This window comes from Neobacillus sp. NRS-1170, from assembly GCF_050468025.1.
The window spans coordinates 1-57671 of the sequence record NZ_JBITPF010000078.1 but is presented as its reverse complement, the minus strand read 5'-3'; the positions used below and the strand labels follow the sequence as shown (position 1 = coordinate 57671).

At 37.4% G+C, this 57671-nt stretch carries 50 protein-coding genes (1 of these 50 running past the window's edge); 37 read left to right on the top strand and 13 right to left on the bottom strand.

Features of this window, described 5'->3' with window-relative positions; translation table 11 throughout:
- The 6 genes from ACIFOT_RS27985 to ACIFOT_RS27960 form a co-directional block, all read left to right on the top strand.
- On the top strand, positions 1–453 hold the 3' portion of the coding sequence (locus ACIFOT_RS27985) for a carbohydrate ABC transporter permease (protein WP_430070915.1). 435 nt of this gene lie to the left of the window's left edge; the window shows 453 of its 888 coding nt (coding positions 436–888); the start codon falls outside the window, past its left edge; the stop codon is at positions 451–453.
- Positions 454–494: 41 nt separating this feature from the next.
- A complete protein-coding gene (locus tag ACIFOT_RS27980; protein ID WP_430070913.1) occupies positions 495–1478 on the top strand; it encodes a carbohydrate kinase family protein in 984 nt (327 codons plus the stop codon).
- A complete protein-coding gene (locus ACIFOT_RS27975; protein ID WP_430070910.1) occupies positions 1465–2916 on the top strand; it encodes a glycoside hydrolase family 32 protein in 1452 nt (483 codons plus the stop codon). Before ACIFOT_RS27980 ends, ACIFOT_RS27975 begins: the two co-directional genes overlap by 14 nt.
- A 48-nt stretch (positions 2917–2964) precedes the next feature.
- Positions 2965–4308 (top strand): NosD domain-containing protein, encoded by a 1344-nt coding sequence (locus tag ACIFOT_RS27970; protein WP_430070907.1) that lies wholly within the window; start codon positions 2965–2967, stop codon positions 4306–4308.
- Between the two features lie 153 nt (positions 4309–4461).
- Complete coding sequence (locus tag ACIFOT_RS27965) at positions 4462–6210, top strand: sensor histidine kinase (protein WP_430070904.1); 1749 nt, start codon at positions 4462–4464, stop codon at positions 6208–6210.
- 13 nt (positions 6211–6223) lie between these two features.
- Positions 6224–7768: a response regulator gene (locus ACIFOT_RS27960; RefSeq protein WP_430070901.1), complete on the top strand. Its 1545-nt coding sequence runs from the start codon at positions 6224–6226 to the stop codon at positions 7766–7768.
- Positions 7769–8597: 829 nt separating this feature from the next.
- On the opposite strand, the gene ACIFOT_RS27955 is transcribed toward ACIFOT_RS27960, so the two are convergent.
- Positions 8598–8825: a hypothetical protein gene (locus ACIFOT_RS27955; protein WP_430070898.1), complete on the bottom strand. Its 228-nt coding sequence runs from the start codon at positions 8823–8825 to the stop codon at positions 8598–8600.
- A 358-nt stretch (positions 8826–9183) separates the two neighbouring features.
- On the opposite strand from ACIFOT_RS27955, the gene ACIFOT_RS27950 reads away from it, so the two are divergent.
- The 9 genes from ACIFOT_RS27950 (at position 9184) to ACIFOT_RS27910 (ending at position 22137) form a co-directional block, all read left to right on the top strand.
- The gene (locus tag ACIFOT_RS27950) at positions 9184–11292 is read left to right on the top strand and encodes an AAA family ATPase (RefSeq protein WP_430070895.1); all 2109 of its coding nucleotides are present in this window, start codon (positions 9184–9186) and stop codon (positions 11290–11292) included.
- Between the two features lie 141 nt (positions 11293–11433).
- Positions 11434–12846, top strand: coding sequence for a restriction endonuclease (locus ACIFOT_RS27945; protein ID WP_430070893.1), 1413 nt, complete (start codon positions 11434–11436; stop codon positions 12844–12846).
- Positions 12847–13346: 500 nt separating this feature from the next.
- Positions 13347–13607 carry a hypothetical protein gene (locus tag ACIFOT_RS27940; RefSeq protein ID WP_430070891.1) on the top strand — a complete coding sequence of 87 codons (261 nt, stop codon included), beginning with the start codon at positions 13347–13349 and terminating at the stop codon, positions 13605–13607.
- 234 nt (positions 13608–13841) lie between these two features.
- Positions 13842–14177, top strand: coding sequence for a hypothetical protein (locus tag ACIFOT_RS27935; RefSeq protein ID WP_430070889.1), 336 nt, complete (start codon positions 13842–13844; stop codon positions 14175–14177).
- A 96-nt stretch (positions 14178–14273) separates the two neighbouring features.
- Positions 14274–16034, top strand: a complete 1761-nt coding sequence (locus tag ACIFOT_RS27930; protein WP_430070886.1) for an SIR2 family protein — start codon at positions 14274–14276, stop codon at positions 16032–16034.
- A gap of 222 nt (positions 16035–16256) precedes the next feature.
- Positions 16257–16517 carry a hypothetical protein gene (locus tag ACIFOT_RS27925; RefSeq protein WP_430070883.1) on the top strand — a complete coding sequence of 87 codons (261 nt, stop codon included), beginning with the start codon at positions 16257–16259 and terminating at the stop codon, positions 16515–16517.
- Positions 16518–16556: 39 nt separating this feature from the next.
- Complete coding sequence (locus ACIFOT_RS27920; protein ID WP_430070880.1) at positions 16557–17588, top strand: restriction endonuclease PLD domain-containing protein; 1032 nt, start codon at positions 16557–16559, stop codon at positions 17586–17588.
- A 124-nt stretch (positions 17589–17712) separates the two neighbouring features.
- Entirely contained in the window at positions 17713–18759 is a 1047-nt protein-coding gene (locus ACIFOT_RS27915; RefSeq protein ID WP_430070877.1) for a hypothetical protein, read from the top strand.
- A 564-nt stretch (positions 18760–19323) separates the two neighbouring features.
- Positions 19324–22137 carry a DUF3427 domain-containing protein gene (locus ACIFOT_RS27910; RefSeq protein ID WP_430070874.1) on the top strand — a complete coding sequence of 938 codons (2814 nt, stop codon included), beginning with the start codon at positions 19324–19326 and terminating at the stop codon, positions 22135–22137.
- A gap of 19 nt (positions 22138–22156) precedes the next feature.
- Here the strand turns inward: ACIFOT_RS27910 and ACIFOT_RS27905 are convergent, their stop codons facing one another.
- On the bottom strand, positions 22157–22555 hold the full coding sequence (locus ACIFOT_RS27905) for a (deoxy)nucleoside triphosphate pyrophosphohydrolase (protein WP_430070871.1): 399 nt from the start codon (positions 22553–22555) through the stop codon (positions 22157–22159).
- Between the two features lie 224 nt (positions 22556–22779).
- Here ACIFOT_RS27905 and ACIFOT_RS27900 point away from each other — a divergent pair, with 224 nt between their 5' ends.
- Positions 22780–23334, top strand: coding sequence for a hypothetical protein (locus ACIFOT_RS27900; RefSeq protein WP_430070868.1), 555 nt, complete (start codon positions 22780–22782; stop codon positions 23332–23334).
- A gap of 106 nt (positions 23335–23440) precedes the next feature.
- On the opposite strand, the gene lspA is transcribed toward ACIFOT_RS27900, so the two are convergent.
- The 3 genes from lspA to ACIFOT_RS27885 form a co-directional block, all read right to left on the bottom strand.
- Positions 23441–23878, bottom strand: a complete 438-nt coding sequence (gene lspA, locus ACIFOT_RS27895) for a signal peptidase II (RefSeq protein WP_430070865.1) — start codon at positions 23876–23878, stop codon at positions 23441–23443.
- Between the two features lie 180 nt (positions 23879–24058).
- Entirely contained in the window at positions 24059–25519 is a 1461-nt protein-coding gene (locus ACIFOT_RS27890) for a S8 family serine peptidase (protein WP_430070863.1), read from the bottom strand.
- A 389-nt stretch (positions 25520–25908) separates the two neighbouring features.
- A complete protein-coding gene (locus ACIFOT_RS27885; protein ID WP_430070860.1) occupies positions 25909–26517 on the bottom strand; it encodes a TetR/AcrR family transcriptional regulator in 609 nt (202 codons plus the stop codon).
- Positions 26518–26712: 195 nt separating this feature from the next.
- Here ACIFOT_RS27885 and ACIFOT_RS27880 point away from each other — a divergent pair, with 195 nt between their 5' ends.
- Together ACIFOT_RS27880 and ACIFOT_RS27875 are read left to right on the top strand one after the other, a co-directional pair.
- Positions 26713–27450 carry an SDR family NAD(P)-dependent oxidoreductase gene (locus tag ACIFOT_RS27880; RefSeq protein WP_430070857.1) on the top strand — a complete coding sequence of 246 codons (738 nt, stop codon included), beginning with the start codon at positions 26713–26715 and terminating at the stop codon, positions 27448–27450.
- A gap of 133 nt (positions 27451–27583) precedes the next feature.
- A complete protein-coding gene (locus tag ACIFOT_RS27875; RefSeq protein ID WP_430070854.1) occupies positions 27584–28369 on the top strand; it encodes an SDR family oxidoreductase in 786 nt (261 codons plus the stop codon).
- Between the two features lie 153 nt (positions 28370–28522).
- On the opposite strand, the gene ACIFOT_RS27870 is transcribed toward ACIFOT_RS27875, so the two are convergent.
- Positions 28523–28921, bottom strand: a complete 399-nt coding sequence (locus tag ACIFOT_RS27870) for a (deoxy)nucleoside triphosphate pyrophosphohydrolase (protein ID WP_430070851.1) — start codon at positions 28919–28921, stop codon at positions 28523–28525.
- A gap of 368 nt (positions 28922–29289) precedes the next feature.
- On the opposite strand from ACIFOT_RS27870, the gene ACIFOT_RS27865 reads away from it, so the two are divergent.
- Complete coding sequence (locus tag ACIFOT_RS27865; protein WP_430070848.1) at positions 29290–30522, top strand: aminopeptidase; 1233 nt, start codon at positions 29290–29292, stop codon at positions 30520–30522.
- A gap of 74 nt (positions 30523–30596) precedes the next feature.
- On the opposite strand, the gene ACIFOT_RS27860 is transcribed toward ACIFOT_RS27865, so the two are convergent.
- A complete protein-coding gene (locus ACIFOT_RS27860; protein ID WP_430070845.1) occupies positions 30597–31412 on the bottom strand; it encodes a murein transglycosylase in 816 nt (271 codons plus the stop codon).
- Positions 31413–31839: 427 nt separating this feature from the next.
- Between ACIFOT_RS27860 and ACIFOT_RS27855 the strand changes: the two genes are divergently transcribed.
- On the top strand, positions 31840–32628 hold the full coding sequence (locus ACIFOT_RS27855) for an enoyl-CoA hydratase/isomerase family protein (RefSeq protein ID WP_430070842.1): 789 nt from the start codon (positions 31840–31842) through the stop codon (positions 32626–32628).
- A 381-nt stretch (positions 32629–33009) separates the two neighbouring features.
- On the opposite strand, the gene ACIFOT_RS27850 is transcribed toward ACIFOT_RS27855, so the two are convergent.
- The gene (locus tag ACIFOT_RS27850; protein WP_430071150.1) at positions 33010–33159 is read right to left on the bottom strand and encodes an ATP-binding cassette domain-containing protein; all 150 of its coding nucleotides are present in this window, start codon (positions 33157–33159) and stop codon (positions 33010–33012) included.
- Between the two features lie 298 nt (positions 33160–33457).
- Between ACIFOT_RS27850 and ACIFOT_RS27845 the strand changes: the two genes are divergently transcribed.
- The 9 genes from ACIFOT_RS27845 (at position 33458) to ACIFOT_RS27805 (ending at position 41919) form a co-directional block, all read left to right on the top strand.
- Positions 33458–34897 carry an FAD-binding protein gene (locus tag ACIFOT_RS27845; protein WP_430070840.1) on the top strand — a complete coding sequence of 480 codons (1440 nt, stop codon included), beginning with the start codon at positions 33458–33460 and terminating at the stop codon, positions 34895–34897.
- Positions 34887–35441, top strand: a complete 555-nt coding sequence (locus tag ACIFOT_RS27840) for a hypothetical protein (RefSeq protein WP_430070837.1) — start codon at positions 34887–34889, stop codon at positions 35439–35441. Before ACIFOT_RS27845 ends, ACIFOT_RS27840 begins: the two co-directional genes overlap by 11 nt.
- Positions 35438–35677 (top strand): GntR family transcriptional regulator, encoded by a 240-nt coding sequence (locus ACIFOT_RS27835; protein WP_430070835.1) that lies wholly within the window; start codon positions 35438–35440, stop codon positions 35675–35677. Before ACIFOT_RS27840 ends, ACIFOT_RS27835 begins: the two co-directional genes overlap by 4 nt.
- 413 nt (positions 35678–36090) lie before the next feature.
- Complete coding sequence (locus ACIFOT_RS27830) at positions 36091–36414, top strand: hypothetical protein (protein ID WP_430070832.1); 324 nt, start codon at positions 36091–36093, stop codon at positions 36412–36414.
- A 38-nt stretch (positions 36415–36452) separates the two neighbouring features.
- The gene (locus tag ACIFOT_RS27825) at positions 36453–38414 is read left to right on the top strand and encodes a putative thiazole-containing bacteriocin maturation protein (RefSeq protein WP_430070830.1); all 1962 of its coding nucleotides are present in this window, start codon (positions 36453–36455) and stop codon (positions 38412–38414) included.
- Positions 38411–40363: a TOMM precursor leader peptide-binding protein gene (locus ACIFOT_RS27820; protein ID WP_430070827.1), complete on the top strand. Its 1953-nt coding sequence runs from the start codon at positions 38411–38413 to the stop codon at positions 40361–40363. The genes ACIFOT_RS27825 and ACIFOT_RS27820 overlap by 4 nt, the downstream gene beginning before the upstream one ends.
- Before the next feature lie 195 nt (positions 40364–40558).
- The gene (locus ACIFOT_RS27815; RefSeq protein WP_430070824.1) at positions 40559–40981 is read left to right on the top strand and encodes a DUF1801 domain-containing protein; all 423 of its coding nucleotides are present in this window, start codon (positions 40559–40561) and stop codon (positions 40979–40981) included.
- A 50-nt stretch (positions 40982–41031) separates the two neighbouring features.
- Positions 41032–41226, top strand: coding sequence for a YwbE family protein (locus ACIFOT_RS27810; protein ID WP_223589028.1), 195 nt, complete (start codon positions 41032–41034; stop codon positions 41224–41226).
- A gap of 33 nt (positions 41227–41259) precedes the next feature.
- Positions 41260–41919, top strand: a complete 660-nt coding sequence (locus tag ACIFOT_RS27805) for a DUF429 domain-containing protein (protein WP_430070821.1) — start codon at positions 41260–41262, stop codon at positions 41917–41919.
- Between the two features lie 119 nt (positions 41920–42038).
- Here the strand turns inward: ACIFOT_RS27805 and ACIFOT_RS27800 are convergent, their stop codons facing one another.
- The 3 genes from ACIFOT_RS27800 to ACIFOT_RS27790 all read right to left on the bottom strand — a co-directional run bounded on the left by ACIFOT_RS27800 (position 42039) and on the right by ACIFOT_RS27790 (position 44731).
- Positions 42039–42551, bottom strand: coding sequence for a DoxX family protein (locus ACIFOT_RS27800; protein ID WP_430070818.1), 513 nt, complete (start codon positions 42549–42551; stop codon positions 42039–42041).
- Between the two features lie 199 nt (positions 42552–42750).
- Positions 42751–42927, bottom strand: coding sequence for a hypothetical protein (locus tag ACIFOT_RS27795; RefSeq protein WP_335444933.1), 177 nt, complete (start codon positions 42925–42927; stop codon positions 42751–42753).
- Between the two features lie 193 nt (positions 42928–43120).
- Positions 43121–44731, bottom strand: coding sequence for a bifunctional metallophosphatase/5'-nucleotidase (locus ACIFOT_RS27790; RefSeq protein ID WP_430071147.1), 1611 nt, complete (start codon positions 44729–44731; stop codon positions 43121–43123).
- 217 nt (positions 44732–44948) lie between these two features.
- On the opposite strand from ACIFOT_RS27790, the gene ACIFOT_RS27785 reads away from it, so the two are divergent.
- From ACIFOT_RS27785 to ACIFOT_RS27775, 3 genes are all read left to right on the top strand, one after another.
- On the top strand, positions 44949–45725 hold the full coding sequence (locus ACIFOT_RS27785; RefSeq protein WP_430070815.1) for a class I SAM-dependent methyltransferase: 777 nt from the start codon (positions 44949–44951) through the stop codon (positions 45723–45725).
- A gap of 79 nt (positions 45726–45804) precedes the next feature.
- A complete protein-coding gene (locus ACIFOT_RS27780) occupies positions 45805–45930 on the top strand; it encodes a hypothetical protein (protein WP_430070813.1) in 126 nt (41 codons plus the stop codon).
- Between the two features lie 108 nt (positions 45931–46038).
- The gene (locus ACIFOT_RS27775; protein ID WP_430070810.1) at positions 46039–47214 is read left to right on the top strand and encodes a GNAT family N-acetyltransferase; all 1176 of its coding nucleotides are present in this window, start codon (positions 46039–46041) and stop codon (positions 47212–47214) included.
- Between the two features lie 74 nt (positions 47215–47288).
- On the opposite strand, the gene ACIFOT_RS27770 is transcribed toward ACIFOT_RS27775, so the two are convergent.
- On the bottom strand, positions 47289–48278 hold the full coding sequence (locus ACIFOT_RS27770; RefSeq protein WP_430070807.1) for a glycoside hydrolase family 43 protein: 990 nt from the start codon (positions 48276–48278) through the stop codon (positions 47289–47291).
- A gap of 260 nt (positions 48279–48538) precedes the next feature.
- A complete protein-coding gene (locus ACIFOT_RS27765; RefSeq protein ID WP_430071144.1) occupies positions 48539–49690 on the bottom strand; it encodes an ROK family protein in 1152 nt (383 codons plus the stop codon).
- Positions 49691–49830: 140 nt separating this feature from the next.
- Between ACIFOT_RS27765 and ACIFOT_RS27760 the strand changes: the two genes are divergently transcribed.
- The 5 genes from ACIFOT_RS27760 to ACIFOT_RS27740 all read left to right on the top strand — a co-directional run bounded on the left by ACIFOT_RS27760 (position 49831) and on the right by ACIFOT_RS27740 (position 57508).
- Positions 49831–50823, top strand: a complete 993-nt coding sequence (locus ACIFOT_RS27760) for a Gfo/Idh/MocA family protein (RefSeq protein ID WP_430070804.1) — start codon at positions 49831–49833, stop codon at positions 50821–50823.
- A gap of 58 nt (positions 50824–50881) precedes the next feature.
- The gene (locus tag ACIFOT_RS27755; protein WP_430071141.1) at positions 50882–53032 is read left to right on the top strand and encodes a glycoside hydrolase family 52 protein; all 2151 of its coding nucleotides are present in this window, start codon (positions 50882–50884) and stop codon (positions 53030–53032) included.
- Positions 53033–53230: 198 nt separating this feature from the next.
- Entirely contained in the window at positions 53231–54562 is a 1332-nt protein-coding gene (gene xylA, locus ACIFOT_RS27750; protein WP_430070801.1) for a xylose isomerase, read from the top strand.
- 68 nt (positions 54563–54630) lie between these two features.
- Complete coding sequence (gene xylB, locus ACIFOT_RS27745; RefSeq protein WP_430070798.1) at positions 54631–56130, top strand: xylulokinase; 1500 nt, start codon at positions 54631–54633, stop codon at positions 56128–56130.
- Between the two features lie 85 nt (positions 56131–56215).
- On the top strand, positions 56216–57508 hold the full coding sequence (locus ACIFOT_RS27740; protein ID WP_430070795.1) for an MATE family efflux transporter: 1293 nt from the start codon (positions 56216–56218) through the stop codon (positions 57506–57508).
- Positions 57509–57671: the final 163 nt, after the last annotated feature.

Genomic DNA, 57671 nt, shown 5'->3' with positions numbered 1-57671 from the left:
TATATGATTGTAAAAAGTATGGGCTTGATTGATACCCATTTTGCCTTAATCTTGGTGTATACCAGCTTAAATGTCCCATTTGCCATTTGGTTAATGATAGGTTTTTTTGACTCGGTTCCAAAGGAGTTTGATGAAGCGGCAAGGGTGGATGGATGCAGCTGGATCGGGGCCTTTATCAGAATTATTCTGCCGGTGTCACTTCCTGGACTGGCAACTACGGCTATCTTTACTTTTATGTTAGCTTGGAATGATTTTTTGTTCTCGTTACTCATGACCAGTACGAAGGCCAAAACGGCGACAGTAGGAATTTCAGAATTTTTAACTGCTTATAATCTTGATTTAGGGCCAATGACAGCTGCGGCCATCTCATTTAGTCTGCCTGTTATGATATTTTCCTTTTTCGTACAGCGTTATATTGTAAGTGGCATGACTTTAGGAGCAGTGAAAGAATAACAATTTGATAATAAAAGCAAATAGCGGAGTGAGGTAAACGTATGTTCGATGTAACAGCTATTGGAGAGTTATTAATTGATTTTACTCAAACTAGAAATCCTGAGGATGAGACGGTTTCTTTTGTTCAGAATCCTGGTGGAGCCCCAGTGAATGTACTGGCGGCATTGGCAAAATTTAATCGAAAGCCTGCGTTTATCGGAAAGGTAGGAAACGATTCCTTTGGACATTTCCTGGAGCAGGTGTTAATTGATTGTGGAATTCATACTAGTGGCTTAACATTTTCGAATGAAATTCGCACCACCCTTGCTTTTGTCCATTTGAACGAAGAGGGGGATCGATCCTTCAGTTTCTATCGTAACCCCGGTGCAGATATGATGTTACAAACGGAGGAAGTGGACCACGAAATCCTAGGTCAGTCAAAAATCGTTCACTTCGGCTCACTCTCATTAACAGATGAGCCAGCACGAACCGCAACCTTTGCAGCGATAGAACAGGCAAAAGTGATGGGAAAGATTATTTCCTTTGATCCTAATTATCGAAGGCAATTATGGAAGTGTGAGGATCATGCCAAGGAAATGATGAAAAAAGGACTATTGAATTCGGATATAGTGAAATTTTCGGAAGAAGAATTTCACTTGCTAGCAGGTGAAATGGAATTTTGTGAGGGAACAGATTATTTGATGAAGGAAAATCAACTATCCTTGCTATTCGTTACACTTGGGAACGAGGGCTGCCTTTTTCGCCAAGGGAAAGATTTTGGAAAAATTAGCGGTTTTAACGTCAAAGCAGTTGATACGACTGGAGCAGGTGATGCCTTCTTAGGAGGGATTCTTTATAAATTACTAGAGTACAACGTTCATCCTTCCCAGTTGAAGTTAAGCGAAGTGGTTGAAATGGCTAGGTTTGCGAATACCGTTGCTGCCCTATCTTGCACGAAAAAGGGGGGTATTCCCAGCATGCCTGCACTGGAAGAAGTGGAGGAACTATTGAACCGGGAAGGGAGTAATGAAAATGTTGATGTATAAGCCCGAAACCTGCAAAGAAGAATACCGTCCAGCGTATCATTTTACTCCAAAAAATAACTGGATGAATGATCCGAACGGATTGGTTTTTTATCAAGATGAATATCATTTGTTCTATCAATACCATCCTTTTGGTACCAAATGGGGCCCGATGCATTGGGGGCACGCCGTTAGTAAGGACTTGGTTCATTGGGAGCGTTTGGGGATTGCTTTAGATCCTGATGAAAATGGTATGATTTTTTCCGGAAGTGCTGTTGTAGATTTGAAGGATACTTCGGGTTTCTTTAATGGAAAATCCGGATTAGTAGCTATTTTTACCCATCACGATACGGATCAAGACTCAGAGAAACCCAGGCAGCGGCAAAGCCTCGCCTACAGTCTTGACAATGGCAGGACCTGGATAAAATATCGTCATAATCCAGTTTTAGTGAATGAGGAAAAATTTGATTTCCGTGACCCAAAGGTTTTCTGGCATGAACAAACAAATAAATGGATTATGGTTTTGGCAGCTGGGGATTGCATAGAAATTTACAGTTCTCCTAATTTAAAGGAGTGGCACTTTGAAAGTTCGTTTGAAGGACACTCAGGAGAAAAGTTTGGGGTTTGGGAATGTCCTGACTTATTTAAACTCCCGGTTGAAGGTCATCCAGAACAAACGAAATGGGTCCTTCTCGTAAGTCACGGCGATAGCCTTTATGGTTCCAGGACACAATATTTTGTTGGAGATTTTGATGGCCATAGCTTTACAAATTATGAATCGGATCACAAAGTAAAATGGCTTGACAACGGTAAGGATAATTACGCTGGAGTTACCTGGTCAAACATGGCAGATGGCAGAAGGATTTATATAGGCTGGATGAGCAATTGGAAATATGCAAACGAAACCCCGACTCAAGGGTGGAGAGGTGCTATGACGCTCCCACGTGAACTATTTCTGACATCTAAGGACCTATTGATCCAAAAGCCAATAAAAGAGTTGGAAAATCTCCGTGATGAACATATCCACATTAAGAATCAATTGCTGGCACCAGATAAAGATCTCCTAGCGAACCTTCAAGGAACCACTTGCGAAATTATTGCTGAGTTTGAGTTTGAGGGTGAAAAGGATTTTGGTATCAAAGTGTTTAAGTCAGATAAAAAAGAAACAGAGATAGGATATAATGTTGAAAAAGAGGAAATGTACATTGATCGAAGAAACTCGGGTGAAACCTCTTTTAATGGATTCTTTTCATCTATCGATCGTGCAGCGGTAAAAGCTCTAAACCATCGGATAAAATTCCATGTCTTTGTGGATCGTTCTTCTATTGAGGTTTTTGCAAATAATGGAGAAATTACCATAACCAGTCTGATATTTCCAGACTCATCTAGTAAGGGTATTGAGTTGTTTTCTAAAGGCGGAAATGTAAAACTACTCTCTCTGGATATCTATCGGTTAAAGTAATGTGTCCAATTAGGAACAAACACACTAAATTGATAGGAGAATTTATTCATGGCTAGTAAAAATTATTACGACGTAACAGAGTGGCCTGTCGGTAATCCGTATGAGGATATTGGTGAGGTAATCAATAGCATTATAGCAGATATTAAAAGCAGGCAAACGGACACTGATGTGAATAAAGGCGGAAAGCCGGGTGCGGTTATCTATATTCCACCGGGAGATTATCATCTTGGCAGTCAAGTAGTTATAGACATCAGTTATCTTAAAATTATGGGTTCTGGACACGGGTTTACATCTTCGAGTATTCGTTTTAATACTTCTGAGAATGAATGGGCGGATTTGCATGAATTGTGGCCGGGAGGGAGTCGCATACTCGTAGATATTCCCCTAGAAGTAAATGACGAGGAATATAAAGGAGCTGCATTTTATGTTGAACGAAGTGGAAGTCCCCGAATAAGTTCGGTAGAGTTTTCTGACTTTTGTATTGATGGTTTGCATTTTATTGAAGATGGTGCAGGAGAAACAAATCCGGAAAACACATACACTAACGGGAAAACGGGTATTTATGTGGCAAATGCTTGTGACTCATTTCGGATCACAGGCATGGGGTTTGTGTATTTAGAGCATGGAATTACTATTTATCATGCAGATGCACTGACTATACATGATAATTTCATAGCTGAATGTGGTAACTGTATAGAACTGCGAGGTTGGGGACAGGCTTCAAAAATAACCGATAACCTGATAGGAGCCGGTTTTAAAGGATATTCTATTTACGCTCAAAATTTTGGTGGACTTTTGATTACAGCAAATAATGTTTTTCCACGAGGTGCGAGCAGTATCTATTTTGATGGTGTGACACGTTCTAGTATCACAAATAATAGACTTCATTCATTCTATCCAGGAATGGTGGTATTCAGGGAAAATTGTTCGGAAAACTTGGTTTCTTCCAATCACTTTTTACGTGACCATGAACCTTGGACTCCTTTTCTGGGAATAGACAATGGGTTAGATGACTTGTATGGTCTCCTCTATATCAGTGGCAATAATAATTCTGTCATTGCTAATCACTTTTCTGAAGTGATTAATACTCAGAACATTAAGCCGGTAGGTGCAACACCTGTAATCATCCGTATTGTTTCAGGTAATGGAAATTATATTTCTAATAATCATGTTGTTGCCACGGAGGTTCATGCTAAGACAAGTGATTCTTGTTTCTCAGCGCAAGTAGAAGCTTTGTTGACTACCGAAGCATCAGAGCCGCTTTCCGTAACAACCGTATTGGTAGAAAAAGAATCGCTTCAAAATACGATTCTTGATTCGGGAAGTGATGCACAGGTTGTTATGGACAAAACTGTAAATGCATTCAGAGCCACTCCAATGCCAGGAGCATAAATAATATATTCAACGTTTGAAGGAGCAAAGGAATTTGGGATAAAAGTGTTGAAATCAGCCAAAAAAGAAACAGTGATAGCGTATAATGTTGAAAAAGAGGAATTTACATTGATAGAAGAAATATGGACAAAAATTATAAACTGGAGAAACATAATGGCTAAACTAATGAGACTCATCGAATCTCCCATTAAGCGGAAGATTATCTTATTAGCACTGTTTTCAGCCCTAATCCCTTTACTTGTTATTGGTCCTTTAACGTTCATTTATTTTAGTAAAGTAATAGAAAATAAAGTGTCTACCACGATTGATAACTTTTTAACGATTGTCGATTGGAATATTAATGCTTTTGCAAGCAATGTAGAGAATTTATCGAATGACATCTTTCTTTCAAATGAAATACAATCTTATTTAACCTATAAAAAAACAGATGCAAAGTTATACAGATTAGAAACGTCATCTCTAGAAAACTTGAATAATATTACAGTGGTAAATAACCCCTATATCAATGCGATTTACGTTGGGAATGAAAACCACGGCTTTTTGAAAGTAAACCGCGGGGAACGGAATTTGAAAAATGACATCTATCAAGCGATAAAAAAGTCCAATATCTATCCGCGGTTACTCCATAGTCAGTGGCAGGGTGAATGGCTAAATGGCAGTAATTTAGAACTGGTGAAAGATAGTAATCAATCTTTACTTTATGGAAGAAATATTCGAGATCTTGGAACGAAGAAACAAAATGGCATTGTCCTGATCGAACTGGAGCGTTCTTATTTTGAAAATATGTTTAAGAATAGTAATCCACCAGGCGATATTTTAATATTGGATGATGATAAAATTCTGTTTTCAAGCAGCAATCGTTTCTCTTCCTCTCAGATAGCAGAAATCATTCAAAGTCGTAAGAAAAGCGGAACAAGTAAAAAAGTGATCAATGGAACACGATATTTCCTTAATGTTCATACCAACAAGAAAACAAATTGGGATATCGTCAGTATGATCCCCTATGAAAATATTGTTCGCGAGGTTAACCAGCTTCGATTGGTAACAATTTCACTATTAGTCACTGCGTTAATCATCTCCTTAATTTTTGCTTTATTTATAACGAGGAGAATAACAAACCAGTTAAGTTTGCTGCGCATGGTTACAGAAAAAATGGAAAAACGTGAGAAAATAGTGGATATTGATTTTAATAATGAGGATGAACTTGGAGAGATTGGAAAACAGATTGTTCACCTTTATAATTGGAATAATGATTTAACAAAAAGGTTATATAAATCACAGATCAAGGAAAAGGAAGCAGAACTATTAGCCTTGCAAAGCCACATTAATCCGCATTTTTTATATAATACGTTGAACACCGTTTATTGGATGGCAGAGAAGGCAAAAGCGAAACAAATAGCAAAAATTGCGATTAACTTGTCAAAAATTTTTAAACTTACCTTAAATGATGGAAATCATATTACCTCTGTAAAGAATGAAATTGAACAAGTTAAAAGTTATCTGGATATCCAAAATATTCGTTTTGACCATAAAATCCACTACTCATTTACGATTGAACCTGAAATCATGGAAGAAAGTATCATTAAATTGCTGTTACAGCCAATTGTAGAAAACGCTGTTTACCATGGGTTGGAACAGCAGGAAAGCGGTACTATTATGATTGAAGGCACAAAGGTCGAGAAAGGTTTACTTTTCATTATTCGTGATACAGGAAAGGGATTTGACATGAATGCAGTAGATATGAACAAAAATGGTTATGCTTTAAAAAATATTAATGAACGATTGAAGATTTATTATGGAAAAGAGTATGGATTAAAGATTGAAAGTGAAATAGGAAAGGGAACTACTGTTTATCTTAAGGTTGGCCTAAAGAATGACGAAATCATCCATGACAATTTTTAAGGAGTTTTCTATTATGTATAAACTTTTAATTGTTGATGATGAAAAAATTGTAATTGAAGGCTTAAAATCAGCAGTTAACTGGCAGGAGCATCAGATTGAACTAGTAGGATCTGCTTCAGATGGAGAAGAAGCACTTAAAGAAATCATGAATAAAAAGCCTGACATTGTATTAGTAGATATAAGAATGCCTAAATTAAATGGATTGGATTTAATTCAAGAAACAAAGGCTCTTAATCTTGATACTGTTTTTATCGTTATAAGCGGTTATTCAAAGTTTGATTACGCCAAAAGGGCTATTAAACTCGAGGCAATCGACTATCTAGTTAAACCTATTGAAGTAGAAGAAATTGTTCATTCTATTAAAAATGCCATTTTAAAACTAGAAAAAATAAAAAATGAAAAACAAGCAACTGAGCGGATTCATGAATATCAAATGGCTTTAGAAGAAAAGCGTGTCCTTGATTACATTTTAGGACAAAGATTTGTTGTGCCGGAAAAGGACCAAAAGCTACAAAGTTTTTCTTTTTTAAACATCGGATTGAAGGGGTTTGACTGGGATGATTCAAATGCCACTGAAAAAATTCAAGCTTCCTTAGAGTGTTTAAAAAGCCTATTGGAAAACAGGAAGATACAGAACTTTGTCTTTACGATTGATAGTGAAATCGTCATCATGATTTCAAACGCTGGTTCAGCGCTCGGGAATGACTTGGTTCAGGATCTTGTGTCATTGCTCTTACATGATATGAACATAAGACCGATGGTTGGAGTAAGTAATATCTATGTAACTATTTCGGACATAAAGAAAGCCTATAGTGAAGCAAAAGAAGCGTTGAAAAATGGTGTTTTTTCAAACCAGTTAATAACCTATTATAAAGAATTAGAAACGTTCAATCATTCCTTTGGTAATCGTATTATTGAAAAAATTGATACATTTTTTAATGGAAAAGGCCCAGACCTTCTTAGCAACATGAATCTTTTCATGGACAAAGTTTTTCTCGATTGCCAAAAGAGCAGCCTCCCCCCAGAAAAAACAAAATACGTCTCTTTTAAAATCGTTAATCATTTCTTGGAATATATCGAAAGTGAATATGAAATAAATAAAAGCGGCGGCGAACGATATTTAGTTTACCAAGAATTAAATCAACTGCAGTCTTTTGAAGAAATCAGAGTTTGGCTAGAACAATTTATTGGGCAATCCACTGCTAATTTAAATGAAAATCACGTGTCATATAATGAAAAATTAATCATCGATTTAAAAAGTTTCATTAATGCTAATTATAAAGAACCAATTGTTTTAGATGATTTAGGCAAGCTATTCCATAAGAACCCTGCCTACCTTTGTAACTTGTTTTCTAAGGCAGTTGGCAGCACCCTCTTTGAATATATTACAAAGGTCAGATTAAATAATGCCAAAAAACTGTTAAGAACCACCAATTTAAAAGTATCCGAGATTTGTAAACAGGTAGGCTACGAAAATCAAAAATACTTTAATCAAGTATTCAAGAAAAATACCGGAACAACCCCAGGTATCTATCGTTCACAGCACATACTAAAGTAAATGTTGGATGAGAGCAATTTGTTGGGGGAGGACACATGAATTTATGTGCTCGGACGAGTGTTATTTAGAGTACCCGCTTGAATCAATGTGCGAAAGGGAGAATAATTTAATTAAGCCCCTGAAGGTGATTGGTAAATGAATCATATCTTCACAAAAATAGTAGCGAGTCTTATTTTCTGAGTTCTCTATATATGCAATGTTTTTATATCCTTCTCTTTCCTTCCAAAGTGGTCTGCTTCCTAGAGTGCCAGACCACTTCGTAGCTTAGTTCATACGGAACTAGGCTATTTTATTAAACAAAAAGCACCACAAATACGGTGCAAATTTATATACATTTTATTGTACATTTTTAGCTGTAAATTCACGTTTTGTTATTGGAAACGGAACCCGTTAGGCATACTGGGTAAAAGACTTAAAAGCAAACCAGAATAGTGCTTACAAGTTAAAAGCCAATATACGATTGATAAAGTTTCTGAGTTTTTCGGTCTTGAAATTGATATTTAATATATATAAAAAGAGACAATTCTAGATATGAAGGATTGTCTCTTTGGCCAGTTCAAATTATAGAGTAATTTATAAAATTAACCTTTCCCATATAGTTATTAGCTTTTCTGGGCCTTCAACTTTTATCTCATTGAGATCGCTCACCCATAATCTTAAAATTTCAAGTTTATCAAGACCTTTTGAAATTATAGAAACTCTTTCTTTTATTCTTGTGATGTCAGGAAAAGCCACAATATAGATAGGGGTATGTCTAGGTGATAAGGATTGTTGAAATCTTATCACTTGGGTTAGTTGTTCTGACAATTGAATGTCGAGCTGTGAACCGTCAAAAACCTATATCCGTACCAGAATTCTTATAGGCCTGATTTCCTCTAGATTCAATTATAAGTTCCACATTATTCTTTACTGCTCTAATATCAACCTCAGAATGTGATGCTCCTGTAGTTATTAAAAAACCTTTTTGTTCTAAAAAATCTATGATGGATTTGTTAACCTCGTTAGGATTCATGATTAATACATCAGGACTAACAAAGGAGGAGTTTGTCGTAGGCATATAAAGTCTCCCTTCAAGTAAAATTATTCCATTTTAATTATACTGTTTAGTCGCTTAAATAGTTATGAATGTTGTACAAACAAAAACCAACCCTAACATAAATTGTAGAAAATAATTCGTCTTGGGCTTTTTATTTGGAGGATTTTAATACATTAAAAAGTTATAGAATTGTTCTGAACATAAGTGAACTAAATAAAGCTTCTGATAAGGGTTGTTAATTTTATTTAAAACCATAGTCTCCTAAATAATAAATTAAATTGTGTAATATATTAGCAAAATTTGTAGAAGTATACGTGGGAAAAATATACAATTAAAAATAAAGGAACTTCAAAATTGGCATAATTTTGGGAGGAATAACATGGATATTAAATTAAGCAATTGTAATAGTATTGAGACTGGGACTATTACAATTATAGAAAATAGTCTCAACATTAAATATGCAATTAATGGAACAGGTAAATCTACAATTTCTAAAGCAATGGAGTCAAACATTATCGATAGATTAAACTCAACAAATCATCTTCTAAATCTTAAACCATTTAAGTATAGAGGAGATAAGGAAACAAATAACCCAATAATTGAAGGACTAGATTCTATAAGTAGTATTTCAATTTTTAACGAGAGCTATATAGACCAATATGTCTTTCTACAGGATGAACTCTTGAAAGATAGTTTCGAAGTTTTTATTCATGATGAAAAATACGACGAGGGCATGCAAAAAATTAATGAATACATAAAAGTGATTGGGGATATTTTTGTAGGCAACGATGAAATTGATAATCTAATGAGTGACTTACTAGAACTAAGTAATTGTTTTGGAAACTCAAAGGGACTAGCTAAATCAAGTAGTATTTTTAAAGGTATTGGAGCAGGTAATAAAATTCAAAATATACCAGAAGGATTAACTGTTTACAAAGATTTCTTACAAAATAAGCAAAATGTAAAATGGTTAAAGTGGCAGATGAGCGGTAATGAATATTTAGAGATATCGAGTATTTGTCCTTTTTGTACCAATACTGGTATAGAAGAAAAAAAGGAAACTATATTAGCTGTTAAGAAAGAATATGATTCTAAGCTAATTGAACATCTAAATAAGGTGATAGATATTATACACCGATTAAGTTCATATTTTACGGAAGATACCTACAATAAAATACTTGCTATTTCACAAAGCGTTGACGGGCTAAAAGAAGAACATGAGAGATATCTATTAGAAGTTAGAGATCACATTAATATACTTTATAACAAGTTAGCAAAGATAAGAACATTAGGTTTTCACACTTTAAAAGATTTTAGCAGAGTTAAAGAGGTTGTAGAGGGTTATAAGATTGATATTGAGTATATTGCTCATCTTAATTCAACTGCAACTTCTGAGAAAGTAAATAATATAAATGAATTGTTAGATAGTATTCTAGAACAAGCAGGTCACTTACAAGGTGAAATCAATAAGCAGAAAAGACACATTGAGAAAACAATAAAAGATTACAATGATGAGATAAATAGTTTTTTACAATATGCAGGTTATAACTATCAGGTAAACTTAGAGGAAGATAACGAAGGAAACTATAAGCTAAAATTAAAACATAATGACTTTGTAGAAGACCATATTTCAAATGTAAAACTTCATCTAAGTTATGGGGAAAGAAACGCTTTTGCACTTGTGTTATTTATGTTTGAAGTGATTAAGAATAATCCTGATTTAATTATATTGGATGATCCTATATCTTCTTTTGATAAGAACAAAAAATACGCAATAATTGATATGTTGTTTAGAGGGGAAAAAAGTCTTAGGGGAAAAACAGTATTAATGTTAACACATGATTTTGATCCAATTGTCGATATGATCTACCATCTACCGCATAAATTTCAACCCGTACCCAAAGCGGCTTTTTTAGAAAACGTAAACGGAATCTTAACAGAAAAGTTTATTGAGAAAAAAGATGTTAAAACATTTTTGGAAATAGTTAAAGAAAATATATTTTCACTTGATGAAGATATAAATAAATTAATTTATTTAAGAAGGTTATTTGAAGTGAACGAAGATAAAGCTGAGCCATATCACTTACTATCCAATTTATTCAAGAAAAGGGAAATACCTGAATTTATTGCCAATGGTATATCTAGACCTATGACTCAAGAGGAAATAGATATTGCTACATCTATAATATCCGAATATATTCCTAATTTTAATTATGAAATTTATTATAATACGGTAGCAGATGTTCATAACTTAATTAGACTTTATGAAAAGTCTTCGAACAACTATGAGAAATTGCAGATATATAGAATCATAAATATAGGAAATAGTAAGAATGATATTATAAGAAAATTTGTAAATGAGACATATCACTTAGAGAATGATTATATGTATCAGCTGAATCCTTGTATATATCAGATTGTTCCTCATTTTATTATTGACGAGTGCGATAAAGATGTTATTGATTTAAAACAATCAATTACGGTTTAACTATAATCATAACTAAATTTAAATATATGTTATATAGGAAGTTTTTGTTTTAGTGTTGATTGGTATTATGTTCATGTAATTAATAAAAAAGTATGAAGAATATAACATACAAGGTTGTGTAGTATGAGTAGGACTTTAACAATGTCTAGAGTTAAAAATTATAATATTTTGGTGAAAGTTGATACTAACTTGATTAATCCTACTAGAGTTAGGTATCCTGTGGATTTGCTAACTAATAGTGAATTCACGATACAAATAAATCAATTTAAATTAATATATGCCATCGGTTCAATTCAATCTAGAAGGTTTAATCCTTCTAACAGACAAAAATTTACTGATAAAGAAGATTTGATTGAAAAAATTAAGGACGATAATGATTTTAAAGTAGAAATTGATAGAATTCGAAATTTATTAGGGTCAGAAACATTAGGGAAAATATCTGAAGATTTTGGTGTTGGGATAGCGGTTCTAGTGGCAGATTATCTTTATAATATTGATTTAACAACATTACATAGGATTACAGAACATGGGAAAAGACCTGATATAAAATGCATGACTAGTTATGGAGAAGAGTTAGTGGTTGAATCTAAGGGCTATACAAATTATAACAACTTAAGAGGCCAATTAAGTAATGCACAAATCCAAAAGAGATCTATTTCATCAGACATACATACCGTTTCATTAACTCTATTAAATCAAGACTCGATTTCCACAAATGAGTTTATCGATCCTCCTAGTCAGCCTAATGAAAAGAATAAAGAATTGATAATAAAAATTCAGAAGGCAAAGCATTATTCTGCAGTCTTTAGTTTTATTGGTCAAAGTGAATTAAGTAAATATTTTTCATTTATGAAAAATAGACTTGAAGAAACCGAGGATGTTAATATCTTAAATAAAAAAGAAAGTCTATACAGAAAAATTAAGAAAGATTATAGAGAGTATAGTATAGATGGTAGGATATATAAGGGAACCTTAGAAAGAATAAATGATGAGAAACTTATTTTCTTAGGGATTGATCAAAATTTATTATCATATGAGGGGTTTTATAACTTTCAGGAGTATCATTCTGACTTTGAACACTACCCAAATGAACAGGATTTCTTTTATGTTTATAGAGATGGTATTTGTGTAGGGGAAATATCCAGTGACAATTTTAGTGAAGATATTGAAATACACCATTTTCAAAAGAAGACTAGAATATCTGATATTGATGATATGAATATTATTTCTTTTGAAAAATATATTGAATTTCTATTTGTTGAGAATGGTTACTCCGTAAACAACTTAAAAAATAATTATGACAAAGGATATGATTTTGAGATTTCAAAAAATAATAAATCATATAAGGTTCAAATAAAAAAAGTTTCTTCAGTTAATAAAACAAACAAATTTTATAGTTACGATATGTCAATAGCAGATATCCTTATTACAAATGGGATAATAGAACAACCAATTAAATCCAGAAGAGACAATACTATTATTATTGACAGGGAACATTTAATGGAAATCTGTAAAAAGAACAGTTTATTAGAGAGCATTATTGCAAGTAAGTAACACTTCAAAAGAACTTAGATTTCAAATTAATATTCTGGTGAAAAGTGAATTACAGTTAAAAAAAATAAGAATTAAATTAAATAAGATAAACACCACTACACCATTATATATCTGCCATCACTACTCAAGCCATTGTGAAGCTGTTGCTAAAATCGAATTGAGAAATGAGCAAAAATAGTTAATCTTTTCAGTAGACCATTTCATTAGGTGGTCTTTTTTTTATATTGTATTGTTCTGTATATGAATCCAATTGAGAAAATAATTGTTTAACTTTAAGCGCGGTGAACCTTACCATAAGTAAATGAGGTTTTTTATATAAAAAGAATCATTTTTATACATCTGATTTTTTGAAAAAGGTATACTAATTTTGTGGGTAAGGAAAATTTTTACTATGTTAATAATCGTTAAAACTACTATTTAGTTGAAAGTAAAAGTACTGGCTGCCCTGTTTACAATTTTCTCTTAACGAGTAATACATCATATAAAAAAGGGTGACATGAATGTTTCCAGAACATATGAATAAAGTGCATATAGAGTTTTTAGAAAAGATTGACCCAAGAGAATTGTTACAGAAGATAAGAAGATTTAGAAATCTAAATTTGTCTGTAATGACTAAAGAAGCCATTTATAATGAAATATTTCATGTATTAACTTTTGAAGGAAAGTTTTATTACTTCACTAGTTTAAAAAATTACCCTAAAGGAACAAAATTTTTTCGGACAAGGATTTTAGATGGAGCAATAATCCCTAATAATAATTAAAAGTAGAATCAGATTTTTGGAATTGTCCTAGTAAATATATTAAAAAGTATGGAAGATTAAATAAACCTTATGAATCATTGCTTTATACTACACCAGAGAACCCTGCGGTAACGTTAAAGGAAATTAAGATTCCTGATGATTCATATTATGCCCTTATTACTTATGTATCAAAAGATATAGTAAAAGTAAATTCTATTGGACAAGAATATGATTACGAAATCATGGGAATCAATAGTGAATTTCCTAAAGGACGAGTTTAGTAGAGATGTAGGAATTGGCAATGAATATTTATATATCGTCTCTGAGTTTATAGCAAAATCATTTTTTGACTTGCCTCCTAGAGACATACAAGATGCCTGGGTTTTTCCATCAATTAAAGATAAGAATAGTTATAATGTTTGTTTTAGACCAGAAGTAGCTAGAGAGGGGGCATTAATATGTCAAAAGCAATCTGGTAGTGAAGATATCATTGTTAAATGTGTATCACATGGCTTCGATGAAAATGGTGTAGCGCAATTTTATCCGCTTGGAAGTGATATACAAAAAGCATTTTTTCCAGAAATAGTATAAACCTTGCATAGTTACATCCCGGAGATAGTAAGTGAGATTTGATAGTTTTTTTTAAAAGACCAAACAAACAAACTTTAAAAACATTAGGGGGAAGTTATGATAGATGAAAAATTGATGTCATTATCTTTTTCAGTTGAGGCAAATAAAGGTGTATATGCTTTATTGCTTGGTTCAGGTATCTCTTATTCTGCAGGTATTCCTACAGGGTGGGGTGTGTTAAAAGAATTATGCAGGAGAATTATGCTATTAAATGGAGCAGATGATCAAGATGAAATTAAATGGTATGAAGAGAAATTTGGAAAAGCACCGCTTTATGATGAGGTAATAGGTATGTTGGCAAGAACTTCTTCAGAACGTAACGGTTTATTAAAGGAATTTTTTGAACCAACTGAAGAAGACTTAGTGCATAATAGAAAGCTCCCAACTGTAGCACATCGTGCAATAGCAGAATTAGTAAAGCAGGGCTACATAAAGGTAGTTGTAACAACAAACTTTGACCGTTTACTTGAACAGGCTTTAGATGGATTGAACGTACAATATCAAACGCTTTATCATGACTCAGATATTGAAGGAATGAAACCTTTAGCTCATGCTGATTGTACAGTTTTAAAAATACATGGTGACTATAGAGATACAAGGTTTAAAAATATAACAGATGAATTAGAGAGTTATTCAGAGCCTTTAACAGATATTTTAGAAAAAATATTTGATGAGTATGGATTAATAATTTCAGGATGGTCAGCGGAGTGGGATACTGCTTTAAGAGATACAATTAAGAGTGTAAAGGGTCGTAGATATTCATGGTATTGGCACGCTTTTTCAACTGAAATTAATGAGAAAGCGAGAGAGTTAGTAAACTTTAGAGATGCTAGTATTATTATAGATAGTGAAGGTGCTGACCATTTCTTTAACTCGCTTTTGGAAAATGTGGAAAGTATTAATAAAGTAAAAAGAGTAAATCCCGAATCACTTCAAGTTAAAATTAAAAGTTTACAAAAGTACTTATTAAACCAACAAGATATGGAAATATCACAGTTAATAGGCCATGAAACCAAGAATATATTGGATTATTTTAACAATATCAATTACCATCAACATGTATCTAAGGAGATTGTTCGTCAGTATGTGGAAGAACTTAATGAGAAAGTCAAACCATTATCTGTATTGTTATTTCTCTTGTCTTATGATGTTAAAACAAATAAACAAGAACAGCTTATAATTGAAACAATTGAGAGATTAACATCTTTTAAGCATGATGGGCAGATTAGGCTATTGAATTTGCAACAATTACCCTTACAAATAATCTTGTATAGTATTGGCATAGCTTTAGTTAAAAGTCAGAATTATGAGCTATTGAACAAGGTTTTTGTTAAGCCAAAGGCAAGAGATAGAATTCACAATCGGTTAGATTTTATGACCTTTTCTTCTCCCTATAGAGGACTTGGAGAGTTATTTAACTTTTTGTACTCCCCAACAAATTTTCATTTACCTATGGAAGAATTCATGAATCAATATCTTGAAAATGTTCTAGTAGCAACTCAATTAATATTCGATAAAATCGAATTTGAGATTTATTATGATTTCTTTGAATTTATACGATGTATAAAGTATCGCTACCACGGGAAGGGTGGTTATTATCCTAGTGGTAGATTTGGTTTTAAACCATATGAAAGACGGCATCTTGAACAGCTAATACAGGAAGGTAAGGGTAATGAAAACTGGAATCTGTTTATACTAACTGGTCAAAAAGAATCTGATTTCGGTAACGCCTTAAACAGTTTAGTAAAGGATTTAAATGAAAATTATCGTTTTGATGGTCAAGGTTTGTTGGAAGCATATTTTGGTAAGGAAAATTAATCGGGAAACCTCATTTAGATACACTACGGTGAACCCTATCATAACCTAAAATTAGGAGCAAATTTGAGTAATAGAACTATAAGAAAGGAGTACTAAAAACAAATTCTTTCAGAGAGGAATTTTCAGTAGCTCCTGGAAAATACAAAAATAGTTTTGGAAATAATTCAAAGACACCGTTGAATAAATTAATTTATCTTTACTCAAGATAAGGAGATAAAATATATGATAGAAGAGATATGGGAGCGAATTAGATCTTGTGAAGGAGAGACTTTCAAACAGATAAAGGGTGGGGAGTTCTATTATACAATTAAAAGTAATCAATTACATTTAAGTAGAACAAATCGAATTATCTCAAAAGGTATAATTGAGCAAGCATTAGTACATGTACCTTTTGAGAACACTGTACCTTTACAAAATCTGCAAGCGCCTTCATATATATTCGCCATTCTTATGGACAAGAGAATTAGAAAGAATGACTGGTGAATTAGGGTAAAATAATCAAAATCAAAGGGAAGAGTTCTAATGGAAATTATAAACAATTTATATTCGAACCATTTTAATTACATCAAGTACTTATTAGTGGATGCTGATGAACTGCATATTATTAGCCCATTTTTAATGGAATCATTTGATATCTTTTTTGATGAAATAAAAGATATGGGTATAAAAAAGATTTCATTAGTAACTACATTAAAAGACGATAATCTTGACTTAATAAAAAAATCAAATTCATTGCATTCATTTTGTTTTAATTGTTTAACTCATTCTATTGATTATAAGATATTCATTGATAATAAATTACATGGGAAAATATATATATCTTCCAAAGATAATGTACCCTATAAGGCAATAATCACATCTGCTAATTTTACTGAAGCGGGTTTAGGCTTTAATCATGAATGGGGTATTCAAATAGATGACTCCAACCAAATTAGAAAAATTATTGATGATTTGTCTAACGTTAGTAGTCATGCGCTTACTAATGATGAAATTACAAATATTATTTCGAGAATAGATAGTTATACTGATAGTTCAGGAGAAACAAAGAAACCCAAAATTGATTTAAAAGTTAGTGATTTAATCAAGAAAAGAGCTAAAATACATAAATCAGACATAAGGTATTTTATTAAACCAGTGGGTTGGTCAGATAGACCTTTCTCCACGAATAGAAGTTTAAGTAATAATATTGAAAAGCTCCATTTTTCTAAAAGAAAACCTTCTGCGGTAAGAGTTGGTGACATATTGATCTGTTATGCTGTTGGTACAACCAAATTGTTGGGTTATTATGAGGTAATTGATGAACCCGTCTTCTTGGAAGATGCTGAACGATGGCCATGGGAAGTTAAAGCTAAGAATCTTTCTATTGATTACAGTCAAAGATGGAATTTCTTCAATAATACAATCTCAAGCATCCAAGCTACATATGATTCTCCTGAACCAATTACATTTGTTGGGGGAAAATCTCTAGGAGCATTAAACTTTGGAGCAGACAAAATTAGATTAACTGAAGAATTCGCTAATCATCTAATAAATATCATCAAAAACTCTAGATAAATAAGAAGTGCTACTTTAGGAGTAATTTAGAAATTTAGTAAACTGTCACCCAACATCCAGTCTTAGGTGTTGGGTTATAAATTAATGTTTTTAATAATTTCAATTGATTATAAGGAGAACTTGGGTGAAAAATGAGGCTTTATTAAAAAATGTACAAGATGTTTTTAGCTTTGAACCAGAAGGAGAAACCTATCAACTAGATAGTATTAATTTTTGCAAATCAAAGCATTTGATTAACTTAATAAAAAGATTAAATACATTAGAAACTCAATGTAAAATTAAAGTTATAACTCGTGGTTTTTCAATTAGAGATAATAATAACAACTTTAATCGTGAGGAACATGATTATTTTTTAAATTATGAATTAAATAAGTTTTTTATAGTAGGGCAAAAAGGTGCACATTATTTAGAGGAACAATTAAGGGATAGACGGAATTTATATAATTACGATATGTACGACAGAAGGATATTAATTCAAGAAATAATAGATCTTTTTGAAGAAGCTAATAAAATATTGAAAGAAATTGGGGCAAGGGGAACAATAAGTTCTAGGTTTATAGATTTTTCTGAAGATATCCCATTGGCTCAATTACAATATAATAAGATTTTTTTAACTGCTTTCCTACATAATATAGGTCGGAAATGGTCAGGGAAGATTTCTAGTCCATTACTTTCATTTTCACATGGTTTTCGAAAAAAAGAAACAGCAAAGAATTTTGCAACCAATGCATTAAGAGATGGCATCCCAAGAAACGATGGATTTATTATTTTAGGTTATGTTCCACTTGAAAGTATGAGTTTTGGAAAATTAACTGATGAATTAAATATGGAATTAGAAGAGTTAGGGGTGACCTGGCATGAGAATGTTCACAATGAAATTATGTTATTAGATGGAATAATGCCTCATCATATAATCGGTTTGTTTGAAATTAAAGAAAATGGAGAAGAAAACTTTATATTAAATCCTTGGTTAGGAAAGATGTTTTCTGAAAGTATGCGCTTCCATTATTTGAGGGGAATTGAAATCAATCAAGATAGGTTCGAAGAGTTTGCAACTGATTTAAAGTATGGAGCATTTATTTTAGAAACAGATGAAGGGCGTTATAACAAAACTTTTCAAGACTTAGATTTTCATTCAGTACCTGTAATAAATAACATTGGTGAAAATTGAAGATATTAAAATTATTCTATTATGCCTAAAGGCTAGTCTGGAAAAATATAGTTGATACTGTAATGGTTTTATTTTCAAAAGAGTTATGGTTACTATAAAGTAACAACTTATAAAAAAAACCAAACCCAATTCATGAAAAGTTTTATAGTCAGTGTGGAGAATAGATAGTGCAGATTTACCCTTATTGCGAAGATGAAAATACGGCAGATGCTCTATACTGTAAACATTGTGGTAAATCGATAGGATAAATTTTACATAATACATGTAATAGGATTTTTATCGATCTTCAATAATCGGGCGCAATTATTGTAGAATTTTTATGGGAATTTAAAAAGGTAAACACCACTACATCATTATGTCTCCGACCAACACTCAAGCCATGTGGAGTGCGTAAACAAATGTAAGTAAATATCGTGGTTACTGAAACAACCAATATTATAAAAACACATTATAAAGATCCTCTATTCCAAGAAAAATAGAGGATCTTTTTATTTCCCCAATTATATTGTACAATTTTGCTATATCCATTAAATAACAGTATCAGAAAAAACAGGGGAAATTGAAATGGAAGCGACTGAAAAGAAACTTATCGTTAATTCAGATAAAGGCAATTTATTAAGAGAATTAGTGAAGTCGATGAACGAGTGTGAGGGGTTCTACTTTAGTGTCGCGTTCATTAATTTTAGTGGGCTGCAGCTGCTGCTGGATCCGTTAAAGGAAGCAGAGAAAAAGGGAATCAAGGGTAAGATTATCACTTCTACCTATCTAAACTTCACAGAAGCTAAGGCTTTAGAGAAAATCAAAGAGTTTAATAACGTTGAGTTAAAGGTGTTTGTTACCGATAAGGAAATTGGTTTCCATACCAAGGCATACATATTTGAATACCGTGATAGCTATAAGGTCATTATCGGTTCATCTAATATTACACAAAGTGCTTTAAAAAGTAATATTGAATGGAATGTCCAGATCATTACGAAAGAAAATGGTCGGTTTATTCAAGATGTCTTGAAGGAATACGATTATCTCTGGAATATGAGTGAGGATGCTGATCAGGACTTTATTAATAGATATGAAGAATTTTTGGCGAGCTTTAAGCAAACGCAAAAAACTCATCAAATAATTTATGAAAACAAACAATATATTGTTCCAAATAGGATGCAAAAGCGCGCGACAGAGAATTTGGAGAGACTTAGAAACTTTGGCGAGAAAAAGGCCCTGGTCATAGCAGCAACAGGAACCGGTAAAACCTATATGTCGGCATTTGACGTAAAGAGTTTTAAACCTAGAAAACTCCTGTTCATCGTTCATAGAGAAGAGATCCTGAAAAAAGCAAAAGATACCTTTGAAATCCTTCTTCCTAATGATGGCATTACCTTTGGATTACTTACAGGTAATCATAAACAGAAACATGTAGATTATGTATTTGCAACCATTCAAACAATCTCAAAATGCTATGAGGAATTTGAAAAAGAAGAGTTTGATTATTTAATCATTGATGAGGCCCATCATGCCACTAGTCCGACTTATCAAACTGTCTTAAACTATTTTGAGCCAAAGTTTACTTTGGGAATGACAGCAACTCCTGAACGTAGTGATGGTTACAATGTTTTTGATTTGTTTGATAATAATGTGGCTTTAGAGGTACGGCTGCACGAAGCATTAGAGGATGAGTTGGTGATACCTTTTCACTATTTTGGCATCACCGATATCGAAGGCACCGATTTAAGTGATGTGGATATTGATGATATCACCGAAATTACCAAGAGGCTGAAGGTCAATGAACGGGTTGATTTTATCATCGAAAAGATGGACTTCTATGGTCATGATGGTGACAAAAGAAAAGGCCTAGGCTTCTGTGTCAGCATTGAACATGCACAGTATATGGCTAGTGAATTTAATAAACGGGGCTATAAAAGTGTGTGTCTGTATGGTGCGGATTCACCTGAAACCCGTGAACGCTATATTAACCGATTAGAGAATGACAATCATGAGTTAGAATTTATTTTTACCGTAGATATCTTTAATGAGGGTGTCGATATTCCTTCAGTTAATACAGTCCTAATGTTAAGACCAACAAACTCTCCCATTGTTTTTATTCAACAGCTTGGTAGGGGATTACGAAAGCATGGTAATAAGGAGTTCCTGACAGTTCTTGATTTTATCGGAAACCATAATAAAACATTTCTGATTGCGTTGGCGTTAAATGGGAGTCGCTACTATGATAAAGAAAGTTTAAAAGTGGCAGTTGCGACTGGATTTGCCAATATTCCTGGGTGTACTCATATTCAAATGGACAAGATCTCTGAGGAAAGGATTTTGGCTCAGATTGATAAAGAAAACTTTAATTCAATGAAGTATTTGAAGGAAGAGTATTTCGAATTTAAGAAGCTTAATCAGGGGCGAATTCCTAATTTACTGCTGGATTATCTGAAATACGATGGAGCACCCGATCCAGTGAAATTTATTGATCGTGAGAAAACATATCTATCATTTGTGGCCAAAGTAGAGAAGGACGAGCACTTAAAAAATCTGTTACTGAACGAGTCCTTTGAAGGGATTCTAAAGGAATTATCAAGTAAGCTTCCGCTGAAGAGGATATATGAGTTTGTCATTATTCGGTATTTGTTAGGGAACGAGGAAATTGACCTGGAAACAGCAAGGTACCAAATTCTAAAGATGATCACTGATGTGGATAATGATAGTGTTTTGCATGCTTTTGAGAGCTTAAATCAAAATTACTATGATAGTGTTCAGCTTAAGAATAAGCCTAAGTTAGTGCACTATAGCAATGGTAAACTAGTTAAATCTCCTCTTTTTAAAGAGGTTTTAGAAAATGAAGAGTTCCGGAAGTATATTGAAGATATTATCACCTACGGAATTTTCCGCTATGAGAAGGAATTTAAAGGGGAGTATTACGGAGTTCCTCACTTTAAACTATATGAACAATATCAAATGGTAGACGCTGCTTTACTATCGAATTATCGGAAAATCCATAGTTCTTTCAGGGGCTCCGGGTTACTAGCAAATGGGAACGAATATTTCCTTTTTATCGACTTGCATAAAGAAGAGGATGTAAAGGAAAGTATTAACTACAAGGACAAATTTATTAGCCCCTATGAGTTCCAATGGCAGTCGGTGAATAGTACGACTCAGCAGTCTGAAAGAGGTAAGAATATTATCTTTAATAAGCAGCGCCGAGTAAATCTCCACTTATTTATTCGTAAATATAGAGAGATCGATGGAAAAACTGAACCGTATATTTATATTGGGAAAGGGAATTCTATTTCCTTCGAAGGAGATAAGCCAATTACTGTCATCATGGAATTAGAGAATGAAGTTCCTGCACCTTTATATACTGAATTTACAAAAAAAGTGTAGTCTTCTCATATCGAGAAGACTATTTTTCTTGGATCAATTGCTCAACTGCTGGAACATCCGCTGGTGCCCATTTGAGGGAATCTAAGTTTTCTCGTTTTAACCAGATTAACTTTGAATGCTCACTTGGCGTCGGTGTTCCTTTAACTACTCTACATTTGATTGAGATCAAATTAATAATAAATGTTTCATACTCGTGGGTATTGTCATTAAAAACTTCTTTGAATGTTTCGACCTTACAATCCAGTTCTTCATCAATTTCTCTTTCAAGTGCAGAGAAAATATCTTCATTTGCCTCAACTTTACCTCCAGGAAACTCCCACATATTCGGAATCGACATTTCTGGAGATCTAAGAGCACATAGAATTTCTTGCTGTTCATTTTCAATAATGGCTGCAACGACTTTTATAAGCTTTTTCAAGATAATCCTCTCCTATACATTTCACTAGCCATAATAATACCACTTTTGGAGGTTAGATGCTGCATTGGTTTATTTAACTAATGCTGTTCAAAAATTAGAAAGCATTTCTTAAGTTCTTATTTTTTTGGAAGTTTAGAACGATTTCGGATTGTTAATGTAACTCAATCGAATTAATCTAAATGAATATCCCAAATTTGGGCAGTTTAATAATGGAGGGTATGTTAATGATTATATATCATGGTTCTATAAAGAAATTTAACCATTTTAATAAAGAAGGGGTTGTTCAAAAATTAAATAATGATATCGACACGATTGGATTTTGGTTTACTTCGGATATTGCTTCGGCGAAACCTTTTGCTATTGGAACTGAGACCGTTATTCAAAAATCAGAGACGGAATTTTGGGAGGACGGAACCCCTAAAGTGGTGCAAGTTGAAATGCCGGTCAGAGGATTTATATACAAAGTATTTATGGATGAACCAAATCTAAAGGAATACCAATCAGATTCTGAGGATTCCTATGATTTGTTTATGAGGGAACGCGACCAATACTGTGATTATTTCCAATCCAGTAAAAGGAACCCCACATGGAGGGACAATGCTTCCCTGTTAAATAAAGAAGAAGCCAATTTGGGGTTTCGAAAAAATCTTGTGAACCAGAGATACGAAGGATTAGTTATACGAAACACTAAGCTGCATAACTGTGTTACTGACCTATATTGCATCTTTTCGGAAAACGCTCTTCACATTGCAGATGTGATATCAGTAGATATTTTTTAATATTCAGATAATCAGTATTTTAGAAGAAACATATGTATAGGATCAAATGATAAATAGAGACGGAATACAAGGGATTATTTTGGCCAAGCATTTGTAAGAGGAGAATCTAGTGCTTATTTTTCAACCATCTAACGACCACAGATATAATAAGCAGTACCCCCCCAATCTCGATAGCATGGTCGGCCAAGTTAAGAATTCCGCCAGAGCGAATGATAAAATCTGTCACCTGCCCAAACAAAAATCGATCGATACCATTTCCAATTGCTCCTCCGACTAGGAATCCAAAACTACAATCTATGAGAGCACCCTTCATTTCTCCGGTTCTGCGAAAATATAAAACACCTATCACGAAAAACACAGCCAAAACTCCGAAGAGCCGTGCATGGCCTTGAAATAAACCTCCTGCCATCCCGCTATTTTCGATATGTGTGAGTTGAATTCCCCACAATGAAAAAGTTTCATTGATATCAATGTAGGCCCGAATTAGATATTTAGAAAGCTGGTCCATCACAATAACCAGGATTGCAATTACATAAAATAGCATATAATGTCCTTCTCTCTTGCAAAATAACTTGCATCCTAATCATCATTATAATTGGAAGCCTTTTTCTATTCTATTATGAAGCTTGCCATTTTTTACGCGAATACAAAAAACGGGCACATCTCCTTGTTAAGGAAATAATGCCCCTGTTTATGGGATTGAGTATTTTTCGTACCACTTTCCCTATTTTTTTATATTCATCAATGCTCGATAAGCGTTAGCTTCCCCTGAACCATAGAAGGCATCTTGGCCAGGTTTTCCGAAGTCAATCGCTGTTTGTTTAATGATGGCTGATACCTGCGAAGGCTTTAAATCAGGGTGTGCAGCTTTTATAACACCCGCAATCCCAGCTACTTGAGGTGCAGCCATCGATGTACCTGCATTATAAGTATATGGCGTACCTAAGTCGGTTGGCCATGTGCTAAGGATTAAGTTTGTAATATCCGCCGTGGCTGGATCAAGGGTTTCGGCATATTTGGCACCAAAATCTCCTCCTGGAGCCGCTACATCAATCGCACTGTTTCCATAATTGGAGAAAAAGGCAAGTTCCTGTTCGGACCATTTATTCGAAGCTGATACATTGATCACTCCAGGCATTTGTGCCGGTACAACCGTTGTTGGTCCCTTGAGCGAGATTCCGAATGGTTCATAAAGGGAGTTTAAGTAATTAGTAACCTCATTCTTGTCATCCAGGTCCAAGCTTTCATTTCCACTCGCCGCTACTACGGTTACGTCGTTCTTCAGAGCGTATTGGATCGCGCGTTTCCACAATAACGTATCGGCTGTTGTTTTATAGGTTTCTCCTTCGATGATTGTTTTCGAAGTATTATAAAGTCTTAGAGACATATTAATGACGTCTACCTTATCATTCGCAGCTGCGATAATGCCATCAATGATAATGGATGGGAGAGTAAGAGCTTGGTCCGAATAGAATGTACGATAGGTACGAATTCCCAGCTCTGGTCCTACGCCCTTGACATTTCCATTTGCCGCAATGATTCCAGACACATGTGTTCCGTGGCCATTACGATCCACAATATCATATGGGTCTCCAGTTTCTGTTGCATCCATGCCAGCAGGGACCAAATTCCGTCCACCAAGAAGGTTTTTCCGTAAATCTGGATGTTTTGGGTCAATCCCAGTATCAATAACTCCTACAACAGCTTTATGTATAGTTTCTCCTTTTGCATTTTCATATCCGCCGGTTTCAATTTCATATGATTTCCCATTATTCGTTACCCTTTGAATGCCCCATTGCGCATCCCATAGACTTTCTTGTTGGTTGATGGCTGCCGATTGGGCTAGGGTTGGAATCTTAGCCGGCTGGTTTAATGCAAGTGGTACTTCTTTACTTGCAACCTCAATGGAAGGCACTTTTTTGAGATTACTTAGAAATGCAGGATCATCGGACTGTGCTTCGATTCCTCCCACTTCCGGGAGTGCTTTTACCACTCGGCCTCCTGCTTTTTTGATTACTTCTTCGTACCCCTTAGGCAGCTCGTTTTCAAATGCAATCACATACAGGTTTTTCCCTTCAGATTTTGTTAATTGGTTTTCAACAGCCAGGCTAGGCGCTGCACCTCCTGCCGCGATTCCGAACCCTAATGTAACGGAAAGCAAGGTTTTTACTAAAACTTTCTTCATGGTCATTCTCCTTTTTATGGAATATATTTCCTTTTCTATTACTATATTAATTTAACATTTTTATTCCATTTTTGGAAATGAAATGCACTAGTGCGTTGATCAACAATACAAAATTGCGAAAATTTCTTATTGGAAGGGAGAAGTTTTTGGGGGGAATGATACGTCTTTGCAATGATTGATGTAATAGAAGCGATAAATAAGCAATTACATGAATGTAAATTACAATCTCACCGAAAAAAATAAAAACCTTGCTCCAGCAGGGTTTTTAATAAAAAAGGACACTTTTTTGAAATAATATTGCATTAAATTTAGCAGAGTGCGGGTCACTAATACGAGTTTTTTCAATGTAAACCCCCCTAGCTAGATTTTCTCCACGCTGGTGCAGATAGCTACTTGTTATGTCCAATATATTGAAATGAGTAAATATGAGTTTTCGTTAGTTCAATGACTTCTTGGATAAAATCTTCTGGCGTTTCTTTGAAGCCATTTTGGATCCAAGTATGAAGGAGACCATAAAAGCCATAGGCTGTATAACGTTTAAAATAATCCATATTAACTGGGATATTGTTGATGGTTTCGAAAATAAATTGTTCTTTATAGATTTTTAAGATTGTTTGAGGGAACCGTGTATGCAATCCGGGTAACGTGTCATCGTAGTTTATTAATGTAAAAAAACTCTGGTTTTTATAGATATAAGAAACGATATTAAAAGAAGGTGCATTTAGCTTGGCTGAATAAACCTTTTGACCAGGTACATAGGCTTTGCCTACTGAATCTTCTAACCCTTGAAGCATGGAAACAAGTAAATCCTCAGCCAATTCCATTTTATCGATGTAATGGACATAAAAGGTGCTGCGATTATAAGCGGCGTGATTGACGATGTCTTTTACAGTAACGGAATGGTACCCCTTCTCTTTTATGAGTTCAATCAATGTATGTTTTAAATGCGCTTTTGTTCGATTTTGTCGTTGAGATTGCGTATTTTGTTCATTATTCATGAAAAAACCTTCCTCAATATAGACAGATTTAGCATAAGTGTCTAACTAGTAGACACTTAATGATATCTTAATGATTGTTAGTTGTGAACAAAATAGTACAATTAAATTGTGAACAATAAAGCACAGATAATAGATGTATCTATTATTTTTCTCTAGTTTGTGCTAAAGAATTCTTGAATACGAGGAGGATTTAGGATGGGAAAATTACAAAACAAAGTAGCTGTGATTACCGGTGGAGCATCTGGTATTGGAGCAGCAACAGCGCGTTTATTTGTTTCAGAAGGGGCCAAAGTGGTTCTTGTTGATTTAAATAAGGAAAAAGGGAAGGCTTTTGAGGCAGAACTGAAAGCGCTTAATGCTGAGGCTCTTTTTATAAAAGCAAATATTACGAGTGAAGAAGAAGTCGCAAATATCTTTAAACAAACCGTTGAAACGTTCGGCAAAGTGGATGTGGTCTTCAACAATGCGGGTATTGGCCGTGTTCATCCTTCACATGAGTTAGAGTACTCAGAATGGCGCAACACTGTAAATGTTGACTTAGATGGCGTTTTCTTAGTAGCACGTGAATCCATCCGTGAAATGCTAAAAACAGGCGGTGGTACGATTGTTAATACGGCATCTATGTACGGTTGGGTTGGATCACCAGGTTCAGCAGCCTATAACGCGGCAAAAGGCGGCGTGGTTAACTTAACTCGTTCCCTTGCACTTGAATATGCAGAACAAAATATTCGTATTAACGCATTATGCCCTGGTTTTATTGATACACCAATTATTCCGGAAGAAAGCAAGCAAGTATTAGCTGAAGTAACCCCGATGAAACGTCTTGGTAAGGCAGAAGAAATGGCAAAAGCAGTGTTATTCATGGCTTCTGATGATTCTTCATTCATGACTGGTAATAGTTTGATTGTTGATGGCGGGTATACTGCGCAATAATATATCCTGGGGACTAAGTAGGAAAGATGACATTTCACCGGTATATATCTTTAATGTGAGATATTTTAATTAAAAATAATTTTTAAAAATACACTTTAGACCTTGAAACTAAAACAAAGGGAGGAAATTTCCAATGAGTAATCGTTTTGATGGAAAAGTGGTATTAATTACAGGTGCGGGTTCTGGTTTAGGTCAAGCCTCTGCCTTACAAGTAGCAAAAGAAGGAGCGAAACTTTCACTTGTTGATTTAAACGCTGCTTCATTAGAAGAAACGAAAAGCAAAGTGTTAGAAGTTGCGCCAAACACAGAAATGCTGCTGATCACTGCGAATGTGGCAGATGAACAAGCAGTTGAAAACTATGTAAATGAAACGGTTGAGAAGTTTGGGAAAATCGATGGTTTCTTCAATAACGCAGGGATCGAAGGAAAACAAAACCTAACAGAGGATTTTGGCATTGATGAATTTCAAAAAGTTGTTAGTGTCAATTTAAATGGTGTGTTTTATGGAATGAAAAACGTTTTGAAAGTTATGAGAGAACAAGGTTTTGGCTCTATTGTTAATACTGCTTCTGTTGGTGGTATTCGCGGGGTTGGAAACCAATCTGGTTATGCAGCTAGTAAACACGGTGTGGCCGGATTAACAAGAAACTCTGGAATTGAATACGGTCAATATGGAATCAGCATCAAAGCCATTGCACCTGGAGCAATCATGACACCGATGGTCGAAGGTTCATTAAAACAAATTGATCCTGATAACTGGGAAGAGGTAGGAAAACAATTTGTTCAGCCAAACCCAATGAAACGTTTCGGTAAACCAGAAGAAGTGGGCTATTTGGTAGCATTCCTGCTATCTAATCAAGCCAACTTCATCAACGCAGCTGTTATTCCAATTGATGGTGGACAATCTTATAAATATTAAGAGGTGTGGAGATAGTTCTCCTGTTTCACCAAATCTAACCGTCAATACCTATTCCACTGAGTAGATATACAAAACAAAGAAGCACGGGAACCTTCCCGTGCTCATTTTATATCTCGTGAACCTTGTTGAATCCAGTGAAATTCTTTTTGCCCATTATTTTTCCTTGATTAATTGTTTAACAGCTGGAATATCAGCTGGTGCCCATTTAAGGGAATCCAAATTCTCTCTTTTCAACCATATTAATTTTGAATGCTCACTAGGAGTCGGAGTCCCTTCAACAACTCTACATTTGATCGAGATTAAATTAATGATAAACGTTTCATATTCATGAGTGTTTTCATTAAAAATTTCTTTAAATGTCTCGATTTTACAGCTCAACTCTTCATCAATTTCCCTCTTTAAGGCTGAGAAGATGTCCTCATTTGCTTCTACTTTCCCGCCTGGAAACTCCCACATATTAGGAAGCGACATTCTTGGTGATCTAAGAGCACATAGAATTTCTTGGTGTTTGTTTTCTATAATAGCTGCAACGACTTTTACGAGCTTTTTCATGTATACCTCCAAAAGAGGAAATCTCTATTAATCATAATATCACTATTGGCAATTGATTCTCAAAACGAGTCCTAGGAACAATGACATTAAAAATATCTACGGGTGGTATGGCAACCTCCTTTAAAAAACAACCCCCACCAGGGTTGCACAGCTGGATGCTCACCAAACATATTTAAATATACGATGAAATAGTTCTTGAGGAAGAAAGGAAATTCAATAGGCGCCTTGAATACAAGATAAGTCAACTTTTTTTGGTTAAAAAGGAAACCAAATCCTTATTATTGCGTCTAAGAGTTTAGGGTATTTATACGTCTTTAAAGATTTACTATTTGTATCTGTAAGAAATATAAAACCAAAGGAGAAATGATATGCGAACTTTTCAAGAAAAATTAGAGAAATACGCTGCTCTGGCAGTTGAAATCGGAGTAAATGTTCAAAAGGGGCAAATTTTATTTATATCAGCCTCTATTGAAAGCTATGAGTTTGTTAAATTAATAACAAAAAGAGCCTATGAAATCGGAGCAAGTGAAGTAATCTATGAATGGAATGATGACGCTTTAACCCGAATGAAATATGAATCGGCAGCCGATGAAGTTTTTACAAATTTCCCAACCTACCGTGTCATGCAGCGTGAAGAGTTAGCTGAAAAGAATGCTGCCTTTATAGTGATCGATTCAAAAAACCCAGATTTATTAAATGGAATTGAACAAGAGCGAATCTCGAATTTTAATAAAGCATCAGGTACAGCACTTACCAAGTTTCGAACCTATATGGTAAGTGATAAAATTGCCTGGACGATTGTCGCCTATCCAAATCAGGCTTGGGTCGATAAAGTGTTCCCGAATATTGATAAAGCGGAACGAATCAATGCGCTTTGGGATGCTATTTTTTCTGCAACGAGAATCGACCATGAGGATACAATTGGAGCATGGAAAGAACATATAGCAAGTCTAGATAGTAAAGCTAATTATTTAAATGGACGAAAATACAAATCACTACATTACCGTGCCCCAGGCACTGATTTAACCGTGGAACTGCCAGAAAAACATAAATGGATGAGTGCAGGAAATCATAATGAAAAAGGGACACTTTTCATAGCGAATATGCCTACAGAAGAAGTGTTCACTTCTCCTAATCAATACGGGGTAAACGGCATTGTTACCAGTACAAAACCGTTAAGTTACGCAGGAAAACTGATCGAGAACTTTTCCTTAACATTTAAAGATGGTAAAATCGTAGATTTCACCTGTGAAAACGGGTATGACACACTTAAACAATTAATTGAAACAGATGATGGCAGCAGGTATCTTGGGGAAATAGCTCTCGTTCCGCATCAGTCGCCAATTTCAGAATCAAACACCATTTTTTATAACACGCTTTTCGACGAAAATGCTTCCAATCACTTAGCCATTGGCGAAGGATTTCCGTTTTGTTTAGAAGAAGGAAAAATGATGTCTAAAGAAGAACTTGCGAAAATCGGTTTGAATGAAAGTATGACACATGTAGATTTTATGATTGGCTCTGGTGAAATGGATATTGACGGTATGCTTCCAGACGGAAGGATCGAACCTATTTTCCGAAATGGGAACTGGGTGTTTTAATTCCCCTTTTTTGAAATGTGATGAAATGTTCAAGGACAACAACCGCCTCTGTCAACTTTGTGTGGCAGAGGCATTTATTTCATAGTTTTAGTCCCTAGTAAGTATTGCTTTAAGTCACCAGAGGATTTAATTCCTTCCAGCTTCTTTTTAGACACCTCATCACTAGAATCATAGGAAAAATGAAAGAGATAGTCTCTGCTTTTGATGTGCTTGTTTAAAAAAGCTTGGTAATTAAGCTTTTTGTCTTTGTCAAAGATTTCTTGTTCAAGTTTTTCGTTAAAGTAATTAATATCAATGCTGAAATATTCTAACTCCTGGGCCATCAAGTACTGGATTAATTTGTAAACCTTATCTAACTGATGGTCCATTTCATTGGAAGAGTTAAGCGTTACATTGGCAAAAATTATGTTTCCAATACCTTTATGCTCTTGATCAAAAATTTCTTGATAGGTATTAGAGATGTTGTATTTAGTATAAGTTTCTTCCGGAAATGAGACATTGACCATATAAGAATAATTTTCATGGGATTCATACAGTCCTTTATATACTGAACCAAATTGTTTGTTAAGCTCAGCACGCCATTTCTTGTCTAAGTAATCATCCGACATTGGCTCCATATCTTCAGTAACTGAAATAATAACAGTTAGGTTGGGTTTTTTCTTAGGGTGAGAATCAATCCGGTAAGTACCCACATCATCGCCTAGTGGTTTTGAAAAGCTTGATCCTTCAATAACAAAGTCTTCGTTGTATTTTTCTTCGAGATGCTTTTCTGCAGCTTTTTCGGCTTTAGAACTAATTAGTGGAAAATAAATATAGTCAAACAAAACTAGACCAACTATGAATAAAAAGATAACTGGAATAGTGAGAAAGATAACAAGTGCTTTAGGCATTTTTACATCTCCTAAAAGATAGGTATTTTTACATAATACAAGACGTATAGAAACAACTAATAGTTTCAATGATGATTAAAAGATACTGTATTTTGATGGCATAAAACGAGCATTCCCGTTTAGAGAGTTCCTAGCATAAATATCCAATTATTGATTGTGCTAAAATAAATGTAAGGACCATTTATACAATGATGAGGGATTCCATGTATAGAATAATGATGATTGCGGACGATGAGAAAATCAGGCGGATTGTCGCTGATACGTTGAAAAAGTCAATCTAAACAAATCTTTAATTTGGTAAATTAAATGCGACAAGCAAATGAGTAGAGTGTTATATTAATAATAGTCAGAATATTAAATGAATAAAACGAGGTCAGGGTAAGAAGGTATCCGAATTTAAAATCAAATTACTGAGGAGGAATAAAAGATGGAACATATTATTGTCGAAACGGTAGATGGGGTCCGTACACTAACACTAAACAGACCGGAGCGCCTGAATGCCGTAAATAATACACTTAGTAATGAGATTATCCAGGCAATTTCAGAGGCTTCTGCTGACGATGAAGTCCGTGTCATTGTCATTACCGGGAGAGGACCAGGATTCTGTGCAGGTCTTGATTTGACCGATTATGCGAAGAGAAATCCAGACGCTCAATCCCGTCATCAAAAATTAGATGAACTGGGTTGGGTTGGTCATCAAGCATTGGGGATTGTTCATTGTGATAAGCCAGTTATTGCAGCAATCAATGGGATTGCGGCTGGTGCTGGACTCGCGCTAGCTCTAGCTTGTGACATCCGCTTCATATCTGCTGATGCAAGAGTAACAGCTGGATACATCCGCCGTGGTCTCAGCCCTGATGCGGGAATGAGTTATTTTTTACCGCGGTTGGTCGGGCAGGCAAGGGCTGCCGAATTGATCTTAACCGGCCGGGACATTTACCCTGAGGAAGCAGAACGAATTGGATTGGTGAACCGGATATTCCCTGATGATGAATTTCAGGAACAGGTGATGGATTTTGCCAGGGAATTAGCGGCAGGACCTCCGGTAGCGATGACGCTTTCTAAAAGATTGCTTGCTGCAAGCCCTGACATGGATCTTACAACGATTCTAAAACAAGAGTACGCTTTTATTAAACAATGTTTCGGAACCAAAGATGTTCAGGAAGGAGTTCAAGCCTTTATTGAGAAAAGAAAGCCCGTGTTCCGAGGGGAATAGGTAAAAGTAATTGATGGATTCACCAAAAGATAATAGAAATCGAACCTAAGAAGGACGAATTGGAACAGAAGCTTGGAACTCTTAACTTGATGATGGAATACAGAATCACATTGATGAATGATCCAGAAAAGTCCAATTCCATGTTAAAGCTTCGACATTCTGATTAAGTTGTGCATGGGTTGACTTGTACATTGATTTAAAATCGTTTTTCACATGAATTTGCAAGGCTTCAATGAAAATTTCAGTATTGAAAGTGGATTTGCAATTTGGTATATAGTTTCAATACAAGTAACGCAATAAAACTTGATATAAAAAAAAATGCATGCCATATTTGCATGCATTTTTATATGTTTTTTATTATTCCAAAACTGAACTAACCTTTTAAAAATCTAACAGCGATTGTCCCTCAATCCACACATCCCCGCCGTTAAAGGCCTCAATCGTAGAGAGAGTATTCATTAATGTGGTTTTCCCAGAGCCGGATGGCCCCATAATCGCGGTGAATTCACCAAGTTCTATGGTCAAATCAATATTTTTTAAGACTTGTGTCTTTCCGTAAGATTTCGATAGGTTCTTTGTTTGTATAATGTCATGGTTTCGTCCTCCTTCACCACCTTACTATACTAGCTAATTTGCCCGCTAACCATCGATATAACAACATCTAAAGTGACATTTTTGTCATGTAGAGCGAAGAAACGGCCATTTTCGTATAAAAAGAGCTGGAAAATATTCGTTTTAAACCGGTGAAACATATGGTACAATTAGTGTAAAATTACACTATAGAATGTGAGTCGAGCAAGGAGGGCTTCATATCAAGAAAATTGTTTGCGTGATCCTTTTTCTTGTTGTTTTCACCTTTTCCGTTTCATTTGCTTGTTTCCAGTATTCATTAAGTCATTATCCTGATGACATGTACCAAAACAATACCATCCAGGATGTCGGCAGACTACTGCCAACAAAAATAGAGCGGATTGAAAAAGGGAAAGAAGTAGACCAGATTGCCCATATCTTGAAAAAAGCCCAAAGCGAGGGATTAAAGGTCAGCATTGCTGGGAAAAGGCGCTCCCAAGGGGGACATACTTATTACCCGGACGGGGTTGTGTTGGATATGACGAGTTTTAATAAAATCCTAGAAATCGATAAAAAGAGAAAAACCATCCATGTCCAAAGCGGGGCCACATGGGATGACATCCAAAAAGCCATTGCGCCGGAAGGGCTCGCTGTAAAAGTCATGCAAAGCCAGAATATTTTTACTGTCGGTGGAGCGATCAGTGTAAATGTGCATGGAAGGGACATTAAAAACGAATCCCTTGGCAATTCGATTAATTGGTTTCATTTATTGCTTCCAAACGGGAAAATTGTCAAAGTCGACCGACAAAGCGAACCGGAATTATTCAAGGATGTTTTAGGCGGATACGGTCTATTTGGCGTCATTTTGGATGTGGAATTGCAGGTGACGGATGATGAAGTGTATGAAATCCGTGCGAAAAAGGTGAGCGTAGAGGAATTTCCGGTATATGTCCATTCCTTAAGGGAAAATTCCGAGGTGAAAATGGCTTATGCACGTATTTCAGTTGCACCGAAAACCTCGATGGACAGCATGTATGTCGTCGAATACCATAAAACGAAACAGCCACTGAAGGAAAAACTTCGAAAGTTGAAAGAAGACCAGCAGCCATTTTTGACCTACTCCTTTTTAAATTTATCCCGCAAAACCAGCCTTTGGAAAGACTTGCTTTGGTACCTGCAGGAAAAATACATCCTATCCCTTGATAAAACCCTGATATCAAGAAACAATGCCATGCGTTCGGAAAGTGATTTTTTGCTGTATAAAAGCCAAAGGGACACCGACTCACTGCAGGAATTTTTCATCCCGATCGATGAGTATCCTTCCTATGTCAAAGACATGAAGGCATTTCTGAAAAAAGATGATATTAATCTACTTAACTTCACCATCCGCTATGTATCTAAAGATGATTCATCGAGGCTTTCGTATGCCAAGACTGATATGATTGCCCTTGTGGCCTTATTCAACCATGGAAAACAGAAACAGGATGTGGAAAAAGCGCAACAATCCATTCAAGGGATGATTGATATTACCTTGAGGCACAATGGAACCTTTTATTTGCCTTATTATCCATACGCTTCGAAAAAACAATTGCTTGAAGCCTACCCTAACTTTGATGAATTCGTCAAAGAAAAGGAAAAATACGATCCGAATGAGAATATCACAAGTCTGTTTTATGAGAGGTACCGCAATGAAAACTAAACTGATGATCCGGGGAAGCGTACTTGTTATTCAAACGGCGGTATTCCCCTACTATCTGCTGTTTTTGAAAAATATTGGGGAAACTTACAGCGCATTTTCTGTGCTCTACGCTATATTCGCTTTATCATCAGCAGCCTGTTTCTTTGCATTAACCTGGATTCCACACCAAATTCGGCTTCATAAAATGTACAGCGTATCTTTGTTCGGACTAGGGGTGTCGATGATTTCGGTGCCGTTCGCCCATAATATTTTCCACGTTTGTTTCATCCAATGCTTTATGGGAATTTGCCTAGCGCTTTATAAATTATCGGAAAAAGAATTTGATAAAAAAGACAATCTAAGCTGGAAAAAAGAAAATATTCATCAATTCATTTTGCAGCTGATCATCGTAGCAAGCATACTTGGTGCCGGGTTTATATTTGACTGGTTTTCCGTCCACATGCTGTTTTATTTAGCGGGAGCATGGTACTTGGTGAATGGTTGGTTGGCAAGTGCCATGGGGACGGTTCCTGTGGATCAAACTAACTTGTTCAAAAAACCATGAGAACCGTCCCTTTGGCTATTCGCTTGCCACAACGTGCTTATCTTGCAACGCGGTATGCTATACGACAACTTGAACTCCCTCCGGGACAAACCGTATTAGAGAGGGAAATGGTTGATATCTTGGGTATGAGTAGAACTTCGGTTCGTGAAGCTCTCGTTCGTTTAGAGATGGAGGGATGGGTACGACTCATACCACGCCGCGGGCATAAGAAAATTCAAGCACATAAAAAAGGCTGACCAATTGGTCAGCCTTTTATCATAACCTAGGGATATCTGTTGGATTACCCATGGCCCGGAGTCAATGAAAATAGGCTTATGAATCAGTTACAATACCTATCCCAATTACATAATTTGTTGAAGAGAAGACTTTAGGTATTGGTGGATATATCTGTAAGCCGATTGTTTTCTTGTCATGATGTCTCTGTCCCTTTTTCATGTGGCCGGCAAGTCATGCCGATTTTATATACTATACGGAGGTATGAAAATGAATCCTTGGCAAAACGAACTCCAAATGTTGAATGTTGGTGATTTCCAGGCGAGCGAAGCTGTTCCTTTTGACTTAAACCAGTACTATATTGATCAGGCACGTCAATTCGGTGTCGGTGGTGTCGGTGGTGTCGGTGGTGTCGGTGGTATAGGTGGTATCGGCGGTGTCGGTGGTTTTCATCGCTGTTCTAGTTGCTTTAGATGTTCTAGTTGCTTTAGCTGTTCTAGCTGCTTTAGTTGTTCTAGCTGTTTTAGTTGTTCTAGCTGCTTTAGTTGTTTTAGTTGTTTTCATTGCGGAGGTCATCGCTGTGGAGGCTGTGGCAGGTGCGGCGGCCACCGTTGCGGCGGTTAAAAGCTCTGGTTTTGGAATAATGAAGTGGTCCCCCCATGTAAAGAGAACGCCCCTGCCTGAGTTTTTGCAGGGGTGTTCTGTATCAGATAGACATATGGGACAAATGGAGGTACATAGGATGATAGTGATGAATTGAAGCAGATTTGAGGATCATTGCAGCTAAGGAGGAACAATATGACAAGTTTGAACCCTTCTATGCGTCTGAAAGTAAAAAGGGACACTTTTTTTCTCCCTGATACTAACAATGGGGTGTATTTTCGGAACAACATTAGCTCGTTCCGTATGGAAGGCAGTACGATTAATCAGTGGGTTGAAAAGCTGTTTCCGATGTTAAACGGAGAGTACACGCTGGAGAATTTAACAGACGGATTACCGGGCCCATACAGGGAACGGATTTATGAAATTGCGGAAGTGCTGTATCGAAATGGGTTTGTCAGCGATGTAAGCAAAGACCATCCTCATCAATTGGAGGATCACTTGATTAAAAAGTACGGTCCCCAAATTGAATTTGTGAACAGTTTTGTCGATTCGGGGGCATACCGTTTTCAATCCTACCGGCAGGCCAAAGTGCTGGCAGTTGGATCGGGTCCTTTTTTTAGTTCGTTAGTTGTATCGTTGCTGGAATCGGGTTTGCCTAAGTTCAAACTGCTAATCACGGACAAGATACCGACCAATAAACGGCGGATAATGGAACTAGCAGAGCATGCTCGTAAAACAGATCAGGAGGTGGAAGTGGAAGAGATTGCATTTGAGGAGAATGGGGTTAGATTTTGGAGGGAAATCATCCAATCATTTGATGCCGTTTTGTATGTGTCAGAGGAAGGCGATCTGGAGGAACTGCGACTTCTTCATTCGGTTTGCCTGGAAGAGAAGAAGATTTTTCTCCCCTCTATTTGCTTACAAAAGGTCGGGATAGCGGGGCCGCTAATACATCCGGACTCTGGCGTGTGCTGGGAGTCTGCGTGGAGGCGATTGCACCATTCTGTGCTTATGAAAGACAGGCAAGTAGCCGGATTCTCTTCCAAAGCGGGAGCGATGTTGGCAAATGTAATTGTATTTGAATTGTTTAAAGAGATTACTGGAGTGACCAAATCAAAACAGAATAATGATTTCTTCCTTCTTGATTTGGAAACGATGGAAGGAAAATGGCATTCGTTCCTTCCGCATCCACTCGTGACTGGACGAATGTCCGCTAAATGGGTGGAGGATACCGAGATACTGGCCGAACATGGCTTGAGAAAAGGTGAGCCAAGTGAATTGCTTCTTTACTTCCACCAGTTGACATCAAAGGAATCAGGAATTTTCCATATTTGGGAAGAGGGGGATTTAAAGCAGCTTCCGTTAGCTCAGTGCCGCGTCCAAGCCGTTAATCCGTTGTCGGAGGGCCCTGCTGGATTACTGCATGAGATAGTCTCTACAGGTCTGACACACGAGGAGGCAAGAACAGAGGCAGGGCTTGCTGGGATTGAGTCATATGTGTCTCAAATGGTCGATCTAATTGTTCCAACACTAGCATCACATTCAGCTGGTAATAGTTTGATAGAATCACAAGAATTCGTCGGCATAGGTGCAGGGGAAACCGTTGCGGAAAGTGTATCTCGCGGGTTGCAAAAGTGTTTGGAGGAGGAACTGAGCAAGCAGGATCTTGGTAAAAGGAATTCTGTCGCACCAGTGCAGGTTAGGAAAATGGAAGATGAAAGGTGCAAGTTTTATTTGCAGTCATTGACTACCTTGCAGGGAGCGCCAATGATCGGATTAGGCAAGGAAATATTGGGTTTCCCTGTGGTATGGGTGGGAACGAATGAAGGATGGTACCGCAGTGTTGACTTGAATATAACGCTGGCTTTACGGAAAGCGTTACAAAACGCTGTTTTTGGAGTTCAAAACCAATCATCATTCAGCCCTGAGCTTCCACTGAAGTTTAGGTCAGTCCATCTCGAGGACAAGGAGCCGCAGAATATTGATATCCCTGCCAATAATGGAAGGATCGAAGCTCATTCTCTAAAGTCTGCATTAGAAGTTTTGGAACAAAACGATAAGCGGCTTTTGGTCTTTGAACTAGAGCTTGAGCCTTTTATAAAAGAGAAATTGGCAGGAGTGTTTGGTGTATTGCTTAAAGGGGAGGAATCCAGGTGAACCCAGTCGTATTGGTTGTCGGAGAAGGGGTACTGGCGGACCGTGTGTGCGAAGAATTATTCACCCATTACCATGTAGTGCGCCAAACCCAATTTGGGGCATTTTTACCGAAAAAAATGGATTTAGCTCTGGTGTTGCAGGATGCCTGGAATCCCTCTGACCATCTAAGGGCAGAAGAAGTTTTTAGGCGAACTGGCACTCCGTGGATGCGAGGGTTTGTTTCATTTGGAGAGGGTATAGTCGGGCCGCTTGTTCAACCGGGGGAACCGGGGTGCTCTAATTGTTCGGATATACGGCGTTTCATGGCAATGGCAGGACGCGATCGGAAAGAGATGAGGGAGATACATGGGAGGCTGAAGGAGGACGGCGGAATACAGCAGGATGCCTGGGCATCTCATGCGGGGCTTTTGCAGCTGGCACATTTCATTGGGGCGGAAGTAGACCGAATTTTGCAAGGTAATGATGCCCGCTCGGAAGGACAGATAGGTTTAATCAATTTGAAAACCTTAACGAGTTCATGGCATACCTTTCTGCCTGTCCCATCGTGTCCGGTTTGCAGCGGTGTACCCGACGATTCGGAGGAGGCTGCCCGCATTTCATTGCAACCGAGTCTTAAGGTCAGCGCTGACAGTTACCGCAGCCGATCGTTGGAGGAGCTGAAGAAGGTCCTGGTTAAAGACTATTTGGATCATCGAACCGGTTTGTTAAATGAAAAAATGGTTTATCTCGTACCGCCATTTGCCGATGTCAGTGTCAATCTGCCTTTGCTGCAGGGGGATGAGGGAACTGCAGGCAGAACCAATTCGTATGAAGTAAGTGAGTTAACCGCCATTTTGGAAGGACTAGAGCGGTACTGCGGACTGGAACCACGGGGGAAACGTACAGTAGTCTACGATAGTTTCATGAATTTGAAAAATAAAGCACTCGATCCTATCAAAGTAGGTGTGCACGCAAAGGAACAGTATGAGCGGAGTGGATTTCCATTCCAGGCTTTTAATCCTGAACGACCAATGAATTGGGTGTGGGGTTATTCATTTTTGGAAGAGCGCCCCATTCTTGTACCCGAATTGCTTGCTTATTACAGTTTGGGATGTGGGCAGCATGAATTTGTCTATGAAACTTCAAATGGATGCGCATTAGGCGGAAGCATGGAAGAAGCTATTTTCTACGGAATTATGGAAGTGGTGGAGCGTGATTCATTCCTGATGACCTGGTATGCGCAGTTGCCCCTGCCTCGTCTGGACCCAACTTCCTCAGACGACCAAGAATTACAGTTGATGATCGATCGCATGCGGGCCGTTGCGGGATATGATCTGTATTTATATAACTCGACAATGGAGCATGGAATTCCAAGTATTTGTGCGATTGCAAAAAACAGAAAGCAAAAGGGATTGAATCTCATCTGTGCAGCTGGAGCACATCTCGACCCGGTGCGTGCAGTTAAAAGTGCGGTTCATGAGCTGGCCGGCATGATGCTGACTCTTGACGAGAATTTTGAGACGAACCGAGAGGGATATTTAAGAATGTTACAGGATGCATCCCTGGTACAGCAAATGGATGATCATGGCATGCTCTACGGTTTGCCGCAGGCAGAGGAGCGTTTTAAGTTTTTACTGGATGATAATCGCCCATTGCGGTCATTTGCTGATGAGTTCAACTGGAAGTTGAATCATACGGATCTTACAGAAGATCTGAAGGATATTCTTCAAGTATTTCGCCGATTGGAACTTGATGTGATTGTGGTAGACCAGACGACACCGGAATTGATACGGAACGGATTGTATTGCGTAAAAGTGCTGATTCCGGGGATGCTGCCGATGACTTTCGGACATCACCTTACCCGCGTAACGGGTCTGGAGCGGGTGCTGAAGGTCCCAGTGGAACTCGGATATTTGAAAAATCCTCTGACAGTTGATCAGCTCAATCCACATCCCCATCCATTTCCATAAGGGGTGGCCAGGATATCACCCCCATCGGTTTTTACCGAAATCGCCGTTGGCTGAAGGGGAGTTTGAATGGTTAACTATTAAAAACCTTGCTGATTAACCCAGCAAGGTTTTTGCTATAATGGGAGAGAGAATAATTGGAAAAATGAATTATACAATAAGGCTGGCTGAATACCGTTATAAGGAGAGATAGATATAATGTATGAACTAAAAACAAAAGAAACAGAAAACAGTGTTATTGAGTTTATTGAGAAAGTTGATAGCCTTAAGAAACGGGAAGACGCTTATAAACTTTTAGATATTTTTACGGAAACCACCGGTTATCCAGCAAAGATGTGGGGACCAAGTATTATCGGATTTGGTTCGTATCATTACAAATATGAATCCGGCCACGAAGGCGATGCACCGCTAGTTGGCTTTTCTCCTCGAAAAGCAAAAATCAGTTTGTATTTTGCACCGGGTGATACAAAGCGAGAGGAATTGTTAAAGGACTTCGGGAAATATACAACTGGAAAAGCGTGTGTGTATATCAATAAAGTTGCGGATATTAATGTGGATGTTCTAAAAGAGTTAATTAACCAATCTGTATTGTTTTTGAAGAAAACCTATCCGAATCAATAAAGAGAAACAGTGCCAGCTGCTGTTCCCATAACTGAAAGGAGATAATTGAAATGTCAGGCACGATCCGAGAAAATATTAAACCCGGAATCAAAGTACGGGTTGTACAAAAACAAGACCAGCGTACCGGGAAATTAACTGAAGGTGTGGTCGCAAAATTACTAACCAAATCTGCCACACATCCGCACGGTATTAAGGTTATGCTGGAGAGCGGTATTGTTGGCAGAGTGAAGGAAATAGTGAATTAATCGGTAATAATAGTAGAAAGAGATGGCTATTTTATGAGAGTAATCGGTATTGATTTGTCCGGACCAAGCAATCATAGGGATACGGTTCTTTCCGTATTTGAAACACAAGGGAGCTATTTAAAATTTGTTAAATGGATTAGTCCTGTAAGCGATCAGGGAATCTTGAATGAGATTTTACAACAAAGTCAATTAGATGAAGTCGTTGTAGGCATTGATGCCCCATTATCCTATGAAGATGGGGGAGGAGACCGGCAAGGTGACCGTGAGCTAAGAAAGTTTATTACAGCATTAGGGATGAAACCCGGATCCATCATGACTCCCACTATGACCAGGATGGTGTATTTAACTTTAAGAGGAATCAGGCTTAGCAGGGAAATAGAAAGTCTTATAACCCCAAATCCTATTTCGATGGTAGAAGTGCATCCAGGCGCTGTTATTGGCTCAAGGATTTCTCCAGATGATTTGAAGTATGTTTTGAGCTACAAACAAAATCTATCAGCGAGAATGTTTATTTGGGACTGGCTCGGACAGCAAAACTTAACAGAACTCCCTATATTAAAAGAAGAACAAAGTCATTTTATCGATGCTTGTGCAGCAGCATTGGGTGCGTGGCATTGGAAGGATTCTTCTTTAGGACCGAAATGGGTTTTTCCTGCAAATCCTCCACTAAATCCCTATGACCTTTGTTGTTGATTTCCCTATTAATGTTGATAAAAAAATGAAGACCTTGCTGACATGCAGCAAGGTTTCTTTAATATAAAAGTGGCTATTTAATTGTGAAATCCCCTGAATGATGAAAGGGGCCATTTTCATTATGCACTTTGGGAAATTTGTTCATTCCCTGATTTCTTATATATCAATCTTCCAAGGTAAGGTGTAAGCCAACGATCCAATCCAAGTTTTCCTGCATTCATTCCTGCTGCAAGAATAATCAATCCTAATAAAACCATCTGTGGATTTGTACTTGTTGTTCCTGATAACATATAGGCAAAGTTCATTGTAAGCCCCATAAGCAGGGAAAGTGATGTGAAAATGCCTAAAATTAATCCGAGTCCTACTAAAAATTCTCCCCAAGGAACCATTACATTAAAAAGATCGACATATGGAATGGCAACCTCTTTTAGAAAATTGCCCCACCAAGGCTGCACTGCAGGATGGTCACCAGACATATTATTAACTGCACCATTCAAAAAGCCGGCTGCATCAAATGTTCCACTAGAGATTTTCCCCCAGCCAGCATTTAACCACTGCCAGCCAAGATAGAGTCGAAGTACAGTAAGGATTAAGGATACATAACGGTTTTTCTTTAAAAATTGAATAAACATATTCATACCTCCTGAGTTAATTGATAACAATTATCAATGATATCGATTATCATTATCATTTAATATTCTAGGAATATCAATGAGGAATAGGCACCAAAAATATTTTCCAATTATAGATAAATATTCCTAAACTAGTAGATAGTTATAATGCAAACAAGACGGCAGGGGCCGCCTCATTCTTTAATTATGTTGATATTCCTTATTGACCAGAATTACCGTCGTCACTTTGTGAACCATCATCAGTTTGTGAGCCATCATCTGTTTGTTGGGTATTGGGATCATCTGTTTTCGAGCTAGTGTCTGAGCATGCAGTAGCCGCGCCAAGTAACATCAATGCTGACATCAGAGCAAAAAACCACTTTTTGAAAGATTTCATTTTTATTCCTCCTTGAATGCTTGCATTTGGTATTACAGTCTTATAATACAAGTTTTAAAATAAAAAAGAATGGTATTTTCCATTTCTTAACATAACTTAACCCTTTCATTAAACAGCCGAAATATTCATTATTCAAAATTTACAGATTATTAACGAAATTCATATCCTCTTAAATTTCGGTGGGGTCATTACCTTATTGGATTTTTTGAATCCGTCCTTCAATGATGGGAGTGAGCGGAACTGTAAACTGTAACAGGTATTTTTTTAACACATCAACATCTATAGAACCAACAGTTTTATGCGTCCCTTCAAGGAAAACCTTGAAGTTGTCACCGCCCCCGGCAAGATAGTCATTTACTGTAACGGTGTATGTTTCTTTCGGATCAAGCAATGTTCCTTTAGTAGTGAAAATATCAACCGCTTTGTTCCCAACCGGTTTCGTGTCGTCCCAGGTATATTTCAACCCGGAAATTTGCAGCATTCTTAATTTACCTGGCTGCCATTGTTGATTTAAAAGGAGGCGGATTTGATCGCCAGTCAGCGTCATTTTCACGAGTTTCCGTTTAAAAGGCAGGATGGTTAATAACTCCTCATAGGTGATGCCTCCGTCATGAAGGTCCGCCCGAATTCCTCCAGGGTTAATAAATGCGAAATCGGAATGCATCTCTTTCCTCTGAGAATCAGCAATGAGATTACCCAATGCGGATTCTCCATCTTTGTTTCGATTGCTAGTAATGGCATTAGCAGCCTTGCCAACGACTTCATCAACAAAGGAAGAAACATCAGCTTCATACTTATCTACCATTTTCTTGATTTCTTCATCCAATTTAATCGAATCCTGATAGACCATTACAATTTCTGCCTTTTTGCTTACTATCTCTTTTGTGATGGGATCAATCTCTAAAGAAACTTCGGAGAAGGCTGATCCATAAGAATAGGCTTGAACAAGCAGCTTTCCATTGACTACTGTATTAAGATACGTATGGCTGTGTCCGGCAAACATCACGTCAACCTCTGGGTCTACCCTTTTGGCCATTTTAACGATTTCTCCACTAGCGGGTCCGCCTGGAGTGGACTGCCTGCCTTCATTATGAGCCAATACAACAATCGCTTTTACACCTTGTTTCTTTAACTGTGACACCGCTTTATTAATAGCGGTTACTTCATCGACGAATTTAATGTCTCTTATTCCATCAAGATTAACCATGGATGGTGTATCGTCTAATACAACGCCAATAAATCCGATTGGTATGTCATTTACTTTGAAAATTTTATAGGGAGGAAGGAGTGGTTTACCTGTTTTGGTGTTAATAACATTGGCACATATATAGGGGAATTGAGTACCTTCAAAATATCCAGTATTGGGGTGGAATCCTCCTTGAATCAAGCGCATCATCTCTTTCACACCTTGGTCAAATTCGTGATTTCCCAAGGTTCCCACATCGAAGCCTATTTTGTTTAGCACTTTGATCGTTGGTTCATCCTGCAGGAGCGAGGATACGGGGGCACTTGCCCCAACCATGTCACCTGCATGAACCAAAAGGGTGTTCTTATTCTTTGCTTTCCTTTCCTTCAAATAGGCTGCGAGATAATCTGCTCTGCCTACATTTTTTCCATTGAATTTTCGGGTGATGTTTAGCTGTCCGTGAAAGTCGTTAACGCCGAGTAGATGTAATTGAATGAACCGCTCCTTAATATTCGCGTTGCTTTGGGGGACGCCTTTTTTATCCGGAATCCCAGAGGCCATAACAATGCCCGCAGTCAAAGAAGTTGTAAGAACAAAAGCAAGAACTGCTTTGCTCATGGCGTTCCTATTCAATGATCCTTTCACTCTTTCCCTCGCCTCCCAATCCTCTAGTTGTTACAACTAAAGCATAAGGAAGGAATGTTAAGTTTGATTGAAATTATTGTCAATTTTCAGTTAATTTAAAACGGTTATTGCTGCTGAAATAATTTGTGATAAATACTTACTGTGTGGTAAAATTTAACTGTTTAGAATGGAATCGAGGAGGGGAGTTAAAATGGGAATTGATTTTCATAGTAAAAAAAATCGTGTTACATATACAACCAGAACGACTGATCACACTTGGACTGAAGCCATAAAAAACCTTGTGCCTATCGAAAAAATTTCTAAAGCGGTAGATATAGGCTGTGGCGGAGGAATTTATTCAATGGCACTATCAGACATGGGTGTTGCCATGGTAACAGGTGTCGATTTTTCCGAACCTATTCTTGAAGGAGCAAGAGAAAACTGTAAAGAATATAAAAACATATCCTTTAAGCATGGAAGTTCGTTTGCATCTGGTTTAGAGAGTAATAGTTTTGATTTGCTGCTGGAAAGAGCATTAATTCACCATTTTAAGGATTTACCAGCCTGTTTCAATGAAGCAAATCGAATTCTTAAGGAGGATGGTTTCTATATCGTTCAAGACCGTACTCCAGCTGATTGTCTACTAGAAGGAACTAATAGCCATATTAGAGGATATTTCTTTGAACTTTTTCCACGATTAATTGAAACGGAAACGAAGCGCCGGCACGATACTCAAACTGTTGTCTCAGCTCTTAAGGAAGCAGGATTTAAAGATATTCAAGAGATAACATTATGGGAAACAAGAAAGGTGTATGAAACGAAAGGTCAATTACTTCAAGATTTGAGTGAAAGAACAGGCAGAAGTATTCTTCATGAATTAGATGATAACGAATTAAAAGTATTAATAAATCATATCGATGAGTCACTTAAATCAGAGACGAATATTGTTGAAAAAGATAGATGGACCATTTGGAAGGCAGTGAAATAATCTTTCAAGAGAATCATTAATAATATTTTCATTGCAAGTAAAAAATATAAATCCATACAAATTAAAGCAGGTGATCACAATGAAAGATGAGGAGAGAGATTTGCTGGCTGAAGCCCTTGAAAGGTATGAAAGTTTGGAAGCACAGGCAGGCGATGGGATCACAATCGCACAAATGGAAGATTTACTTAAGCAATGTTTTGAATGAGCTTGGGACGTCCTAAGCTTTTTATTTTTTGGCTGTATTAAAGGATAAAACTGGAATGTAAACGTTTCATGTGTGATAATTTCAGTTAATGAAAGAGGGGGTTGTCTAGTGTTAATAAGAGAAGTTACAGAAAATGAATTCTTAGATTCAATGAAACTATCAATGTATGCCTTTCAATATAAGGTTCCGGAATCTGAATTGCCAGCCAGAAAAGCAGCAGTGAAAAATCACAAAATTTTAGGAATATGGGATGAGAACCTTCTGGCCGCCAAATTGCACATTATCCCGCTAAACATTTACATGAATAATGCCGAATGGAAAATGGGCGGCATCGCCGGAGTCGCCACCTACCCGGAATATCGACGAAACGGGTATGTCAAAGCACTCATGATTGATTCCCTAAAACATATGAGGGATAACGATCAGATTGTATCGCTTCTGCACCCATTTGATACTTCTTTTTATCGGAAATACGGATGGGAAATATTAAGTGAAAAGAAAAAGATCACGATTGAAAAAATTGATCTGAAGTTTCTAGAACCGCAGGAAGGCTTTATTAGGAGATATTCCGAAGAGTCCCATAACGAGGAAATAGAACAAGTTTACGAGCAATTTTCTTCTCAATTTACAGGCATGCTGAAACGCGAGACAAATTGGTGGAAACAAAATGTATATGATGAAGATTCACAGCTTGCTGTCTACTATGATTCCGCGAGAGGGGCTAAGGGCTATATTTTGTACCGCGTGAAGGATAGAAAAATGGATATCGAAGAGCTGATGGCCCTTGACCACGGAGCAAGGACTGGGCTTTGGAATTTTATCTGCCAGCATGACTCCATGGTGGATACAGTAACAATAAATCTCGCAAGTCATGATCCTTTTCCTTATTTTCTAAAGCAGCCAAGAGTAAAAACTGAGTTATATCCATATTTTATGGCTCGAGTCGTAGATGCAGAGGGATGTTTACGGAGATTTTCGTTTAACAGTGAAGATGAGCCCCTATTCCTCCATCTTGAAGATTCACATGCACCTTGGAATAATGGAAGCTATTTACTTGGAAATGGCGAAATCAAGGTATTTAAAGAAAAAGCCGGAGGTCAATGTGTACACCCTCCTAAAAAAGGAATTCAATTGAATATCAATTCCCTTTCAGCGATTCTATTTGGATATAAACGGCCGATGGAGCTTTTTGAGATGGGATACTTAAAGGGATCCAAGGCAGAGATTGAGCTTTTTGAAAAAAAGGTTCCAGTGATGAGATCTTCGTTTTTTGATTTCTTTTAATTTGAAACCGGGAGCCCCATTCGGACTCATCGAATGAAAAAAGCTGGCCTCAATCATTGAAGCCAGCTTTCAATTTACTTATTATCCCCATAAGGGTCTATTGTTTGAATCGTTCCGTCTTCGTTATATTTTAATTCAGTGTATTTCACAGAGCGTTTATGGTCGACTCCATCGGATAACGAGCAATCGTGATAAAACAGATACCACTTGTCTTTAAACTGGACAATCGAATGATGGGTGGTCCAGCCGATTACAGGGGTAAGGATCGTCCCTTTGAACACAAAGGGGCCCTGTGGATTTTCACTTACTGCATAAACAATTTTATGAGTGGTACCCGTAGAATAGGATAGATAGTAAAGCCCACTGTATTTATGAACCCATGGGCCTTCGAAATATCTCCGGTCTTCGTCACCTGCAAGAATCGGGTTGCCTTCTTCATCGATAATGGAGATTTCCTGCGGTTCGCTTTTAAACGTCAGCATATCGTCGTTTAATTCAGCTACTCTTGGTCCTATTGCCGGTGCGGTTGGAGCTGGACCATCAGCATCAGGATTGAATGTACCTGTCTGCCACTTTTCCAGCTGCCCGCCCCATAGGCCGCCAAAATAAACAAATGCTCTTTCATCGTCATCCACCAACACAGCGGGGTCAATACTGAAGCTGCCCGGTATATAATTTTCCTCTGGAGTAAAAGGTCCAGCTGGATTAGGGCTTGTTGCGACGCCAATTCTGAAAATGCCATCTTTATCTCTTGCTGGGAAATATAAATAATAGGTGTTATTTTTATATGCTGCATCGGGTGCCCAAAGCTGTTTGCTTGCCCAAGGAACATCCTTTAAGTGAAGCGCTTCCCCATGGTCTACACATGGTGCGTTGGCATCATCCATCGATAAAACATGGTAATCTTCCATCGCATATTGGTCGCCATTATCATTTGAAGGCCCGTCATGATCAAGGTCATGTGAAGGATAAATATAAAGCTTACCTTCAAATACATGGGCAGAAGGATCTGCAGTAAAGATGTGCGTAACTATAGGTTCATTAGGTTTAGAATTTTTCTCCATACTATCCCTCCATTAAATAGAATCGGTATTTATAAAATTATTATACCTGAAGTTGGTTAACTTTGTACATCCATTAAACTAACTTTTTGTCGAATATTTTTTATTGAGGGCGTTCATAAGGACAACAAAAAAAGCCAAAAGGAAGCAAAAGTTGTCCCCTTAGATCTTTTCAAAAATGACATAGAAATACAGCAATAGTTAAAAACAGCCCTGCCTTCATTAAAAGGCAGGGCTGGACGATTTCGTCAGTAATTTTCGATTTAGGAAGTTCTGGCTTCTTCTTTGATAAAGTTCTCAACAACAAAAGCAGATACACCTAATACAGTTGAATACTTTCCAAGCTTGGAAAAGTCTAATTGCAATTCCTTCTGATGATGTGAGAGGGTGTGATTTTCAATAATCGTTCGGATAGGCTGTTCCATCCATTCTTTTGCCATAGCTAATCGGTTTCCGATGATCACCTGGTCCGGGTTGAACGTATTAATAATGTTATTAATACCAAACCCGAGGTAATGGCCGATTTCTTCAAAGAGATGCTTAGCTGTTTCATCACCATTTTCAGCAAGCTTAATCAATTCCTCAAGTGAATCCGTATTTTTGCCAGCCATCTCCAGCAGAGCATTCTCTGATGCATATGCCTCCCAGCATCCTCTGCTGCCGCAATTACACAGCTTACCGTTGAGATCAATGATCATATGTCCCATTTCGCCGGAGAAACCATTTCTCCCTTGATATAACACTTTGTTTAAGATAATCCCCACACCGATTCCAATTCCAGCACTAATATAAATAATGTTCTGATAGTCTTGACCTGCCCCAAGCTGTTGCTCGCCAACAGCCCCTGCATTAGCCTCGTTTTCAATCATGACAGGGACATGAAATTCATTCTCAAGATCGGATTTTAACTGAACATTTTTCCATCCTAAGTTCGGAGCCAGAAGGACAGACCCCTCTTTGTTAACTATCCCGGGCACACCTACTCCAATCCCGACAATGCCATATCTGCTGCCAGGCATCTCATTGATGATTGATCGAATCATATTTTTAACGATGCTCATGACTTCAGAATAGACAGTTTGTTCAAGGGGTTGATTTTTCTCAATTAGAATATTGCCTTTTAAATCCGTCAAAACACTTAGAACATAATTAACGCCAATATCAATCCCAATTGCAAACCCCGCAACTTTATTGAAATGAAGGATAACAGGACGTCGGCCGCCGCTTGATTCACCTGGCCCTGATTCATAAATAAGTTCTTCCTCTAATAGTTCGTTTACCAAAGAAGAAACGGTTGCCTTATGCAAGCCGGATACTTGGGCAATGTCTGCTCTTGAAATTGGTTCTTTTTCGATAATTAATTGTAATACGAGTGCTTTATTATTTTTTTTAACAATCTGCTGATTCCAGGTCATCGTTTTCACAATAAAACTCCTTCTGCGGTATTAAATTTATTTTAACATAAACTTAGTTTATTGGATATACAAACAGAGATTCAGATGTTATAATCGACTTAGTTTAACGAATATACAAAGGTGTTTGAGGAGGGAGATAATTGAGGAGGATTCGATGGGGAGTCATTAGCACAGCAGATATTGCTAAAACAAAAGTAATTCCAGCGATTTTACAATCAGACTTTGCTGAAGCAGCGGCTATTGCCAGCAGGGGTGACAAGGCGAATGATATTGCGGAGAGATTCTCAATCCCGAAATTTTATGATTCCTATCATAAGCTGCTTATGGATCAAGAAATTGAAGCCGTTTACATCCCGCTTCCCAATCATTTGCATAAACAATGGGTGATCGAAGCTGCGAAACATGGGAAGCACGTCCTTGTCGAAAAGCCGGCTGCCTTAACTGCTAGCGAAACACAAGAGATGGTGGATTGCTGCCGTGAGAATAATGTGATTTTCATGGAAGCCTTTATGTATCAATTTCATCCTCAACATCATAGAGTTCGAGAAATAGTAGCATCGGGTGAAATTGGCGAAATCAAATTCATGCGGGCAAGTTTTTCTTTTTTCTTAAAAGATGAGCTGACCAATATCCGTATGAAAAAGGAAATGGGCGGCGGCAGTATTTATGATATCGGCTGTTACTGTATCCATGCCATCCGTAACACCATGGAATCTGAACCTGTCAGAGTGGAAGCGTTCGCGGAACTCGATCCGCGAACTGGAATCGACCGATCCGCGATTGTCTATATGAAGCTGGAAAATGGAATAAACACTGTATTTGATTGCAGTTTTGATATGTCTTTTAGACAAGAATATGAAATTGTTGGAACAAAGGGCAGAATTACTGTTCCGGCAGCCTACCGACCTGATGTGGCAGACAGTGGAGGAGCCATTCTAATTCAATCGGAGAATGGGCAACGTTCTGAAATGATTAGCGCTGATCAATATAAAATGCAAATCGACCATTTTTCACAGGCTATTATAGAAAGTTACCAACCTTCTTATTCAGCAGAAAATACACTTAAAAACATGAAGGTTATTGATGCTTGTTACCAATCCATTAAAAGCAGGCAAACAGTAACATTAATTTAATTGTCATTCATTGAAATGGTGGAGCTATATATTATATTTGGGAGAGCAGGTGACGAAATTGGTTAAGAATATGTTTTTCAATGCACATCATTCACCAATCGGGGCATTTTCAAGTTTCACACTAGGATTTTATGGGAACGGCGGCGGTTTGGATTTGGAACTAGGCCGTTCACCACGGAAGAATGTATATGTAGGTGTGGAATCTTTGGAACAAAAAGGCATTTACAATGCCTTGCCGTTCTTTGAAGTGGCTGATGATGAAAGCAAGCGCTATGACATCGAAAATATGGATCCAAACCCAGATAAACCGAAGATTATCCTGCCATACAAGAAGGAACAAATCCAACGTGATTTTCAATTAGGAACAGACTCATGGAAGGCCGGTGATTTAACTTTTACCATTTATTCTCAAGTTCAATCTGTACCGGACCCTTCATCGGCGGCAGATGAGGAATTGAAGAAGACGTTAATACCTGCTGTTTGGGCGGAGCTTACCATTGATAACACAAAGGGAGCTAGGAGCCGCCGGGCTTTCTTTGGCTATCAAGGAAGTGACCCTTACAGTTCCATGCGCCGTTTGGATGATACGAGTGATGGCATTTCTGGTATTGGCCAAGGACGTTTAACCGCAATTACCACGAATAATCCTGAAGTGAAATCTGCCTTGCACTTTAGTTTGGAAAATATTTTAACCACGCCATTGGAAGAGAATTGGACATTCGGTCTTGGACCGCTGGGGGCACTTGTGATGGACGTTCCAGCCGGCCAAACACGGACCTATCATTTTGCGATTTGTTTCCACCGCGGCGGATTTGTGACGGCTGGATTGGATGCTTCCTACTTTTACACAAGATATTTTCCTAATATCGAAACGGTAGCAGCTTTTGCATTAGAAAACTTTGATGAATTTACAGGTCGTGCTAAACAAGCGAATAGTTTAGTAGATAACCCGAACTTATCAGATGATCAAAAGTTCATGATGATTCATTCGATTCGCAGCTATTATGGCTCCACACAACTATTGGATGCCGATGGCGAACCCTTCTGGGTAGTAAATGAAGGGGAATACCGGATGATGAACACCTTTGATCTAACGGTTGACCAAATTTTCTTCGAATTAAAAATGAATCCATGGACTGTAAAAAATGAGCTGGATATGTTTGTAAGCCGTTTTAGCTATGAAGATAAGGTGCGTTTTCCAGGGGAGGAAACAGAATATCCAGGCGGAATCAGCTTTACGCATGATATGGGAGTAGCCAATACTGTTTCTAGACCGCATTATTCTTCATACGAACTGTACGGTTTAGATGGATGTTTCTCTCACATGACTTATGAACAGTTAGTAAACTGGGTGTTATGCGCAGCCGTTTATGTAGAACAAACAGGGGATCATCAATGGTTAAAGGCTACTTTAGAAGTTTTTGTTCGCTGCTTTGAAAGTATGCTGAATCGTGATCATCCTGAAGCAGATAAGCGTGATGGAATTATGGGACTCGATTCGACACGTGTCATGGGCGGAGCGGAAATCACCACTTATGATAGTCTAGATGTTTCGCTTGGACAGGCAAGAAATAATATTTATCTGGCGGGCAAGACATGGGCATCATATGTGGCATTAGAAAAGCTTTTCAGAGACAACGGTCTGGATGGCCTTTCAAAAGAGGCCGGCGTTCAAGCTGAAAAATGTGCAGCTACGATTGTCTCACAGGTAACTCCTGGCGGATATATTCCGGCTGTTATCAAAGAAGGAAATGATTCGAAAATTATCCCTGCCATTGAGGGGCTGATTTTCCCATATTATACAAATACTCAGGAAGCGTTAGATCCTAATGGCCGATTTGGAGCCTATATTCAGACATTAAAAACGCACCTAGAAACAGTTTTAACAGAGGGAGTCTGTTTGTTCGAAGACGGGGGATGGAAGATTTCATCTACCAGCAATAACTCCTGGTTGAGTAAAGTTTACCTCTCTCAGTTTATTGCCCGTGAGATCCTGGGATGGGAGTGGGATGAAAAAGGGGCAAAGTCAGATGCAGCCCATGTTGCCTGGCTGACACATCCAACTTTATCTGTTTGGAGCTGGAGTGATCAAATTATCTCAGGTGAAATCGCTGGGAGTAAGTATTATCCACGTGGAGTCACCAGCATCTTATGGCTGGAAGAAAGTAAAAAATCTGCACCTTTAAGTAAGGTTGGACAGCAGGCTTAATAAAGATAAAGGCTGTTTGAGCTTAAACAAGCAGCCCTTTAAAATAATTTTAGATAAACTTAGTTTATTGAATAGACAAACAAAGTTTAGAGTGCTATAATTTGATTAAACAAGGGGAAACAGATTAAAAGATCTACGACCCTTTTGTAAGCAGTTACAATATAATCAGAAACCACAAACTACTAGGAGGCATACCTCATGGCATATTTCGAAACGGTAAACAAAATTCAATTTGAAGGCGCTTCATCAAAAAATCCATTGGCATTTAAATACTATAACCCTGAAGAAAAAATTAACGGCAAAACCATGGAAGAAATCTTGCGTTTCTCAGTAGCATACTGGCACACATTTACTGCTGATGGAACAGATCCATTTGGGGTAGGTACAGCCATCCGTTCATGGGATCGTTTTAAAGGATTAGACTTGGCAAAGGCACGCGTAGAAGCGGCATTTGAACTTTTTGAAAAATTAAATGTGCCTTTCTTCGCATTCCACGATGTGGATATTGCCCCAGAAGGAAGCACTTTAAAAGAATCGAACGAAAACCAAGATGTTATCGTGGCAATGATTAAAGAATACATGAAAACGAGCAAAACGAAATTGCTTTGGAACACAGCGAACATGTTCACGAATCCTAGATATGTGCATGGAGCTGCGACTTCTCCAAACGCAGACGTGTTTGCTTACTCTGCAGCCAAGGTGAAAAAAGGCCTAGAGGTAGCAAAAGAACTTGGTGCGGAAAACTATGTATTCTGGGGCGGCCGCGAAGGCTATGAAACTCTTCTTAACACAGATATGAAGCTTGAACAAGACAACTTGGCACGCTTCTTCCATATGGCAGTAGACTATGCTAAAGAAATTGGCTTAAATGTTCCATTCTTAATTGAGCCAAAACCAAAAGAGCCTACAAAGCATCAATATGATTTTGATGTGGCTACTGGACTCGCATTCTTACAAAAATATGATCTAACAGATTACTTCAAGTTTAATATCGAAGCCAACCATGCGACACTGGCTGGTCATACTTTTGAGCACGAGCTTAGAACGGCACGTATTAACGGTATGCTTGGATCTGTTGATGCAAACCAAGGGGATACATTGCTTGGCTGGGATACAGATGAATTCCCAACTGACTTATACACTAATACACTAGCCATGTATGAAATTCTGAAAAATGGCGGACTAGGCAGCGGCGGCTTAAACTTCGATGCTAAAGTCAGAAGAGGTTCGTTCGAGCCGGAAGATCTATTCTACTCACACATTGCCGGCATGGATGCATTTGCTGTCGGCCTGAAAGTGGCAAATAAATTAATTGAAGATAAAGTACTAGATAGCTTTATTGAGGAACGCTACAGCACCTTTACAAAAGGAATCGGTTTAGAAATCGTGGAAGGCAGAACAAACTTCCGTGAGCTAGAGGCTTATGCCCTTCAATTAACAGAAATTAAGAATATTTCAGGCAGAACAGAACGTCTTAAAGCTGTCATTAATCAATATTTACTAGAAACTCTTTCAAGTGTAACCGTTTAATAATAATGAATGAAAAAAGTGCTGGCAGCCTATTACTCCAGCACTTTTTTTAGAAAAGGATGATAAGGATGAAATACGTTATTGGTGTTGACCTCGGAACGAGTGCGGTAAAAATCTTACTCGTCAATCAGAATGGTGAAGTGTACAAAGAAGTATCAAAAACCTATCCCCTCATTATTGAAAAATCAGGCTACAGCGAACAAAACCCGGAAGAGTGGGTCGAAAAAACCACTGCAGGTTTAGCTGAACTAATCGGGCAATTCGATGGAGATGTAAACGATATCGAGGGCATCAGCTTCTCGGGGCAGATGCATGGCCTTGTTCTTTTAGACCAGGATAATCAGGTGCTGCGAAACGCGATTTTGTGGAATGATACGAGAACAACGAAACAATGTCAAGAAATCTACGAGGTGGTTGGCAAACAGCGTTTATTAGAGGTGACCAAAAACCCGGCCTTAGAGGGTTTTACCCTGCCAAAAATTCTTTGGGTACAAGAAAAAGAGCCTGAAATTTTTGAACGGGCGAATGTCTTTATGCTTCCAAAGGATTATCTCCGTTACCGAATCACTGGAAATATCCACATGGAATATTCTGATGCGGCGGGAACCTTGCTGTTAAATGTCGCAAATCGTGATTGGAGCAGAGAGATTTTAGAACGATTTGGTCTTTCCGCTGAATTCTGCCCCACATTAGTGGAATCTCATGCCTTTGTTGGAACGATTACGGCTGAATTTGCCGGAGCAACTGGATTATCGGAAGCAACTAAAGTATTTGCCGGCGGTGCGGACAATGCCTGTGGCGCTATTGGTTCAGGGATTCTTTTTGAAGGCAAAACGTTATGCAGCATCGGCACTTCAGGAGTCGTTCTTTCTTATGAAGAAAGAAATGATCTGGATTTTGAAGGGAAGGTTCACTACTTTAATCACAGCGAAGAAAATGCTTACTATACAATGGGTGTAACCCTGGCGGCTGGTTACAGTCTAAGCTGGTTTAAAGATACATTCGCCGGCGCTGAAGCCTTTGATCAGTTTTTAGAAGGTGTTGAGGATGTATCGGCAGGAAGTAATGGATTATTATTCACTCCTTATTTAGTCGGTGAAAGAACTCCTCATGCAGATTCAAATATTCGCGGAAGCTTTATTGGCATTGATGCAGCACATAAGCGGAAGCATTTTGCCCGGTCTGTACTCGAGGGAATCACCTTCTCCTTAAATGAATCAATTGAAATCTTTAGAAATAACGGAAAGACAATTGATTCAATTATTTCGATCGGCGGAGGGGCCAAGAACGAAACATGGCTGCAAATGCAGGCAGATATCTTTAATGCAAAAATTGAAAAGCTTACAAGTGAACAAGGACCTGGAATGGGAGCGGCAATGTTAGCGGCATATGGCTGCGGCTGGTATCTATCCTTAAAGGAATGTGCACAAGTATTTATTCAAACTGCCAAAACCTATTACCCTGTTCCGGAAAATGTGGAAACTTACAAGAAACTATTTACCATCTATCAACAAGTTTATTCACAAACAAAGGAACTAAATGAGCAATTACGAGCATTTAGAAAGTAACAAATGAAGCCACTCAAGCTGCTCCAGCTTGGGGGCTTTATGTTTATCAACTAACCTTTTCAGGTTAAGAAGAGGATAATTACAAATGAAAAGATCCAAAAAAAACATCTCCCCACAATTAAGTCTATTTACGATTACTTGGCCCATTTTCGTCGAATTATTTCTGCAAGTAGTCATGGGCAGCTCCGATACGATTATGCTTTCGCATATTTCAGATGATGCTGTCGCAGCTGTGGGTGTGGCAACTCAACTCATATTTTTATGTATTCTAATCTTTAACTTTGTCTCGAGTGGGACCGCCGTTGTTCTTTCACAGTACTTAGGTGCAGGCCTAAAAAATGATGCCATGACGGTCACAGCTATCTCCATTTCTCTAAACCTTGTTATAGGCATTGTGATTAGTTTATTAATGGTTATTTTTAAATCAGAACTGTTACTGTTATTTCATCTTCCGGAACAGATTGCTGAACTTGGGGAACAATATCTGACTATTGTGGGAGGAACAGTATTTATCCAAGCAGTATTAATAACAGTTTCAGCTATTTTAAGGGCAAATGGTTACACCAGGGATGCGATGATGGTTTCGATTTTAATGAATGTAATCCATTTAGCTGGAAATGCACTCTTCATTTATGGATTGCTGGGGATTCCGAAAATGGGTGTGATTGGAGTTTCGATTTCAACTGCTATCAGCAGGACGATCGCATTGGTCATTATTATGAAGTTAATGTATGCACGAATCCCGATTAAGCTTAAGTTGAAAGAATATGTATCGATTGATTCTCTTCAAATTAAAAAGATTTTGAAAATTGGAATTCCTGCTGCAGGAGAACAAATTTGTTACAATCTCAGCCAGCTGGCCATCACTGCCATCATTGCTATTTTGGGAGCTGCATCATTAACAACCCGCGTTTATACGCAGAACATTATGTCCTATATTCTTGTGTTTGGTCTGGCCGTAGGACAAGGGACGCAAATCCTAATTGGCTACAAGGCAGGGGCCAGGGATTTTGATGGTGCCTATCGGCAATTATTGAAAAGCTTGAAGTACAGCCTATTTATGACGGTGGGAATAGCTATATTCATCGCTTTCTTTAGGGAAACACTGATGAGTTTTTTCACCTACGATCAAGAAATTGTTATCTTGGGGAGTAAATTATTATTGTTGTGTCTTATCCTTGAGCCGGGCAGAACATTTAATTTGGTGGTGATAAATGCTTTGCGTGCAACCGGGGATGCCAACATTTCGCTGGTAATGGGTGTTCTATCAATGTGGGGAATAAGCGTTTCATTAGCTTATTATCTAGGGATCCACCTTGGATATGGATTGCCCGGGATATGGATTGCCCGGGATATGGATTGCCTTTATTGCAGATGAATGGTTTAGAGGAATTACTATGTATTTTAGGTGGAGAAGCAGGGCCTGGGAAAAGAAAGTATTGATTCAAAACCAGGTTACGACTTCCGCTTAAATAATGGCTTTATGAAAGTCTGTGTTAAACATTATTGTTGATTTTTTAACATTGTTGATTGGAGCGGAA

Excerpts from the sequence above, each read along its gene's own strand:
- ACIFOT_RS27765 (WP_430071144.1), bottom strand. The coding sequence starts at position 49,690 with ATGACCTGGAATCAGCAGATTGTTAAAAAAAATAATAAAGCACTCGTA.
- ACIFOT_RS27815 (WP_430070824.1), top strand. The coding sequence starts at position 40,559 with ATGTATGAACTAAAAACAAAAGAAACAGAAAACAGTGTTATTGAGTTT.
- ACIFOT_RS27825 (WP_430070830.1), top strand. The coding sequence starts at position 36,453 with ATGACAAGTTTGAACCCTTCTATGCGTCTGAAAGTAAAAAGGGACACT.
- ACIFOT_RS27975 (WP_430070910.1), top strand. The coding sequence starts at position 1,465 with ATGTTGATGTATAAGCCCGAAACCTGCAAAGAAGAATACCGTCCAGCG.
- ACIFOT_RS27940 (WP_430070891.1), top strand. The coding sequence starts at position 13,347 with ATGTTTCCAGAACATATGAATAAAGTGCATATAGAGTTTTTAGAAAAG.
- ACIFOT_RS27965 (WP_430070904.1), top strand. The coding sequence starts at position 4,462 with ATGGCTAAACTAATGAGACTCATCGAATCTCCCATTAAGCGGAAGATT.
- ACIFOT_RS27780 (WP_430070813.1), top strand. The coding sequence starts at position 45,805 with ATGAAAGATGAGGAGAGAGATTTGCTGGCTGAAGCCCTTGAAAGGTAT.
- xylB (WP_430070798.1), top strand. The coding sequence starts at position 54,631 with ATGAAATACGTTATTGGTGTTGACCTCGGAACGAGTGCGGTAAAAATC.
- ACIFOT_RS27785 (WP_430070815.1), top strand. The coding sequence starts at position 44,949 with ATGGGAATTGATTTTCATAGTAAAAAAAATCGTGTTACATATACAACC.
- ACIFOT_RS27805 (WP_430070821.1), top strand. The coding sequence starts at position 41,260 with ATGAGAGTAATCGGTATTGATTTGTCCGGACCAAGCAATCATAGGGAT.
- ACIFOT_RS27770 (WP_430070807.1), bottom strand. The coding sequence starts at position 48,278 with ATGGAGAAAAATTCTAAACCTAATGAACCTATAGTTACGCACATCTTT.
- ACIFOT_RS27875 (WP_430070854.1), top strand. The coding sequence starts at position 27,584 with ATGAGTAATCGTTTTGATGGAAAAGTGGTATTAATTACAGGTGCGGGT.
- ACIFOT_RS27970 (WP_430070907.1), top strand. The coding sequence starts at position 2,965 with ATGGCTAGTAAAAATTATTACGACGTAACAGAGTGGCCTGTCGGTAAT.
- ACIFOT_RS27880 (WP_430070857.1), top strand. The coding sequence starts at position 26,713 with ATGGGAAAATTACAAAACAAAGTAGCTGTGATTACCGGTGGAGCATCT.
- ACIFOT_RS27955 (WP_430070898.1), bottom strand. The coding sequence starts at position 8,825 with ATGCCTACGACAAACTCCTCCTTTGTTAGTCCTGATGTATTAATCATG.
- ACIFOT_RS27740 (WP_430070795.1), top strand. The coding sequence starts at position 56,216 with ATGAAAAGATCCAAAAAAAACATCTCCCCACAATTAAGTCTATTTACG.
- ACIFOT_RS27885 (WP_430070860.1), bottom strand. The coding sequence starts at position 26,517 with ATGAATAATGAACAAAATACGCAATCTCAACGACAAAATCGAACAAAA.
- ACIFOT_RS27920 (WP_430070880.1), top strand. The coding sequence starts at position 16,557 with ATGGAAATTATAAACAATTTATATTCGAACCATTTTAATTACATCAAG.
- ACIFOT_RS27855 (WP_430070842.1), top strand. The coding sequence starts at position 31,840 with ATGGAACATATTATTGTCGAAACGGTAGATGGGGTCCGTACACTAACA.
- ACIFOT_RS27925 (WP_430070883.1), top strand. The coding sequence starts at position 16,257 with ATGATAGAAGAGATATGGGAGCGAATTAGATCTTGTGAAGGAGAGACT.
- ACIFOT_RS27945 (WP_430070893.1), top strand. The coding sequence starts at position 11,434 with ATGTCTAGAGTTAAAAATTATAATATTTTGGTGAAAGTTGATACTAAC.
- ACIFOT_RS27835 (WP_430070835.1), top strand. The coding sequence starts at position 35,438 with ATGAGAACCGTCCCTTTGGCTATTCGCTTGCCACAACGTGCTTATCTT.
- ACIFOT_RS27900 (WP_430070868.1), top strand. The coding sequence starts at position 22,780 with ATGATTATATATCATGGTTCTATAAAGAAATTTAACCATTTTAATAAA.
- ACIFOT_RS27930 (WP_430070886.1), top strand. The coding sequence starts at position 14,274 with ATGATAGATGAAAAATTGATGTCATTATCTTTTTCAGTTGAGGCAAAT.
- ACIFOT_RS27840 (WP_430070837.1), top strand. The coding sequence starts at position 34,887 with ATGAAAACTAAACTGATGATCCGGGGAAGCGTACTTGTTATTCAAACG.
- ACIFOT_RS27870 (WP_430070851.1), bottom strand. The coding sequence starts at position 28,921 with ATGAAAAAGCTCGTAAAAGTCGTTGCAGCTATTATAGAAAACAAACAC.
- ACIFOT_RS27795 (WP_335444933.1), bottom strand. The coding sequence starts at position 42,927 with ATGAAATCTTTCAAAAAGTGGTTTTTTGCTCTGATGTCAGCATTGATG.
- ACIFOT_RS27890 (WP_430070863.1), bottom strand. The coding sequence starts at position 25,519 with ATGAAGAAAGTTTTAGTAAAAACCTTGCTTTCCGTTACATTAGGGTTC.
- ACIFOT_RS27980 (WP_430070913.1), top strand. The coding sequence starts at position 495 with ATGTTCGATGTAACAGCTATTGGAGAGTTATTAATTGATTTTACTCAA.
- ACIFOT_RS27800 (WP_430070818.1), bottom strand. The coding sequence starts at position 42,551 with ATGTTTATTCAATTTTTAAAGAAAAACCGTTATGTATCCTTAATCCTT.
- xylA (WP_430070801.1), top strand. The coding sequence starts at position 53,231 with ATGGCATATTTCGAAACGGTAAACAAAATTCAATTTGAAGGCGCTTCA.
- ACIFOT_RS27810 (WP_223589028.1), top strand. The coding sequence starts at position 41,032 with ATGTCAGGCACGATCCGAGAAAATATTAAACCCGGAATCAAAGTACGG.
- ACIFOT_RS27865 (WP_430070848.1), top strand. The coding sequence starts at position 29,290 with ATGCGAACTTTTCAAGAAAAATTAGAGAAATACGCTGCTCTGGCAGTT.
- ACIFOT_RS27790 (WP_430071147.1), bottom strand. The coding sequence starts at position 44,731 with ATGAGCAAAGCAGTTCTTGCTTTTGTTCTTACAACTTCTTTGACTGCG.
- ACIFOT_RS27960 (WP_430070901.1), top strand. The coding sequence starts at position 6,224 with ATGTATAAACTTTTAATTGTTGATGATGAAAAAATTGTAATTGAAGGC.
- lspA (WP_430070865.1), bottom strand. The coding sequence starts at position 23,878 with ATGCTATTTTATGTAATTGCAATCCTGGTTATTGTGATGGACCAGCTT.
- ACIFOT_RS27910 (WP_430070874.1), top strand. The coding sequence starts at position 19,324 with ATGGAAGCGACTGAAAAGAAACTTATCGTTAATTCAGATAAAGGCAAT.
- ACIFOT_RS27950 (WP_430070895.1), top strand. The coding sequence starts at position 9,184 with ATGGATATTAAATTAAGCAATTGTAATAGTATTGAGACTGGGACTATT.
- ACIFOT_RS27860 (WP_430070845.1), bottom strand. The coding sequence starts at position 31,412 with ATGCCTAAAGCACTTGTTATCTTTCTCACTATTCCAGTTATCTTTTTA.